We start from the raw sequence: 56315 nt of genomic DNA, 5'->3' as shown, positions 1-56315 counted from the left end.
CCGCTTCCCGGGCGTCGACGGCGAGGCGACCTACGACGAGGGGTTACTCGTCGGCTACCGCCACTTCGACGCGACCGACGCGGAGCCGACGTACCCGTTCGGGCACGGCCGCAGCTACGCCGAGTTCCGGTACGACGCGGTCGAGGCCGTCGGCCCGTCGACGGTCGAGGCGACGGTCTCGAACGTCGCCGACCGCGCCGGCCGGGAGGTCGTGCAAGCGTACGTCGACTCGCCGGACGCGCCCGACGAGCGCCCCCGTCCGCCCCGCGAACTCGCCGGGTTCGCGGCCGTCGAGCTCGATCCCGGCGAGTCGGCGACGGTCGAGATCGATCTCGACGAGCGCGCGTTCGGCCGGTACGACGAGTCCGCGGGGTGGACGGTCGACGCGGGATCCCACGCGGTCAGCGTCGGGCGATCGTCGCGAGACCGCCGCGGCTCCGCGACGATCGAGCGGTGACCTCGCCCGAGGACGCCATTTAAGCCTCGCCGCCGCGTTCCGCTGGTATGGAGTTCCGGCAGCTCGTCCGCGGCCGCGTCGACTGGCCCGACATCGAGCGGGTCGTCCGCGAGCTGGCGGCCCGGTACGACCGCGACGAGGTGCGCGTGCGGTTCCTCGACGCCGACAACTGGCTGTCGACGCCGATGGTCGTCGACGACGACCTCTTTGTGAAGGTTATCACCCGCCAGAACACGCTCGTCCACGCCCTGTTCACCACCGGGCGGAACCTCGGGGCGTTCTCGGCTGGCACCGAGGGCTTTTTCGAGCGCCACGAGACCCCCTACGAGATGGCGCGCCACGAGCTGGAGGCGACCCGGCGGGTCCGCGAGCTGGGCGTCAACGCGCCCGAGCCGGTCGAGGCGTTCGAGGTCGACGGCCTCGGCGTCCTCGTGTTGGAGTACCTCCCGGAGTTCCGCACCCTCGGGGAGCTCGACCGGGAGGCCGTCGCGGGGCTCGCGCCCGAGCTGTTCGCGACGCTGCGGACGGTCCACGACGCGGGGCTGGCGCACGGCGACCTGCGCGCCGAGAACGTCCTCGTCGCGGACGGCGAGCTCTACGTCATCGACGCGACCCGCGTGAGCGGGGATAGCCGCGAGGACGCCCGCGCCTACGACCTCGCGAGCGCGCTCGCGGCGCTGGAGCCGCTGATCGGCGCGGCCGACGCCGTCGACGCCGCGCTCGCGAGCTACGCGGTCGACGACCTGCTCGCCGCCGAGCGGTTCCTCGACTTCGTCGCGATCCGCCCCGACCACGAGTTCGACGCCGCGGAGCTGCGCGGCGAGTTCGACAAGCGAGCCGGCGAACCCCGGTCCGGCGACGAGCCGCGGGCGGAGTGAACGCCGCCGTTCGCGCGACCCGCCGGCGGAGAGGTGACTTTTTACCCGGACCCGCAAATATTGCGTTCATGGCGCAGCCGCACCAGCACTACATCGACGGCGAGTGGGTCGACGGCGACGGGTCCGAGACGTTCGCAAGCGAGAACCCCGCGACGGGCGAGTCGCTCGGAGAGTTCCGACGCGGCACCCCGGACGACGTCGACCGCGCGGTCGAGTCCGCGGACGCGGCGTTCGAGGAGTGGCGCGAGCTCTCCCGAATCGAGCGTGCGGAGTACCTCTGGGACGTGTACCACGAGCTCCGCGACCGCACCGACGAGCTGGGGGAGATTGTCTCGAAGGAGTGCGGCAAGGAGATATCGGAGGGGAAGGCGGATGTGGTCGAGGCCGCGCACATGGTCGAGTGGGCCGCGGGCGACGCCCGCCACCCGAAGGGCGACATCGTCCCTTCGGAGATCCCGTCGAAGGACGCGTACATGCGCCGGAAGCCGCGCGGCGTCACCGGCTGTATCACGCCGTGGAACTTCCCGGTCGCGATACCGTACTGGCACATGGCCATCGCGCTGGTCGAGGGCAACACCGTCGTGTTCAAGCCCGCCGAGCAGACCCCGTGGTGCGCGCAGGTCGTCGCGGAGATGTTCGACGACGCGGGGATCCCGGACGGCGTGTTCAACATGGTCCAGGGGTTCGGCGACGCGGGCAACGCGATCGTCGAGAACGACGACGTCCCGACGGTGCTTTTCACCGGCTCCGCGGAGGTCGGCCACCACATCCAGGACAAGCTCGGCGGCGTCCCCGGAAAGCGGGCCGCCTGCGAGATGGGCGGGAAAAACGCCATCGTCGTCACCGAGGAGGCGGACCTCGACGTCGCGGTCCACTCCGCGGTGATGTCCTCCTTCAAGACGACCGGCCAGCGCTGCGTCTCCTCAGAGCGCCTGATCGTCCACAGCGACGTGTACGACGAGTTCAAGGAGCGGTTCGTCGAGGTCGCGGAGTCGGTTGCGGTCGGCGACCCGCTCGACGAGGACACGTTCATGGGCCCGCTCATCGAGGCGGAACACCACGAGAAGGTCACCGAGTACAACGAGCTCGCCCGCGAGGAGGGCGTGAACGTCCTCGTCGACCGGACCGAACTCGACCCCGAGGAGATCCCGGACGGCCACGAGGACGGCCACTGGGTCGGCCCGTTCGTCTACGAGGCGGACCCCGACGCGGACCTGCGGTGCACCGACGAGGAGGTGTTCGGTCCCCACGTCTCCCTGCTGGAGTACGAGGGCGACATCGAGCGCGCGGTCGAGATTCAGAACGACGTCGACTACGGGCTGGCGGGCGCGGTCATCTCCGAGGACTACCGGCAGATCAACTACTACCGCGACCGCGCCGAGCTGGGGCTGGCGTACGGGAACCTCCCGTGCGATCGGCGCAGAGGTCCAGCTCCCGTTCGGCGGCGTGAAGAAGTCCGGCAACGGCTACCCCTCCGCCCGCGAGGCGATCGAGGCCGTCACCGACCGCACCGCGTGGACCCTGAACAACTCGAAGGAGATCGAGATGGCGCAGGGGCTCTCGGCGGACATCAAGACGAAGGACGACTGAGGACCCGGTCCCGGCGCCGGTTCTCCGCGTCGGTCCGCGACGCCGCGCTCACTCCGTGACGCCCCGAACCGCCGCGGCCGTCTCTTCCGGCGTCTCGGCCGCCTCGAGCGCGCCGCGAGCCGCGAGCCGCTCCCGCGGGCGCCCGACCGGCTGCGACTCGGACACCGTCTCGATCAGGTCGGCCTCCCGCAGGAGCCGCTTTATCCGCGTGAACGTCGACGGACTCCCGAGTCCGGCGTCCTCGCAGGCCCGCCGGAGGGCGCGGTCGAGGACGCCCTGGCGGGCGCCGACCGCGTAGGCGCGGACCCGGGTCTCCTCCGGGTCGGGACCTGCGGATCCGACGGAATCAGCGTCGACCTCGGCGGCGAGCGCGCGAAGCACCGCGGCGGCGACCGACTCGTCGCACCGCGCCGCGAACCCCTCGTACACGCGTCGCCGGCTCGGCGTTCGAAGCCGATACGGCTCGGCGTCCGCGAACCGCGACGCGTAGCGCTCGCGGAGCGAGGCGTCGTCGCCGACGCGGTGCCACCGAGTCCTCTCTTCTGTCGCCTCGTCGCTTTCGCCCGCGCCGTCGCCCTCGATCAGCGCGAACCCCGTTTCGTCGCCCGCCAGCACCGCGTTCGGCTGCGGCGCGTCGAGGACGCGGAGGTCCATTGCGTCGGCGTCGTCGAGCGCCGCGAACCGGCTCGCCGATCGGAATCCCGCGGTCGCGGCGTCGACCGCGGACTCGCCTGCGAACACCTTCAGTTCGGGAAGGCTCCGGGACCGGCCGAGATCGTCTCCCTCACCCGCCTCGTCCGCCTCGTCCGCCTCGCCCGCCTCGCCCGCCTCGCCCGCCTCGCCCGCCTCGTCCGCCAGATCTGCGACGCTCGGCTCGACGAGCGCCGGCGCGGCCTCGCGGTACGCCTCGACGACCGCCCGGAGCAGTCGCGGTCCGGGGTCGACGAGGATCGGGTCGGAGAGCGCGCCCAGTGGGAGCGATTCCGTGGTCGAGGGGAGCGCGGGACCGGTCGGCATCGAGCGACCCTACGGGCGCGACGGATTAAGGGTAGGGGATGCCGGGAAGACACGGGCGCTCGGATCGCGACGTGCCGGCTCGCGCGCCTTTTTCACTCCGCGCTCGGAACCCGAACGCGTGCCACCTCTCGACCTGTCAATCGGACTCGGAACGTCCGGGCTCGACGCCCCCGAGACCTGTACCGACACCGTCGCGACGGCGCTGGAGGCCGGCTACCGCCACGTCGACACCGCGCAGATGTACGACAACGAGGCCGCGGTCGGCGCGGGGATCGCCGAGAGCGATGTCGACCGCGAGGACGTGGTCGTCGCCACGAAGATCCATCCGGAGAACCTCGCGCCCGACGACGTCCGCGAGACGGCGCGCGCGAGCCTCGGCCGGCTCGGACTCGACCGCGTCGACCTCCTCTACATCCACTGGCCGATCCGGACGTACGACCCGGAGGCGACGCTGCCCGCGTTCGACGACCTCCGCGACGCCGGGGTCACGGACCACGTCGGCGTCTCGAACTTCACCCCCGACCTGCTCCGCGAGGCCGACGAGATCCTCGACGCCCCGATCGCGGCCCACCAGGTCGAGTGTCACCCGCGGTTTCAGCAGCCGGAGCTGCGCGCCCTCGCCGACGAGCTCGACCACCGCCTCGTCGGCTACTCCCCGCTCGGCCGCGGCGAGATACTCGACGATCCCGAGATCGCCGAGATCGCGGAGCGGAACGATTTCTCGGCCGCGGTCGTCGCGCTCGCGTGGGCGCTCGACCGCGGCGTCGTGCCGATCCCGAAGGCGCGCGGCGACCACGTCCGGGAGAACCTGCGCGCGGTCGACGTCGATGTACCCGATTCCGACCTCGACGCGATCGACGCGCTCGACCCCGGAGAACGACAGATCGACCCCGACGACGCGGCGTGGAACCGCTGACGGGTCGCCGTCTCTGCTCCGCCGTCGCGCTCAGACCGCGTCGAGGCGCGACCGCAGCTCCGCGTCAGCGCGCTCGACCAAGGCCTCGATCGGCTCGTCGAGGTACGTCGCCCACTGGTCGACGAACCCCGAGCGCCCGAGCGTCCTGACGACCTCGTAGACGGGACGCCGGCGCTCGAACCCCTCCGGCAGCCCGCCGGCGCGGTCGCGGTACCCATCCCGAAGGGCCGCGGCGAACCGACCCGGCCCGGTCGAGTCGAACCCGTTGAGCAGCTGGTCCTCCGCCCGCACCAGGTCTCGGGCCGGGTCACCGACGTGCGACAGCTCCCAGTCGATCGGCGAGACGCCGAGACCGCCTCCGACGACCGCACCGCCCTCGTCCGCGTCGGTCGTCACGAAGAGGTTCGGCTTGGTGATGTCCCCGTGGAGCAACGCCGGCGGAGCGCGGTCGAGCAGCTCTCGGTTCGCGCGGACGCAGTCGATCACCGCGTCGTAGTGGCCCGAGAGCCGCTCGGAGGTACCGATCTCGCGGGTCCGCTCGACCGTCGCGAGCAGCACATCGGTCCACGGAGCGAACTCGATCGAGAGCCCCGTGGGCGGGTCGCTCTCCCCGAACGCATCCCCGCTGACGGCCGTTCCGGTCTCCGTCCCGGACCCGACGATTTCGCCGTGTTCCGCGAACCCGTCGGCGTGGAGCGCGGCGAGCGCGGCGCCGACGCGCCGGAGCAGCCGTTCGCGTTCCTCGTCGCTCGCGGTCTCGTAGACGCCCAGCAGCTCTCGGCCGGGCGCCGGCGCCGTCGCGAGGTACGCCGGGTCGCCGTCGGGATCTGTTGCCAGCACCTCCGGGACCGGGAGCAGTCCGTTCGCCCGCAGGTATCGGAGGACGGCGTACTCGCGGGCGATCCGGTGGCTCTCGTCCGCGAGTGCGACCTTGAGGAACGCACGCGTACCGTCGGCGAAGACGACGCCGACCGTCTCGTTGGCACCGTTCCAGGAGGGACCGACGCCCGTCACCCGGTCGACGGTCCGGTCCGGAAAGGCCGCACGGAGGGACCGCTCGATCGGCTCGGACTCGGCGCCGTTCATGGGGTTCGGTCCCGCCCGGACAGTGATAATATTGTTGTCAAAGTTAGCGAGTCCATCACGAAAAACCGGCTCACACGCGTCACACATCCGTATCGAGCCGATCACCGACATCCTCATACGTGTTGGCGAATCAGGAGGATCCAGTGAACGACGGGTCATTGGGCGAGCGCATCGGATTCGAGGTCGACGGGACGACGCTTTCGGTTCGCGACACGATCGAGGGCGAGCAGCTACGGTTCCGCGTTGACCGCGAGCCGGACCTCTCGCCCGCCCTTCGCGAACTTTTTGCGCTTCCGATCGACCGGGCGGTCAGTTTCGAGGCAGAGTCGATGTCGGTCGCGGAGTACTCGACTGTAAACGTCCGCGACGACAACGGCGAATTCATCGCGCGTCCCGGTGAGGCGATGGAGTTCCCCCGTGCCGACTACTGTATCGAGGTCAACGGGGTAACGAAGGTGTATATTCGGGTAACGGACGTCGAAATCGCGGTGAGCGAGGTTCGAAGTTCCGGGTCTATTGAGTTCGCGTTCGACCGCCCACGTACTGTGACGGTCGGCGGTCGCTCGTTTCACACGCGCCCCGAAGGGACGATCACGGTCCCCGACGACCCGGCCGCTCTCGCTGAGGCGGTGTCGGTACTCGGCTCGTCGATCAGGGAGTTTTCGCCGGAACGATCGTGGCCGACCCTCCGCGGGTACCCGCCGCGGATTGAGCGCGGCGATGCCCTCGACATCCCGAGTTCGCTCGTCGCGCCGGACACCGGTATCGAAGTGATCGTCCGACCGACGTACGCCGACGTGTACCGGCTTTCGACGCTCTCGTACTATCTTGGCGCTCGGGTTCGGACCGGCGATGTTCCGGCGATCCGGCTCGATAACGGCTACGAAGAACGACTCCCAACCGAGGGACGAGCGCTCGAATCCCGCGTTGAGCAGCTCCTCCGGAGCTGGTTTTTCCTCGATACGCTCGCGCGGATCGAGGGGTACACGCCGTCGAACCGCTACGAGTACGAGGCGGTCGGACCGGACCTCCCGTTTTACCCGCCCAATCTCGCGGACCTGTCGATGAGCGAGCGGCTGATGGAGTACTTGGAGGTCGATCCCGAGACCGTGGCACCGTACGCCCCTGCGTGGCCGACAGAAGCCACCTTGCGTCCCACTCCCGCGGCCGCGGAGTTGCTTCCACATCTCGCACGGGTCCTCGCCCCAATTCGCGTCCGCGGTGCTTCCGACTCGGTACGGTCGGACGCGCCTGCCGGTTTAGCGATATCGGGCGGAATAGATGCCGATGTGGAACCGGATCCGGCCCCCGAAACGAAACCGATCCCCGCCGGAACGTCCGTTTTGACACCAACGGCCTACGAGAATCGACTGCGGCGCGAGATAGCCGATCGCGGGGACGTACGTGTAGCCTTCCTCTGTGACGGGGAAGAGCGCGCGCGAAATATCAGAGAGGTGGTGACCAACCCCGCGGTTCCCGACGGGATCGGGTCGTGGACCGTGTATGCCGACCCGAATCGGGACGTGGTTGCTGATCGCTTATCAGATCCCGAACTCGATCTCGTTTTTTGTGAACTTCCGATACGGAACGGCACTGTTGAGGCTGTAGACGGCTCCGTCGAGATAACGGATGGAAACGACGGTTCAGGCCCTCAAGCCCCGGCCGTATCCGTGTTCGAAGGGAATAGAGAAATTAGCGCTGCCGTCGACGCGGTCGACCGGGGTAGTCTGAGCGGAGCAGCATTCGAGAGGCTCCTCGAACCGCACCGAATTCGGACGTTTGTCGGCCTGCTTACTGCGGGATGTCCGATTGTTATCGCAGCGCAACTGACGTTTGACTCGACCGATCCGATGGTACGATTCGTCGGTGACCCCGGAAGTGTTGCTGCCATCGATAGAAGACTCCCGACGCAGTTCTGCTCGTTTTATCCTACCGCACAGGACTCGTTCCAAATTCTCTTTCGGTCGTTCCTCTCGACAGAGGTACTGCTCGGGACAGACTATCAAGTTGTTGTCGAGTCTCTCGACTCGACGCCGTTTCTGGCCGGGACAGAGCGAAATATCGGAAAATTAGACACGCCAGGAATCCTTCAGATACACGATGAAAAGGGACCCGTGCTTCGCCTGTTCGGCGACATCATGCTCCAAAACGACAATCTCACCGCAGAGAATATCGAGGCCTCGGCCCGCCGCGCGCTCGCCGCAGACGATCCGTCGGAATCGAATCCCGAGTCGGGCGTCGAGTCGCAGTGCCGCGACTGAGCCGGTCCCTGCGCTGTTTCCATATCCCGCCGATCCGTTCCCGCCCGCGTTCCCGGAGTCTTACGCCCGCCGGTATTTTTTATTCCTCGGGCGACGAACCGCCGCGTATGCCTCAGATCCACCTCGACGAGGAGACGGTCGAGCGGCTGGACGCGCTCCGGGTCGACGACGAGGAGTACGACGAGATCGTCAGCGAACTCATCAGCATCTACGAGGCGGAGGAACTGACGCTGTTCCGCGGCAGCGAGTGACAAGACAGAAGAGCGTCTCACGACCGACTGAGCGTCGGCCACCGACCTTATTCCTGATACGCGACGCGGACCTGCTCCCACTTGCCGACCTCCTCCAGATGCGCCTGTAGCTCGTCGGCGTACTCTTGGACGAGGCGCTCCGCGGCTTCCAACTCCTCGTCTGAGGTCCCACCGCCGCCTCCGCCGAGACCGAGCGCGCCCTTGATCGAGTCGACGAGACCGCCGTCCGACCCGCCGGAGTCGCCGCCGGGGGCGCCGCCCATCCCCGACATCTGCGACCGGAGGTTCTCCAGTTCGGGCATGATAGCCGGGAGGCTCGACGTGTCCGCGACCACACGAGCGGTCTCCGGGTCGCCGGCGTTTTCGATCTCCAGTTCGGTCGCCGTCATGATCAGTCCCCACTCCTGGCTGGAGAAGCGCGACGCCGCGACGCGCTCGTTGAACTGGTTGTCGACGGTCATCCGCTCGCCGACGATAGCGTCGGTCCACTCGCTCATACGCCTCCGTTCGACGGTCGCGGTGAAAAGTCCGTCCCCCTGCGGCGAGCGGTGGACCGCGATCCGTTCCCGCGCCGGGAGACGACGCGGAGGAGTTTAGACGCCGGACGCCCTCCGTCGCAATATGAGAGACAGCAGCCGTCGCGCCCTCCTCGCCGCCGCGGGGACCGCGAGCGCGACCGCCCTCGCGGGCTGTGTCGACGCGGCCCTCCCCGGTTCGGGAAGCGACGCCGCCGGCGAGTCGGCCGATGACCGGGTTGACCGGACCGGCGAGGCGACCGTCGCGGTCGCCGTCGGCGCTGACAACGGGTTCTCGTTCGCGCCCGCACACGTCCGGGTCGACGCTGGGACGACCGTCGTCTGGGAGTGGACCGGGAAGGGCGGGGGACACGACGTGTACGCGGTCGACGGCTCGTTCGCCTCCGACCTCGTCGCCGAGGAGGGACACACCTTCGAACGCACGTTCGAGAAGCCGGGAACCCACGAGTACGTCTGTACGCCCCACCAGACCCGCGGCATGCGCGGCAGCGTCGAGGTCGCATCGCCCGACGACGACTGAGTTCCCTCTCCTTCTTCCCGTCCCCTTCTCCGGCAGGTCCCCCGACCGAGTCCGTCGAGCGCGTCCGCTACGAACGCCGCAGTTCGTCGAACGCGTCGCCCGCGAGTCCCGGACCGGACGGGACTTCCATCCGTCCGTCCGCGACCAGACACGGATCGGGCGCCGAGATCCTCGTCGAGCAGCGACCCGGTCGCGAGTCCGCAGGGCGACACGTCGGGAATCGCGGCCGCGACGTGGACGGCGGCTGTCCGCGCGACGACGGCGTCGATGGTGGTGGTGACGACCGGGTCGACCCCGGCCGACCGCGCCCGCAGCGCGGCCGCCAGCGCGCGGTCCGGACCGCCGAGCGCCATCGGTTTGAGAACCGCGGCGTCGGCGGCGTTCGCCTCCAAGACGGCGTCGATCCCGCGAACTGCGACCGATTCGTCGACCGCGATCGGAATCCCTGAGCCGCCGCTGATCCCGCGGAGCGCCGCCAGCCCGTCGAGGTCGTCCGCCGGAAGCGGCTGCTCGACGTACGCGAGGTCGAACGGAGCCAGCGCGTCGAGCGCGCGCCGCGCCGTCTCGTGATCCCACGCCCCGTTCGCGTCGACACGGATCGCGATCTCGTCGCCGACCGCCTCGCGGACCGCGCGGACGCGCTCGACGTCGGCGTCGACGTCGCGGGCGCCGACCTTCAGCTTGAGGCAGTCGAACCCCGCGTCGACCGCTCGTTCCGCCTCGGCGGCGGTTTCGGCCGGCCCGCCGTCCCCGACGGTCGCGTTGACCGGGACGGCGTCCGCCGGCGTCGAGTCGACATCGGCTTCGGCAGCGAGCCGGTCCGCGAGCCGCTCCCCGGAATCACGGGCCGCGAGGTCGGCGAGCGCCAGCGAGACGCCGTGGCGGGCGGCCGGCGTCGCCTCGGCATCCGGGAGATCCGGTGGCCATTCCGTGCCATCAGAACCCGCGAGCTCGTCCAGCGCGGCCGCGCAGGCCTCGTACGACTCGGTCCACCCCGGAAGCGGGGTCGCCTCGCCGACGCCGACCGCGGAGGCGTCCTCGGTCTCGCGTCCGACCGCGATCACGAACCCCTCTCGGCTGCGGATCTCGCCGTTCGCGGTGCCGAGCGGGCGGGTCAGGTCGAGCGCGAACGGGCGATGTCGCATCGTGTCGGTCGGATCCCTGCCGGGCGGACGGTCGTCGGTCACACCGCCAGCCCGACCGCGAACGCGACGGCGTACGCCGCGAGCAGTTTGCCGGTCGATTCGAGCGCGGGGTTGAGCGCGTCGCCGGACGTCTCGGTCAGCACCGTCCGCGCGACGGTCGCCGCCAGCGGGAGGGTGACGAGCGGCAGGAGCGTCGCGAGACCGTCCCCGCGCGCGACGAACCAGAGCGGGGCGAGGTACGCCAGCGCGAGCATCGCGAGGTACTCGGCGCGGGCGAACCGGTAGCCGAACCGGACCGCGAGCGTGCGCTTCCCGGTCGAGGCGTCCTCCTCGCGGTCGCGGAGGTTGTTGACGACGAGGATGTTCGTCGAGAGCGCGGCGATCGGGAGGCTCGCGACCACCGCCGCGAGCGCGACCGTACCCTCCGGGACTCCCACCGGGAACCACCCGGAGAGCAGCGCGGCGGCCTGGACGTAGTAGGTCCCGGTCACCGCGATCACGCCGAAGAAGACGAACACGAAGAGGTCGCCCAGCCCGTGGTAGCCGAGGGGGTACGGCCCGCCGGTGTAGGCGATCCCGGCCGCGACGGAGGCGAGTCCGATCACGAGGATGGGGACGCCGCCGACCGCGACGAGGTAGGTGCCGACGCCGATCGCGGCCGCGAACGTCAGCCACATCGCCCGCTTCACCTCGGCCGGCTCGATGAGGCCGCTGGCGACGACGCGGGTGAACCCCTCGCGGTCGTCGGTGTCGGCGCCCTGGATCGCGTCGTAGTAGTCGTTCGCGAAGTTCGTGCCGACCTGGATCAGCGCCGCCCCCACGAGCGCCGCCAGCGCAGGCAGCGGGGCGAACACCCCGGCGTCGAGCGCCAGCCCGACGCCGACGATCACCGGCGCGGCCGCGGCGGGAAGCGTCTGGGGCCGGGCGGCGATCACCCACGCCCGTCGACGTGTCACCTCGGTACTCATTGCCGAGAGTTGGTGCGTGCCGTCCCTTAAGGTTGCCATCGCGGATCGTCGTGGGTCGCCGCGGAACGGTTCGACGCGGATTCGAAACCGCGTGGCGACCGACAGATTCGACAGGGATCGGTCCGTATCGAGCGTATGACTGACACGGAGACCACGTCGGCGAACGGGGTCGCGGCGCGGTACGAGGAGACCGGCGGCGAGCGCCTGCTCACCTTCTCGCGGGACGGTCGCGAGGCGACCGTCGCGCAGAACGCCGAGGGGTACGCCATGCTGAAGGTCCGGACCGGTCCCGACGGCGACGAGTTGGAGCGGTACTACGGGTTCGACATGGCGCTCGATCACGCCGCGGAGCTGCTCGGTGTCGCGGTCTCCGACCTCCCGGTGCCGGACTCCGCCGCCGACATGGGGATGTAGCTGGCCCGTCGGCGTCCGGACCGCGACTAACCAGCAACATGGTCCGCTACCCGGAACGCGAGCCGAACGGCTTCGGCAGTAGTCGGGATCCGGTCACGAACGAACAACCGGCTGGTAGCGGGCGTGAAACGGCGATCGAAGCCCGTGTGAACGACGCTCATCCTCGAAAATAAATAACTATAAGACATCATAGTCGCAGTTGAATATTCTCAGTAGCCATATCACCTTATGGGTGGGACCGGTAGGGGGAGTCACGATGGAACGACGACAATTCCTGCGCGGCACCGGCGCGGCGCTCGGCGGCTCGCTGCTCGCCGGCTGCGCGGGGAACGGCGGCGGGTCGGGGTCGGGGACGGTGACGGTCGACTACGCGTACTACAACCCGGTCAGTCTCGTGTTGCGCGAGAAGGGCTGGCTCGAAGAGACGTTCGCGGACGCCGGCACCGACGTCGAGTGGGTGTTGAGCCTCGGGAGCAATCAGGCGAACGAGTACGCGCAAAGCGGCGAGGCCGACGTCTCCTCGACCGCCGGCATCGCGGCGCTGATGGCCCGCACGAACGGCGTACCGATCACGACGCCGTACATCTACTCCGAGCCGGAGTGGACCGCGCTCGTTACCTTCGAGGAGACCGGAATCGAGTCGATCGAAGACCTCGAAGGGAGCCGCGTCGCCGCCACCCGCGGGACCGACCCGTACTTCTTCCTGCTTCAGGCGCTCGACGACGCGGGACTGAGCGAGGAGGACGTCGAGGTCGTCAATCTCCAGCACCCGGAGGGCCAGTCCGCGCTGGTCCGCGGCGAGGTCGACGCGTGGGCCGGACTCGACCCCCACATGGCGGAACTGGAGTTAGAACACGACGGCGCGGAGCTGTTCTTCCGCGAGCCGCGGTACAACACGTACGGCTTCCTGAACTTCCTCGACGGATTCATTGCGGACCGTCCCGAGGACGCCCGCCGCGTGATAGAGGCCTACGAGCGCGGCCGCGAGTGGGCCATCGAGAACCCCGAGGAGACCGCGGGGATCCTCGCGGACGCCTCGGAGATGTCCGAGCCGGTCGCGGAGCGCGTGTTTACCCAGCGCAACGACCTCTCCCGGCCGATCCCCGGCGACCCGCACCGCGAACTGCTGTCGAACCTCTCGCCGATCCTCGAACGCGAGGGGCTCGTGACCGACGACGCCGACCCCGCCGGGAACGTCGACGAGCTGATCGACTCCGAGTTCGCGAGCGAGGTCGTCTGAGATGGCCGCTGACACCCGCCGGGAGTCGGATGTCTCCCCCGAGTCCGACTCCGGCACCGGGTCGGAGGCCGGCGGGTCGGTCCACCGCTCCGAGTCCCCCAGTCTCGGTCCGGTTCCGCTCCCCTCCCCCGACCGGTTCCGACCGCTGCTCGGGCTGCTCGTTCCGATCGGTCTCGTCGTCGTCTGGCACCTCCTCGTCGCGACCGGTGTCTTCGCCGCCTACCAGCTGCCGGCGCCGCTCCGGGTGGCGGAGACGCTCTATGGGATGGCCGCGTCCGGTGAGCTGTGGGGCCACGTCGCCATCACGCTCCAGCGCGTGGCGCTGGGCGCGGGTCTCGGAATCATCGTCGGGACCGTCTTCGGGACCGCCACCGGCCTCTCGCGGACGGCGAGCGACCTGCTCGACCCGCTCTTACAGAGTCTGAAGAACATCCCGTCGCTCGCGTGGGTGCCGCTGTTCCTCCTCTGGTTCGGCATCGGCGAGACCGCGAAGGTGCTGCTCATCGCCGTCGGCGCGTTCTTCCCCGTGTACCTCAACCTCTCGACGGGCATCGCGGCGGTCGACGAGGAGCTGCTGGAGGTCGCGGAGGTGTACGACCTCGGCCGCGTCGAGTCGCTGCGCCGAGTCGTGTTCCCGGCCGCGCTCCCGGACCTGCTCGTCGGGATCCGCGGCGGCGTCGGGCTGGCGTGGATGTTCGTCGTCGCCGCCGAGCTGATCGCGGCGAGCCAGGGGATCGGGTTCCTGCTGAGCGACGGGCGGGCCCTCGCGCGGCCCGACATCATCGTGGGTTCGATCCTGCTGTTCGCCTTCCTCGGCAACTGCTCGGACGTCGCGGTGAAGGAGGTGAGAGACCGTGTCGTCGGACGCTGACGCCGACTCTACGACGCCGACCGGCGAGGCAGACGCCGCCGGGTCCGACGCGACGGCGTCGGACGCCGACCCGGTCCTCGCGGTCGACGGCCTCCGGAAGCGGTACGACGATACGGTCGCGCTCGACGGCGTCGACCTCGCGGTCGCGGACGGCGAGTTCGTTGCGGTCGTCGGTCCCTCGGGCTGCGGGAAGTCGACGCTGCTCCGCGTGCTCTCGGGGCTGGAAGCGGAGTTCGCCGGGCGCGTCGCGGTCGACGGGACCGACGTCCGCGACGGCGGCAGCGACGCCGTCGGCATGGTGTTCCAGGAGCCGCGGCTGCTCGACTGGGCGGACGTGCGCGAGAACATCGCGGTCGGTCTCCCGGCCGACGTCGACCCGGAGAGCCCGGCGGCCCGGGAGCGCGTCGACGACCTGATCGAGACCGTCGGACTCGACGGGTTCGCCGAGAGCCACCCGGACCAGCTCTCCGGCGGCATGGCCCAGCGCGTGTCGCTCGCGCGCGGACTGGCGTACGACCCCTCCGTGCTGCTGCTCGACGAGCCGTTCTCGGCGCTCGACCGGCTGACGAAGGCGGACCAGCAGGACCACCTGCTCGACGTGTGGGAGGAACGCGGGACGACGGTCGTCCTCGTCACCCACGACGTTGAGGAGGCCGTCTACCTCGCGGACCGGGTCGTCGTCCTCGGCGGCCAGCCCGGGACGGTGGAGTCGGTTGTCGACGTCGACATCGACCGCCCCCGCGAGCGGGCGGACGCCGACCTGGTCGCGCTCCGCCGCGAGGTGACGGAGGCGCTCGGGCGGTAGCGGCGTTCGCGAACGGTCGACGGACCACCGATATCCGCCCGTGCGGATCGCTGACTCGAACCGCGCGCGAGCCGCGGGCCGGGAAACTCCGAACGAAACGAACGTCGATCCCGCTTATTAACCGACTTCCGAATCGGAATACGTGGCGGATCCTCGGTGTGTGTATTACCTCCTTAAGGTGTATTGATGTCAGCGCAGTCGTGCGGTTTTCCGCTCACAGCGATCGACGGTCCGAACTGCCGGTCCGCTCCGATTTTGCGATCGTCCAAACCGTTAAGTACCCGACCGTCTTGTCGTGAACCGATGACAGACATCACGGAGGCTTCGTCGGACACCCCGGCGGATCGAGTTCTTCCAGGGCACAATAGCTTCTAACGTCGAAATCGGTCCTGTACGGATCTTCGACACGACCCTGCGAGACGGAGAACAGTCACCGCGGACGTCGTTCAGCTACGATGAAAAACGCCGCATAGCGGCGACGCTGGACGACATGAACACCCACGTCATCGAGGCGGGGTTCCCGGTCAACTCGGACGCGGAGTTCGAGGCCGTCAGCGACATCGCCGCCGCCACGGACACCACCGTCTGCGGGCTGGCGCGGGTCGTCGAGGGCGACATCGAGGCCGCCATCGACTCCGGCGTCGAGATGGTCCACGTGTTCGTCTCCACCAGCGACGTTCAGCTGGAGGACTCGATCCGACGCGACCCGCGAAGAGGCGAAGGGACGCGCGGTCGACGCCGTCGAGCAGGTCAAAGACGCCGGCGTCGAGCTGCATGTTCTCGCCGATGGACGCCACCCGGACGGACCCGGACTACCTGGTAGACATCGTCGAGGCCGTCTCCGAGGCGGGCACCGACTGGATCAACATCCCGGACACCTGCGGCGTCGGGATGCCGACCAGCTTCGGCGAGACGGTGGCGGCCGTCGTCGAGGCGACAGACGCCCGCGTCGACGTCCACACCCACGACGACTTCGGCATGGCCGCGGCGAACGCGATCATGGGCTTCGAGAACGGCGCCGAGCAGGCGCAGGTGTCGGTCAACGGCATCGGCGAGCGCGCCGGCAACGCCGCCTACGAGGAGGTCGTCATGGCGGTCGAGTCGGTGTACGGCGTCGACACCGGCATCGACACGACCCAGATCACCAAGCTGGCCCGGATCGTCGAGGAGGCCTCGGACATCCCGGTGCCGGCGAACAAGCCCGTCACCGGGCGGAACGCGTTCGCCCACGAATCCGGCATCCACGCCGCCGGCGTCATCGAGAACAGCGACACGTTCGAGACCGGCGTGATGACCCCGGAGATGGTGGGCGCCGAGCGCGAGTTCGTGCTGGGCAAACACACCGGCACCCACAGCGTGCGCAAGCACCTGGTGGAGGCCGGCTTCGACCCGACGGACGGCGAGGTCCGGGCGATTACGAAGCGGGTCAAGGAGTACGGCTCCGGGAAGCGGCAGGTGACGGCCGGCGACGTCGAGCGGTTCGCCGAGGAGGCGGACGTCACGCGGGAGGAGGAGGTCCGGGTCTGATGCCCCTCTCCTCGACCGGAGCGCCCCCGAGCGACCGCGCGGGCGGTCGCGAGAGAGAGCCGCGCGTCGTCCCCGACGGTCCCACCGGAACCGTCGAGGGGCGGAGCGTCGCGTTCCCCGACAGGAATTTATACCCCGGCCGCGTTGCTCAGAGCGAGATGCGACGGTACACCACGGCCGCGGAGCGAGCGGGCGTTCCCGCAGCCGTCGCGCCGATCATCGTAGGGGTCTAACCCCCTACACTACCCTTTCCTCACCGACGCGACGCACCGCCGAACGCCGGCGGCCGGGCCGTTTCCGACGGCACGGAGCTTCGCTCCAGAGCCGGGAACCGCGACCCCGCCCGTCCCGCGTTCGCAGCGACCGACACCACCCGCCAGATGCCACACCGAACACCACCACGACAATGAGCGACACAGCAGCACACACACGAGAGGACGACCCGGACGGCTCCGCGGAGCCGCCGGCGGGAGCTGACGACGGGGCGCCCGACGCCGACGACGCTCCCGCCGCGGGCGCCGTCTCGACCGGCGCCGAGTCGGTCGTCGCCGCCCTCGAAGCCGCGGGCGCGAAGACCGCCTTCGGCGTTCAGGGCGGGGCGATCATGCCCGTCTACGACGCGTTGTACGACTCGTCGATCCGCCACGTGACGATGGCCCACGAGCAGGGCGCCGCCCACGCCGCCGACGCGTACGGCGTCGTCGCCGGCGAGCCGGGGCTCTGTATGGCCACCTCCGGGCCGGGCGCGACGAACCTCGTCACCGGCATCGCCGACGCCGACATGGACTCGGACGCAATGCTGGCGCTGACCGGACAGGTCCCCACGGAGTTCGTCGGCAACGACGCGTTCCAGGAGACCGACACGGTCGGCGTCACCCGGCCGGTCACGAAGCACAACTACTTCGCGGGCGGCGCCGACACCGTCGGCGACACCGTCGGCGAGGCGTTCGAGCTGTCGCGGGCCGGGCGGCCCGGTCCGACGCTGGTCGACCTGCCGAAGGACGTGACGCAGGACGAGACCGACCGGACGCCCGGTCCGGCGACGCCGCCCGCGGGCACCGACCCCGACCCGAACGCGGACGCGGACGCCGTCGAGGAGGCGGCGCGCGCCATCGAGTCGGCCGAGCGCCCAGTCTGCCTGTTCGGCGGCGGCGTGATCAAGGCCGACGCGAGCGACGAGGCGCGGACGTTCGCCCGCAGCTACGGGATCCCGGTGACGACGACGATGCCGGGCATCGGTTCGTTCCCCGAGGACGACGACCTCAGTCTCTCGTGGGCGGGGATGCACGGCACCGGCTACGCGAACCTCGCGATCACCCACACCGACTGCCTGATCGCGGTCGGAACCCGGTTTGACGACCGGCTCACCGGCGGGATCGACACCTTCGCGCCCGAGGCTGAGGTGATCCACGTCGACATCGACCCGGCGGAGATAAGTAAGAACGTCCACGCCGACTACCCCCTCATCGGCGACGCGGGGCGCGTCTTGGACCAGTTGACGGCGGCGGTCCGCGAGGCGCCCGACACCGAGGCGTGGCGCGAGCGCTGCGAGGAGTGGAAGGAGACGTACCCGCTCACGTACGCGACCCCCGACGACGAGCCGCTGAAGCCGCAGTTCGTCGTCGAGGCGTTCGACGAGGCGACCGACGACGACACCATCGTGACGACCGGCGTCGGGCAACACCAGATGTGGGCCTCCCAGTTCTGGACGTACACGGAGCCCCGGACGTGGGTCTCCTCGCACGGCCTCGGCACGATGGGATACGGTGTGCCCGCCGCGGTCGGCGCGCGCGTCGCCGCCGACACGATGGGAGAGAGCGACCGCGACGTGGTGTGTTTCGACGGCGATGGCTCCTTTTTGATGACGATGCAGGAGCTTTCGGTGGCCGTCCGCGAGGAGCTGGACATCACGATCGCGGTGCTCAACAACGAGTACATCGGGATGGTCAGACAGTGGCAGGACGCCTTCTACGAGGGCCGCCACATGGCCTCCGACTACACGTGGATGCCCGAGTTCGACAAGCTCGCGGAGGCGTTCGGCGCCCTCGGGATCCGCGTCGACGACTACGACGAGGTCGCGCCCGCCGTCGAGGAGGCGCTCGACTACGAGGGTCCCGCCGTGGTCGACTTCCACGTCGACCCCGAGGAGAACGTCCTGCCGATGGTGCCGAGCGGCGGCGCGAACGGGAAGTTCGCGGCCGCGGAGGACCAGCTATGAGCGGCGACTCGCCCGACTCCCGGCCCGCGACAGACGGGGGCTCCGCCTCCGACGCCAGCGCGTCGGAGACCGACTCCCGACCCCTGCCGGACGAGCAGCCCGGTCCCGACGAGCGCGACCACCCTGAGGGGCGCCGGAACCTCGAAGGGATCCGGATCGACCCCGTCGTCGAGGCCGAACACGAGTCGCGGCGCGCCGTCATCTCGGCGCTCGTCGAGGACGAGCCGGGCGTACTCGCGCGCGTCTCCGGACTCGTCTCCCGCCGCCAGTTCAACATCGAGAGCCTCACCGTCGGCCCGACGACCGTCGACGGCCACTCGCGGATCACGATGGTCGTCGAGGAGACGGACCCCGGGATCGACCAGATCGAAAAGCAGATGGCGAAGCTGAAGCCGGTCATCTCGGTCGGCGAGGTCGCCGGCGACGCGGTCACCTCGGAGCTCGTCCTGCTGAAGGTCGAGGCCGACGACCCCGCCGCGGTCCACGCCGTCTCGGAGATGTACGACGGCCGGACGGTCAACGCCGGGCCGGAGACGATCACCGTCGAACTCACCGGCGACAACGCCAAGATAGACAACGCGATCGGCGCGTTCGAGCGGTTCGGCATCGTCGAGATCGCGCGGACGGGACCGACCGCCCTCGCGCGCGGCGACACCCCGACCGCGCCTGGAGAGAAGCCCGGGACGGCCGGCGAACCGACCACGCACGACGACTGACGCGCGAAAACACACGCGAACACACAGCGAACCCACACGATACACATGACCGAAGACGACACCCAGACGTTCGACTCGACAGTATACTACGACGAAGACGCCGACGAGGAGGCCATCGCACACAAGACGGTGGCCGTCCTCGGCTACGGCTCGCAGGGCCACGCCCACGCGCAGAACCTCGCGGACAGCGGGGTCGACGTGGTCGTCGGTCTCCGCGAGAGCAGTTCCTCGCGGGCCGCCGCAGAGAGCGACGGACTCCGCGTGGAGACCCCCGCGGACGCGGTCGCCGAGGCCGACGTGGTGAGCGTCCTCGTCCCCGACACCGTCCAGCCGGACGTGTACGAGGCGGCGATCGAACCGAACCTCGACGCGGGCGACACGCTGCAGTTCGCGCACGGGTTCAACATCCACTACAACCAGATCCAGCCGCCCGAGGACGTCGACGTGACGATGGTCGCGCCGAAGTCGCCGGGCCACCTCGTCCGCCGCAACTACGAGAACGACGAGGGAACGCCCGGGCTGCTCGCGGTGTACCAGGACGCGACCGGCGACGCTCACGACGAGGGGCTCGCGTACGCGGCCGCGATCGGCTGTACCCGCGCCGGCGTCGTCGAGACGTCGTTCCGCGAGGAGACCGAGACCGACCTGTTCGGCGAGCAGGCCGTCCTCTGTGGCGGCGTCACCTCGCTCGTGAAGCAGGGGTACGAGACGCTCGTCGACGCCGGCTACTCCCCGGAGATGGCGTACTTCGAGTGTCTCAACGAGCTGAAGCTCATCGTCGACCTCATGTACGAGGGCGGGCTGGGCGAGATGTGGGACTCCGTCTCAGACACGGCGGAGTACGGCGGACTCACACAGGGCGACGTGGTCGTCGACGAGCACGCCCGCGAGAACATGGAGGAAGTGCTGGAGAAGGTCCAGAACGGCCAGTTCGCCCGCGAGTGGATCGCGGAGAACCAGGCTGGGCGGCCCTCCTACACCCAGCTCCGGACCGCCGAGAAGAACCACGAGATCGAGGCCGTCGGCGAGGAGCTTCGCGGGCTGTTCGCGTGGGAGGAATCGACCGAGGACGACGAGGAGAGCGCCGAGGTGACCGCCTGATGGGCGTACGCGGCGGCGCGAACCGGCTGGACGACACCGCACACCCCACGCGCCACGCGGGTGAGCGCCGATGAGCGAGGGGACGCTGTACGACAAGGTGTGGGACCGACACAAGGTGACGCGGTTACCCACCGGACAGGACCAGCTGTTCGTCGGGCTCCACCTCGTCCACGAGGTCACCAGCCCGCAGGCGTTCGGCATGCTGAAGGAGCGCGGGCAGGAGGTCGCGTTCCCGGAGCGCACGCATGCGACGGTCGACCACATCGTGCCCACCGGGAACCGCGACCGCCCCTACCGCGACGACGCGGCCGAGAGCATGATGGCGGAGCTGGAGGAGAACGTCCGCGGCTCCGGCATCGACTTCTCCGACCCGGACTCCGGCGATCAGGGGATCGTCCACGTCATCGGGCCGGAGCAGGGGCTCACCCAGCCGGGGATGACGATCGTCTGCGGCGACTCGCACACGTCGACGCACGGCGCGTTCGGCGCGCTGGCGTTCGGCATCGGCACCTCGCAGATCCGCGACGTGCTGGCGACCGGCTGCGTCGCGATGGAGAAACAGAAGGTCCGCAAGATCGAGGTCACGGGCGAGCTCGGTGAGGGCGTCACCGCGAAGGACATCATCCTCACGATAATCGGGAAGCTCGGGACCGACGGCGGCGTCGGCCACGTGTACGAGTACGCCGGCGAGGCCATCGAGGACCTCGGGATGGAGGGTCGGATGTCCATCTGTAACATGTCGATCGAGGGCGGCGCCCGCGCGGGGTACGTCAACCCCGACGAGACCACCTACGAGTGGCTCAAGGAGACGGACGCCTTCGCCGACGACCCAGAGAAGTTCGAGCGGCTGAAACCCTACTGGGAGTCGATCCGGACCGACGACGACGCCGAGTACGACGACGTGGTCACCATCGACGGCTCGGCGATCGAGCCGACCGTCACGTGGGGGACCACGCCCGGCCAGACGGCCGGGATCACCGAACCGATCCCGGACCCCGACGACCTCCCCGAGGAGGACCGGGACACGGCGCGGCGCGCGCAAAAGCACATGCGCGTCGAGCCGGGCGACACGATGGAGGGGTACGACATCGACGTGGCGTTCCTCGGCTCGTGCACCAACGCGCGGCTGAAGGACCTCCGCGAGGCCGCGGCGTTCGTCGAGGGCCGCGAGGTCGACGACGACGTGCGCGCGATGGTCGTCCCCGGCAGCCAGCGCGTCCGCGACGCCGCCGAGGCCGAGGGGCTCGACGAGGTGTTCAAAGACGCCGGCTTCGACTGGCGCGAGCCCGGCTGTTCGATGTGTCTCGGGATGAACGACGACCAGCTGGAGGGCGACGAGGCGAGCGCCTCCTCGTCGAACCGGAACTTCGTCGGCCGGCAAGGCTCGAAGGACGGGCGCACCGTGCTGATGAGTCCGATCATGGTCGCGGCCGCGGCGGTGACCGGCGAGGTCACCGACGTCCGCGAGATGGAGGAGGTGGCGACCGTATGAGCTCGCCCGAGTTCAGCGACGGCGAGGCGCCGGCCGAGAAGGTCACCGAGGTCTCCGGTACCGGGATCCCGGTCCGGGGCAACGACATCGACACCGACCAGATCATCCCGGCGCGGTTCATGAAGGTCGTCACCTTCGACGGGCTGGGGCAGTTCGCCTTCTTCGACCAGCGGTTCGACGACGAGGACAACGAGAAGGACCACCCGTTCAACGAACAGCAGTATCAGGGCGCGAACGTCCTGGTCGTCAACGCCAACTTCGGCTGCGGCTCGTCGCGCGAGCACGCCCCGCAGGCGCTGATGCGCTGGGGGATCGACGCGGTCGTCGGCGAGTCGTTCGCGGAGATCTTCGCAGGCAACTGCCTCGCGCTCGGTATCCCGACGGTCACGGCCGATCAGGAGGCGATCGAGGCGCTGCAGGACTACGTCGAGACCAACCCGGACGCCGAGGTCGACATCGACGTGGCCGAGGAGACGATCACCTACGGCGACACCGTGATCGACGCGACGGTTCACGACGCCCAGCGGAAGGCGCTCGTCGAGGGGGTCTGGGACACGACGGCGCTGATGGGCGCGAACGGGGGCGCGGTCCGCGAGACCGCCCGGTCGCTGCCGTACGTTCCGGACGAACACGTGTCCGAGCCCGCGGCGGGGGACGGCGCGTGAGCCACGAGGTCGTCGTCATCGAGGGCGACGGGATCGGCCGCGAGGTCGTCCCGGCGGCCGTCGAGGTGCTGGAGGCGCTCCCCGTCGACTTCGAGTTTGTCGAGGCGGAGGCCGGCGACGCAACGAAGGCGGAGACGGGGGAGGCACTCCCCGCCGAGACGTACGACGCGGTCGCCGACGCGGACGCGACGCTGTTCGGCGCGGCCGGCGAGACGGCCGCCGACGTCATCCTCCCGCTGCGCGAGGCGGTCGACTCGTTCGTCAACGTCCGGCCCGCGAAGGCGTACCCCGGCGTCGACGCACTCCGGCCGGAAACGGACGTGGTGTTCCTCCGCGAGAACACCGAGGGCGTCTACGCGGGCCACGAGGACCGGCTCTCCGAGGACCTCTCGACGCTGACGCGGGTCGTCACCTCGTCGGCCTCGCGCGAGCTGGCGGAGTACGCCTGCGAGTTCCTCGAGGACGGGCGCGGCCCCGCGGGCGACCCCGACGAGGGGTTCACCGTCGCGCACAAGGCGAACGTGATGCGCGAGACCGACGGCCGGTTCCGCGAGGAGGTGCTGGCGGTCGCCGACGAGCGCGGCGTCGACACCGACGAGGAGCTGATGGACGCGTTCGCGACGAAGCTCCCGCTCGACCCGACGCAGTACGGCGTGATCGTCTGCCCGAACCTCGCCGGCGACGTGCTCTCCGACCTGGCCGCCGGTCTCGTCGGGGGCTCGGCCTACTCCCCTCCGCGAACGTCGGCCACGAGAACGGGCTGTTCGAGCCGGTCCACGGCACCGCGCCCGACATCGCGGGCGAGGGGGTCGCGAACCCGACCGCGGCGGTCCTCTCGGCAGCTATGCTGTTAGAGTACCTCGGCCACGTCGAGGAGGGGAAGCGCGTGCGCGACGCCGTGGAGGGCGTGCTCTCCGACGGCCCGCGAACCGGTGACCTCGGCGGCGACGCGGCGACCGACGAGGTCACCGCGGCGATCGTCGACCGGCTGTAACGGGCGCTTCACCGCAGGTCGCCCCCGATCGACGGGGCGGCCGCGACCGCGGGCGAACCACAAGACAAGAAACCCTGCGGCCCGTTCGCTCGAATATGAGCAACTACGAAGTCGCGATGGAAGCCGCCTGGTTGGTCCGAGACGTCGAGGAGACCGACGACGCCATCGGCGTCGCGGTCAGCGAAGCCGGCAAGCGACTCAACGAGACGGACAAGCAGTACGTCGAGGTCGAACCCGGCGTCACCGGCTGTCCGGCCTGCGGCGAGCCGTTCGACGCCGCGTTCCTCGCGGCGAACACGGCGCTCGTGGGGCTTCTCTAGAGATCGACATCTTCAACGCCGACAGCGAGGAGCACGCCGAGCGGATCGCGAAAAGCGAGGTCGGCGGCGCGCTCCGCGACGTCCCCCTCGAAGTCATCGACGTCTTCGAGACCGAGGCGGACGACGAGGACGAGGACGCGGAGCGATAAGGGCGACCGCGGACCGCGCTCGGCCGACGCCGGCGGGCCGAGACTCTCCGGCGGCGCGAGTTCGGTCGGTGCCGAAAGCTTTTCTAATAACCTTAAGTAATTAACCGGCATGGAACTGCCGACGCCACAGGACCTCCGCGAGCGCCGGACCGCGCTCGACCTGACCCAGAGCGAGCTCGCCGACGCCGCGGACGTCTCCCAGCCCCTCATCGCCCGGATCGAGGGCGGCGACGTCGACCCCCGGCTCTCGACGCTCCGCCGTATCGTCAACGCTCTCCAAGAGGCGGAAGGCGAGGTCGTGCGCGCGACCGACCTGATGAACGAGACCGTGATCAGCGTCGCCCCCGACGACGCCGTGAGCGAGGCGGTCGAGCTGATGGAGGCGGAGGCGTACTCGCAGCTCCCCGTCCTCCAGAACGGCGTACCGGTCGGTTCGATCAGTCAGGGAGATATCGTCCACGCCGGCGAGAACGTCGGCGACCACCCCGTGAGCGAGGTGATGAGCGAATCATTCCCGACGGTCGCGCCGTCCGCGACCGTCGACGAGGTCAGAAATCTGCTCGACCACTACAAGGCCGTGATGGTCACCGACGGCGGGGAGACGGTCGGGATCATCACGGAGGCCGACATCGCCGCGCAGCTGTCGTAACGCTTCCTACTCCTCCCGCCGCTCGGAGAGCCGCTCCCAGATCTCCGTACAGCCCGCGCCGTCCTCGACGTCGTCGAGGTGGTCCGTGCCGTCGTCGGGTTCGGCGTCCGTCTCCCCTTCCGCGTTCGCTTCGTTTCCGACGTCTCTCCGTTCGTCGTCTGTCGCTCGGGAACTTCCTCGCTCGGTCATCGTCGCTCCGAGATGTCGCCGAAGAGTTCGGGCGCGACGTCCGCGGACGCGTGCTGTCGGTACTCGTCGCCGGTCGGGTCGACGGGTCGATCGTCGGTGGAGCCGGGAACCGAATCGGTCATTACACCGTCGTAACCGGGCACGAGTCATAAGTGTCGGTACGCGTGTAAATCGAACCACTACTCTCGGATACCGGATTTCATGTCCGGTAATTCGGAGAGTAATTTTACGCTGTGTGGCGGTGTAGTCTGCCGGTTTTTCGATACTGCCCCGTCATCGAAACTGTCGTCGGTTGCGAGCACCGTCACTCATTGGGTCGTCGCGGCCGAACTGCGTGCGTGACCACTCGTTTGCGCGTCCTCGACGACGGAGCGTGGATATCCGTCAACGACAGCCGGGAAGTGCGTGTCAGCGAACTGTGGCGGGTCGACGCGCCGGATCTGTGCGAGTGCGCGCTCGCGGATCTGGTCGTCGAGAACTTCCAGTCGGTCGGCGTCGACGCCTCGACCGTCGAGGCGCGGGTGTACGGCCAGTGTATCGCGTGCGGGGAGGCGGGGACAACCGGCTGGATCCCGCTCGGGCAGGTACGCGGGGGCGAGTTCGTCGAATTCGACCGCTCCGCCGTTCGGCGAGTGCGGCGCTGAGGGTAGCGGCAACACGTGCCCCGTTGGTGGGGCACCGGGAAAGGTTGACACCACGCTGTCAGCTATGTGGGTGTCGGCTGTAGGCCGGATCGATGCCAACCGACGTCGAGAACTGGAAATCGGAGGTGTACGGCAACGAGATTCGCGACCGCCTGTTCGAGTTCGCCGAGGAGGGGTTCGACTCGATCCCGGACGACGAGCGGGACGCGTGGTTCGAGCGGTTCAAGTGGTGGGGGCTGTACCATCAGCGGAACGGACAGGAGGGGTACTTCATGATGCGGATCGGCACCCCGAACGGCGTGCTCGAACCGGGACAGCTCCGCGTCGTCGGGGAGATCGCCGACGAGTACGCCCGCGGTCCCGGAACGAACCCGGTCTTCGGCGACGCGTACGCCGACTTCACAACCCGGCAGTCGATCCAGCTCCACTGGATTGAGCTGTCGGACGTGCCGGCGATCTTCGAGAAGCTGGAGGAGAACGGACTCTCGACCCAGCAGGCCTGCGGGGACTCGTGGCGGAACATCGTCGGGAACCCGGTCGCGGGCAAGGACGGACAGGAGGTGATCGACGCGTGGCCGGTGATTCGTGACCTCAACGAGCGGTTCAAGGGGAACGACGACCACTCGAACCTCCCGCGGAAGTGGAAGGTGTCCGTGACCGGCTCCGCCGACGGCTCCGGGCAGGGTGACATCAACGACCTCGCGTTCGAACCCGCGTACAAGGCGGTCGGCGGAGACGGCGGCGAGGGAGAGGGCGACGAAAGCGAGGACGCGGTCGGTTTCAACGTCCGGGTCGGCGGCGGACTCGCGCGCAACGAGCCGCGGCTCGCCCGCGACATCGACGTCTGGGTGCCTCCGGAGCGGGTCCCCGACGTGGCCGGCGGGCTCTCCGCGCTGTTCCGCGACTACGGCGACCGCGAGGACCGGTACAACGCGCGGGTGAAGTTCCTCGTCGACGAGTGGGGCGCGGAGGAGGTCCGCGAGACGCTACAGGAGGAGTACGTCGACTTCGAGCTGGAGAGCGCCGGCCGCGACGTTCGCGAGGAGTACACCTACAACGCCGGCGAGGGCGAGCGCAACGACCTGATCGGCGTCCACGACCAGAAAAACGGAGCGAACTTCGTCGGACTGAACGTGCTCGTCGGTCGGATGGGCGCGGCCGACGTGCTCGAACTGGCCGACCTCGCCGAGGAGTACGGCTCCGGCGAGGTCCGGCTCTCGCAGCGCCAGAACGTCATCGTCACCGACGTGCCGGACGACGCGCTCGACGAGTTCCTCGACGAGCCGCTACTCGATCACTACTCGCCCGACCCGTCGCCGTTCATGCGCGGCTCGGTCGCGTGTACCGGCACGGAGTTCTGCTCGCTGTCGATCGTCGAGACGAAGAACCGGCAGGTCCGGTTCGCGCGCTGGCTGAAGGCCAACGTCGACCTCCCCGCCGACGTCGACGAGTTCCACATCCACCTCTCCGGGTGTACGGCCTCGTGCGCGCAGCCGCAGATCGCCGACGTGAGCCTGCGCGGGATGAAGACCCGCAAGGACGGGGACCCGGTCGAGGCGCTCGACGTGGGTCTCGGCGGCGGACTCGGCGAGAACCCGCAGTTCGCCCGCTGGGTCACCCAGCGCGTGCCCGCCGACGAGGTGCCGGGGGCGATCGCGAACCTGATAGACTCGTTCGCCGCCGAGCGCGACGAGGGCGAGTCCTTCCGGGCGTTCGTCGCTCGCCACGACGAGGACGAACTCGACGCCTTCGTGGAGCCGGAGGAGACCGACTACGAGGACCCGATGCTGCACAACACGAAGCGCACCTGGTACCCGTACGCCGAGAACGACTCGATGGAGGACGCGCCGTCGACCCCGGCGGACGACTGACGATGCCGGATCGCCTCATCCGCGTGAACGCCTACACGACCCTCGACCTCGTCGACGGCCGCGCTCGCGGCCACGAGTTCGAGAGCGACGCGCCCGGCGTCGTGAACGTCACCGCGCCGCGGGAGGACCCCGAACAGGTCACGCTGGAAGTCGAACTCGACAACACGGCGATCGACGACCTCGCTGCCCACGTCGACGAGATCGACCTCTCGCCCGCGCAAGCGAGAACGCTGGCCGAGGCGCTGGAGTCGACGGCGGACCGCGTCGAAGCCGCGAAAAGCGGTGACGGCGACGATTCCTTATAAACCAATGTGCGGTGGCGCGTGCCGACGAGCGCCCGCAGGGCGCGAGTCGCACGCGCGAGGGACGCCGCGAGCGCTCGCAGAGCGCGAGCGGCGAGGCTGGGGAGGCGTGAGGTGCTGTGCGGTGCGGGGAGGGACTCAAAGGGGCAGCCGCGAGGGCGAAGCCTGACGACGCAAGCACCACAGGGAGCGAACGGAGTGAGCGACCGAGGAGCGCAGCGAGTCACGCGAGTCCTCGCGGCTGGGGCTTTGGAGGTGTTCACCGTCGGTTCGGCATCAACGATTTATAAATGAGCGAAGGCTTTGGAAGTACTCGCCGTCAAGCCGAAGTTACGGATTTATAAGCGATCGAGAACGGCGTCGACAGCAACCACTTATAATTCTAGTCCGCGGATCGCGACGCTCCCCTCGTCGCCCTCACTCTCCTCGACACGCCCGATCACACGACCCCCGGTCTCGTCGGCCAGCGACTCGGCGTCATCTGAGTCAAGCGCCGCGACGAAGCCGGTCCCCATGTTGAACGTCCGGTGGATCTCCTCGTCGGAGACGCTCCCCTCCGACTGGACGAACTCGAAGACGGGCTGGGGGTCGAACGCGTCCTCGACGACGTACCGGTTCGCGCCGAGCCGCGTCAGGTTCGTCCAGCCGCCGCCGGTGACGTGGGCCGCGCCGCGCACGCCGCGCTCGCGCATCGGATCGAGCAGGTCGGTGTATATCGCGGTCGGCTCCAGAAGCGCGTCGCCGAGCGTCTCGTAGCCGTCGAACGGGCAGGGATCGCCGTAGGCGTGGTCGCGCGTGACGGCCTCGCGCGCCAGCGTGAGTCCGTTCGAGTGGATCCCCGACGAGCGCCAGCCGACCAAGGCGTCGCCCGGCTCCGCCCGGCCGTCGAACACGCCGTCCTTCGCGGCGAGACCGACGCAGGCCCCCGCCAGGTCGAGTCCGCGGATCACGTCGGGCATCACCGCCGTCTCGCCGCCGACGAGTTCCATGTCGGCCAGCTCCGCGCCGCGAGAGAGTCCCTCGCCGACCTGCTCGGCGAACCGCTCGTCCGGCTCGTCGACCGCGAGGTAGTCGACGAACGCGACGGGTCGGACGCCGGCCGCGACGAGGTCGTTGACGTTCATCGCGATACAGTCGATCCCGACCGTCGAGTAGTCGCCGAGCGCCTCCGCGACGAGCAGCTTCGTCCCGACGCCGTCGGTCGCGAGCGCGAGGTAGCGGTCGCCGATGTCGAGCAGGCCGGCGTAGTCGCTCCCGGAGTCGTCCGCGTCGGGGTCGGACCCGACCGCGCCGATCAGCGCCGCGGTCGCGGCCTCGCTCGCGTCGATGTCGACGCCCGCGTCTGCGTAGGTAAGTTCGTCGCCGTCGGTCGCCCCGCCCGATCCCTCGTCGTCGCCCCCGTCGCCCTCGGACATGTGTGTGAGACCACGCCCGCGGAGCAAAAACGCACCGTTCCCTTCGGGTTGGCGAGAGATGGGAAAGACGGACGCCCTCGGCTCAGAACGGCCCCCCGAACCCGAGTCCGACGACGAAGACGAGTCCGACCGCGAGCAGCACGGAGGGGACGAAGACGGCCGCCCAGACGAGCTTGCTCCAGTTCAGCACCGTCTTCCCGTCGAGGGGACCGTACGGGACGAGGTTGAACGCCGCAAGGAACGCGTTGATCGCGATCCCTCGGGAGCCGAGGATCGTGACGATATCGTTTCCGAGGAACCCCCCGAGCGCGAACAGCGGGACGAACGCGACCATCAGTCCGAGGTTCACGACCGGCCCGGCGAGCGCGATGTGGCCGTGTTCGCGCGGCGTCAGCCGCCCGCGGTGGTGGACCGCGCCCGGCGCGGCGAAGATGAACCCCAACAGCGAGCTCATCACGGCGATAAACAGCATGCTGTTGTCCGCGCGGAACTCGGCGACCTGGTCGTAGTGGACCGCGACCACCTTGTGTGCGACCTCGTGGAGGAGGAACGCGACCCCAGCGGTCGAGAGGGCGACGAACAGCGGCGGGAGCACGCCCGCGGCGACGATCCGGCCGATCCCGGCCGAGCCGTTCACGAAGAACAGCATGAACGCCACGCCGAGCGCGAGCCACGCCACGAGCAGGTCGCGGAGCTCGGTGCCGCTGAAGTAGAGACCCGCGATCCGCCGCCCGGAGAACGCCCCCGAGCCGCTCATGCGATCCCCCCACGGCGCCGCGGACGAGGTCGGCACCGTTGATCGCGCCGTCGACGAGCAGCCGTCCGACGTCCTCGACGCCGCCAACCTCCGCGCCGAACATCGCCGGGATGACGTACGCCGCGAACAGGAAGCTCGCGACGATGCTCCCGACGTTCGTCATCGCGACGACGACGATGAGCCGGAACAGCGGCACGTCGAGCATCGCGGAGATCAGCTCCGCGGGTGACCGCGTCTCGTCGCCCAGCAGGTCGTTGAGCGCGCCGATGTCGGCGACGTTCACGGTCAGACTCCGGAGTTCCACGTAGCCGGTGAACCAGCCGGGCGCGAGCAGCGGGTTGATCGAGGTCATCCACGCGACGGCGCCGCCGACGCCGGCCGAGAGCCAGCGCGCGCCGGCGACCTTCGCGAACGCGAACGCGAAGACGCCGTTAATCAGGAACCACGCCCCGAACAGCCGGATCAGGAACTCGTTTCCGGCGCCGCCGAGCGCCAGCAGGACGAAGAAGCCGACGAAGCCGACCGTGATCGCGTACCCGATCGCCTTCTTCCACGGGAGTCCTCTACCGGACTCCTGCCCGACCAGGTCCTCCATCGGCGGGAGGGTCGCGGGGTCGGCGAGGTACCGCTCGATCCCCGCCTGGTGGCCGGCGCCGACGACGGCGACCACGTCGTAGCCTGCCTCGCGGAGCGCGACGAGCCGGTGGGCGATGAACGCGTCGCGCTCGTCGATGAGCGCCTCCGCGCCGCCCGGGGAGAACTGCCGGAACTCCTCCATCATCATCGTCACCACGTCCGTGTCGGTGAGGTCGGCGGCGTCCAGCTCCTCGATCCCGCCGGCCTCGGCGTCGACGTCGCCGCCGGCGAACGCGCCCACGGCGAGCGCGAGGAAGCCGCCGACGACCAGCCCGAGTCCGATACCGATCCCGAAGCCGCCGATGGCCGTCACGGCGAAGCCGCCGAGGTACGTCGAAACGACTCCGTCGGCGACGCCCGTGACCCCGGCGGCGACGCCGAAGGAAAGCCCCGTACCGACCGCGGCGTAGAGCCGCTGATCCGGGGAGAGGGCGAGCGTGCCGACCTGGTCGACGACGATGCCGACGGCGAGCGCGACGAGGACGCCCGCGGCGACGCTCGTCAGCACGGCGTTCGTGATCCCGACGGCGCCGCCAAAGAGACCGATCGCCGGCCCGGCGAGGATCCCGACGACCAGGCCGCCGATCACGCCGGCGACGCGCGGGTCGCTGACGCCGAACGCCAGCCCGCCGACGAGCCGGAGCTTCTCCGTGATCGTCATGCGCGCCCAGAAGCGCTGGATCGTGGTCTGGATGTCGCGGTCGACGAGGGCGACGTCGATCCCGAGCGACTCGGCGACGTCGACGGCGGCCTTCATGTCGGCGCCCGGCTCGATGTCGAACCGCTCGCCGAGCTGGGTCTGGACGTACGAGAGCATCCAGTACGCGAGGAACTGGAACACCGTGTTCCCCTTGAGTAAGTCGCCGGCGTCGAGGTCGTCCGGGGTCTCGCCGTTGAGCTGGCGGTAGCGCCCCTCGTCGAGTTCGACGGCGACGACGTCGGGCCGCTCCCGCTCTATCGTCTCCTCGACCTCGTCGACGGAGCGCTCCGACACGTGCGCGGTCCCGACGACCGTGACTGTCCCTTCGTCGCCGGCGGGGTCACCGCGCGGCTCCGCGTCGAGGTCGCCGCCGTCGGTCCGCGGGGACCCGTCGGTCGACGGGGTCGCCTCGTCGCTCCCCCGTGACGTCTCTGTCATCATCCGTCGTACTCGGTCACCGCGTTTAGGGTTTGTGAGTCGGTGTCGAAACTCGACGTCGCCGCCGCCGACGCGCCGCCCCGTCCCCGACGATCCAACAAATTTGTATTCTCACGGGTCTCACTCCTTCGCATGTCCCGGCTGTTGCCCTCCCTGCCGGATACGCCCCCCGAAGAGCGCGAGCCGCGCGTCGTCGGCGTCGACGACGACGAGGCGGACGACCTCATCGCGGCTCTCGGCTCCGAGACCGCGCGGGCGATCCTCTCGACGCTCCACGACCGTCCGGCGACCAAGTCCGAACTCGCCAAAGAGGTCGACACCTCCCTTCAGAACGTCCAGTACCACCTCTCGCGGCTCGACGAGGCCGACCTCGTCGACGTCGTCGACACCGCCTACTCCGAGAAGGGCCGCGAGATGGACGTGTACGCCGCCGCGGACGAACCGCTCGTGCTGTTCGCGGGCGGCTCCGAGGAGTCGACGGGGATCAAGACCGCGCTCATGCGCTTGCTCGGCGGCTACGGGATAATCGGTCTCGCCGCGGTCGCGGCCCAGCGCCTCCTCGCGGTCGGATCGCTCGGCGGTCCCTCGGTCGGCGGCGACGCGGGGACTGCCACAACCGACGCGGCCGACGGGGCCGACGGGGGCGCGGCCGACGGACCCACCATCGAGAGCGCCCCGGACCAGAACACCGCCGCCGAGAGCGCCGACGGCGCGATCGAACTCGTCGGCGATCCGCTCAGGGAGTACGCCGTCTCGCTCGTCGAGCCGGGGGTCGTCTTCTTCGTCGGCGCCGCGCTCGTGTTCACGCTCGCGTGGGCGTACTGGTATCGGGCGTCGAACCGGTAGGGCCGCGATCGGGCGTCGAATCGGTAGAGCCGCGCCCCGGACCGGGAGGCCGAACTTCGAATCCGGCTCGCGCGTGGGACAGCTATTCAAGCCGCCGCCACCACATTCGCGTATGGAACACGAAGCCGAGGTCGTCGGGGTCGGGGCGGGGTCGGCACCGAGCGGCGACGTCCCGGCGGTGATCCTGTCCGCGCGCGGCGAGTACGTCCCGATCTTCGTCAGTGGCGACCAGGCTCAGTCGATCGGGATGGCGCTGGAGGGCGAACCGTTCGACCGACCGCTCACTCACGACCTCCTCGTCGACATCCTCACCGAGTTCGGCGGCGCCATCGACCGCGTCCGCGTCGACGACCTCCACGACGGCACCTTCTACGCGAAGGTCGACGCCGAGCGCTACGACGACGGCGAACCCGAGCGGTTCGTCTTCGACGCGCGCCCCTCCGACGCGCTCGCGCTCGCCGTGCGCGTCGACTGTCCGGTCGTCGTGACCGACGGGGTGATAGACGAGGCGGGCCGACCGCCGGATTCGGTCCAGTTCGGCGGCGACGGCGACCCCTCCGAGGAGCGCTGAATCGCCTCCCGGGCCTGCGTTCCGAAGCCGGTCGTTCAAGTCGCCCGCCCTCCCACGACTGGCATGGACGAGACGGCCACGCTCGCCTCATCGCACACCGAGATGACGGAGATGCTGCTGCCGAACGACACGAACAACCTCGGCCGCGCGCTCGGGGGCGCCGTGTTGCACTGGATGGACATCTGCGGGGCCATCGCCGGCATGCGATTCTCGAACCGACAGGTGGTCACCGCCTCGATGGACCACGTCGACTTCATCGCGCCCATCGAGACCGGTGAGGTCGCGATCATCGAGGGGTACGTGTTCAACACCGGCCGGACGAGCGTCGACGTGAAAGTCGACGTGCGCGCCGAGAACCCCCGCACCGACGAGACGCGCCGGACGACCACCTCCTACTTCACGTTCGTCGCGCTCGACGACGAGGGACGACCGACGCCGGTCCCCGACCTGGAGTGTCCGACCGAGGACGAACGGGTGCTCCGCGACGACGCCCTGGACGGGCGAGAGGAACAGCTCCGGCAGGTCGTCGAGCGCTACGATCTCTGATCCGACGCGGCCCGGAAGCCTACTTCTCGGAACCCGCGACCCTCATTCTCCAGATCCCGCGACGACCTCGACGGTCGCGTCCGGGTCGTCAGTCCCCGTGACCGCCGCCTCGTGGGCCGCCAGCGCGCGCTCTGCGAGGGCGTCGAGCGCGTCGCCGGCATCGCCGCCGCGCTCGTCCCGTTCCTCGCTCGCGAGGTGACTCGGACAGCCGCAGTCGGAGGCGCCGAACCGCGCTATCGGCCCGGTCGGCAGCCGCTCGGCGACCGCGCACTCAACGTCGACGCCGACGCTCCGCACGACGCGGTCGATCCGCGCGGCCGGATGGCCGAGCAGGTAGTCGACGTGCCAGTGGCGGACGTCGTGGTCGCCGCGCGCGGTCCGGCGGTGTCTGTCGACCCGGGAGAAGCCGCCGGCACCGAGCGCGCTCCCCGTGTAGGCGTACGCGCCGGCCGGGAGGTCACACTCGCCGAGCGCGCCCGCAGACAGTGTCGCGTCCGCTTCGAGGTCGACGACCAGCGTGTAGCTGCCCCCCTCGGCGTCGCTCATCGACCGATCACCGCCCGAGCGTCGACCGCCGCGATGTCGACCACCAGAGCGTCGACCGCCCGGGAATCGGTCGTCGGAGTCGCCGCCGCGCTCACGACAGCGCGGCCGGCGCCTCGTCGGCGGCCGCCCGGAGCGAGGTCACCATCTCGCCCGCGTCGTCGTCGAGCGGGTAGGTGTCGTGGAAGTCCGCCGGGTCGCGGTCGCGCCCCGACAGCGCGCCGACGGCGCCGGCGATGCGGTCGTAGTTGTCGCGGACGAGTCCGCCGACGATCCCGGGCGTCCCGGCGCGCTCGGCCAGCTCCTCGGCGGCCGACCGGCCCGCGTACACCCGTCGCTCGACGGGGTCGACGAACACCATCGCGAACGGGCGCGAGCCGAACTGCGCGTCGAGGAACGGGCCGACCGGGTCGGACTCCCACGGGACCGCGACGACCCCGTCGAGCCGACGGAGCGCGACCGCCGCGACCGAGCAGTACGGGCAGTCGCCGTCGAAGATCAACACCGGAGCGTCCGCGCTGTCCGGGTCGGTAGCCATGCGAGAAGATACGGTCTCGACCGGCTTAAGCGGCCGGTCGGCGGCTGTCGAGTCGGCGGAAAGGGCGTCGAACGCGCTTAATGCGAGTGGCCGAGCGCCTCTTCGAGCGGCTGTCCGAACCGCTCCTCGAACAGCTCCGCGGCCGTCTCGTTCATCTCCGCGATGTCCTCGGGCACGTCGCCCTCGCTGTGGTGGACGATGACGTGCGCCTGCTGGGCCATCGCCTGGACGACCACGTCGGAGACGACCGCCGTCGCCGGCTCGCCCTGCTCGCTGAGGACGTCGACGAGTCCGGCGGGCAGTTCGAACGACTCTTCGTCACCGTCGGGACCGGTGACCGTGTAGGTCTCGGTTTCTCCCATACGCGTGGGTCGCGGTCGCGACATAAGGGTCTGTGGAAACCGGACGGGAGCCGGGCCACGACCGGGAGACGCACGCGGCGGGCCGACTTACCCGTGCGCCGATATCGCCTTCACCGAGAAGCCGGAGCCGACGATGCTCGCGAGGTACACCGTGATGGCCGTGACGACGATCGACCCCCCGGAGGGAAGCCCGAGACCGATCGAGACGGCGAAGCCGCCGAGCACCGACAGCTGGCCGAATATCACCGCGAGGTACATCGTCTCGCGGAAGCTCCGGGCGACCTGCGAGGCGGCCGCGACTGGGACGACGAGCATCGCGGCGACGAGGATGACGCCGAGCACCTGCATCGCGCCGACGACGACGACCGCGGTCAACACCACGAGCAGGGTGTTGTAGCCGGTGACGTTCAGCTGCGCGACCCGCGCGGCCTGCTCGTCGAAGGTGATGAAGAGGAGCTGTTTGTACGTCAGCGCCACGCCCGCGACGACGATCAGGGAGAGCGCGCCCATCAGCCGCGCGCCCTCCGGCGTGACGACCGCGAGGTTCCCGAACAGGTAGCCCTGGATGTTCACCCCAGTCAGGCCGTCGCCGTAACTGATGATCAGCGTCCCGACCGCGAAGCTCCCGCTGAGCATGATCGCGATGGGCACGTCGCCGTAGGCGTCGGTGCGGTCGGTGAGCCACTGGACCACGAGCGCGCCGAGGATGCCGACGACGAGCGCGACGAGCAGCAGCGACCCGTTCCACCCGGTCGAGGAGGTGACGAGGATCCCGATCGCGACGCCGGCGAACGCGGTGTGCGCGAGCGTCTCGCCGATCAGCGCCATCTCGCGGTGGACGAGGAACGAGCCGACGAGCGGGGCGACGACCCCGACGAGCACGCCGACCGCCATCGACTGCCACATGATCGGGTGTCGGAACACGTTCGTCCCGAACGCGGCGTCCATCCCGCGCCCGAGCGAGCGGAACGCGGCGTACAGGTCGCTCGCGACCGGGAGGTCCTGCGCCCAGTACAGCAGCACGAACCCGAGCATTCCGGCCGCGACGACCGCGGTGAGACCGATTCCGACGAGCTCCGCGGTCCGGCGGAGTCCGCGGTCGGACCGGGACGACCCGCCGCCGTCCGGTGGTGTCTCTCCGCTCATCAGTGGTGGTGGTGGACGACCTGTCCGGTCGTGCCGTACGCCTCCGCGAGGGCGTCGCTCTCGACGAACGACTCGGTGTCCCCGTGGTGGTACAGCTCGGTGTTGACGCAGGCGATGCGGTTCGCGCGGTCGGTGACGACGCCGATGTCGTGCTCGATGAGGATGATGGTGATCCCCTCGTCGTTGAGTTCGTCGAGGAGGGCGTAGAAGGCGTCGCGGGACTCGGCGTCGACGCCGACGGTCGGCTCGTCGAGCGCGAGCAGGTCCGCGTCGCTCGCGAGGGCCCGCGCGATGTACGCCCGCTGCTTCTGCCCGCCGGACAGCTCCGAGACGAGGCGGTCGGCGAGGTCGCCGATGCCGACCGTCTCGATGGCGTCCGCGACGGCGGCGCGGTCGGCCGCGGAGAGCGGTCCCCGTCCGGCGTGTGCGAACCGACCCATCGTGACGCACTCGCGGACGGTGACCGGCATCGCGCCGCCCCGGCTCGTCGCCTTCTGGGAGACGTAGCCGATCCGGCCGCCGTCGTCGAACTCGTCGACGGGGCGGCCGAACAGCTCCACGGACCCCTCGTCCGGCTCGTGAAGCCCGAGCATGAGGTGGAGCAGCGTGGTCTTCCCGGAGCCGTTCGGCCCGACGAGACCGAGGAAGTCGCCCTCCTCGACCGTCAGGGAGACGTCTCTCACGGCGACCGTGTCGCCGTAGGCGAACGTCACGCCGTCGAGGTCGACGATTTCGCTCACTGCGTGTGCCCGATCTGGGCCGGCCGCACGTTTAGCTCTTTTACTCCGTAGTCGGCGCCGCTGTCACCCGACCGCTCGACGGCAGACGCGGGAGGGGACCGGCTCACTGCGCGCCGAACGCCCGCTCAAAGGCGGGGACGTTGATCTCGGTCATCTGTTCGAGGTAGCCGTACCCGGCGTCGTTCCACTCGCGGGTCGTCCCCCCGGCGGGCGTGACGGGGACCGCCTCCGTCGCGCCGCTGTTCTCGACGATCGACTCGGCGAGCCTGGGCGACTGGAAGCGGTCGTACAGCACGACCTCGATCCCCTCGCTGTCGACGAGGTCGATGGTGTCGGCGATCTCCGTCTGCGTCGGCTCGTTCTGCGGCGAGACGCCGACCGGCGAGTGGAGCCGGAACCCGTAGCGCGCCTCGAGGTACTGGAAGGAATTGTGGCCCGCCAGCACCGCCACGTCGCGCGCGGCCTCGTCGGCGACCGACTGGAAGGCGGCGTCGACCGCGTCGAGTTCCTCCGCGTACGCGTCGGCGTTGTCGGCGTACGCGTCGGCGTTGTCCGGGTCGGCCTCGCCCAGCCCCGCCGCGATGTTGTCGACGATGTCGGCGGCGAACACCGGGTCGACCCACACGTGGGGGTCGTAGCCGCGCCCCTCGTCGTGTCCGTCCTCCCCGTCGTGGTCCCCGCTCTCGTCGTGGTCCCCGCTCTCGTCGTCGCGTTCCTCGCCGCCGTGCGAGTGGTTCCAGTCGAGGAGGTCGCCTTCCAGCCCGGCGAGTCCGTCGATCACGGCGACCGTGTCGTAGTCCGCCTCCAGCGTTCCGGCGAGGTCCTGCGCCCACGAGAACTCCGGGCTGTCGAGGTAGACGAACGCGTCCGTCGCGGCGACGTCCGCGGCGAGGTTGCCGTCCGGCGTCCAGCCGTGGCCCAGTTGCCCCACGTCGACCGGGTCCTCGAAGCTCGCGCGCTCGCTCGCGATCTCGTTCGCCCAGTCGTTGGGGGTGAAGAAGGCGGCGTAGCCGGAGTCGAAACCTCCGGTACCGCCGTCTGCGCCGCCGGAACACCCCGCCAGCGACGCCGCCGTCCCCGCGGCCGCGACTCCGGCCCCGCGCCGCAGCACCGACCGCCGTGAGTGAGTCATACCGATCTGTAGCGCCGGTTAACAGAAAAAGGTTATTACTTCACAACACTATATTAATAACTCGGCCGCCGAGAGCGCCCTTGCTTAACAACTCGGCGTCCGGGACGCGGCGAGAGCCGCCGCGGGTCACTCGGTGAGGTCGACGACCGTCGCGTCCGCGAGTTCGGCGAGCGTCTCCGGCTCGACCGCGAACACCGCGCTCGGCGTCCCCGCCGCGCCGTAGACGGTGTCGTATTCGGTGAGCGTCGGGTCGAAGACGGTCGGGAGCGCGTCGTCGTGACAGACTGGCGGGACGCCGCCGATGCTCCAGCCGACGACCTCGCGGATGCGGCTCGGGTCGCCCATCCCGGCGGCGTCGGCGCCGAAGTGGTCGGCGACGGCGTCGAGGTCTAACCGGTTCGCGCCGCTCGTGATCGCCGCGACGAGTGCTCCGTCCCGCTTGCCGCCCGAAAGCGACACGACGATGGTCGACGCGATGGCGCCCGTCTCGCAGCCGACGGCGTCGGCCGCGGCGGCCGCCGTCTCCGTGCCCGCCTCGAACTCCAGCACGTCGAGGTCGACCTCGTACCGTTCTCGCGTCCGTTCCTCGAACTCCGCCGCGCGTGGATGCCGATGCGATCCGAGCCGCGTCCCGCCGGTATCAAGCTCTCGAAGGCGGTGAAACTGCGCGGACTCTCGGCCGGTGTCGGAGGTGGTCAGAGACCGTCAGCGGGTCCGAAGCTCGTCTTTGTCCTTGACCACGCGGGCGTCCCCCTCCCCCGACGTGACCTCGTTGACGAGGTCGTACAGGTCGTTCTGGAGACCGGCGGGGAAGGTGAGCACGCCGACCCACGAGCCGTCGTTCTGCCACTCTTCGCGCTCTAAGTCGCCGAACTCGCGGATCTGCGCCTGGCCGGACCCCGCGTAGTCGGCCGGGAGCTGAACCGCCATCGTCACCTCCTCGAACCGGATCGGGATCACCGGACGCAACGCTTCGAGTGCGTCGTCGACCTGGTTTTCCACCGGCTCCATCGGGTCGATCTGGAACCCCGCCTCCTCCAGCGCGCGCTCGATCCGCTCGGGCGGGTGCGGGGAGTCGTCCATCTGCGGGTTCACGGCGTTTCGAGTGATGGTCGTGACGAGCTGGTTGTGCTTCCGCTCTTCGCATCTCCGCGCGCTGCTCGGCAGTGATCTGTATCTCCCCGCGCTCGACGACCTCGGGGATGATTTCGAGCGGGTCTGTGGTGCCGAAGACGGTCTCGAGGTCCTCCTCGGCCGGCCGGTCCCCCCGCGAGGCGTTCTCGAAGACGTCCTCCGCGGCGATGACCTCCTCTAGGTCCCCCTCGAACTCCCCGCGTTTGATCGCGAGCGCGGCGGCGGGGTCGATCAGGACCTCGAAGCGCTCCCCGTGTGACTCCAGTCGGGCCGTCACGGCCTCGTCGAGCGAAATCATACCGAACGCTACCACCCCCGCGGGCAAAAAGCCTCCCGCCGGATTACCCGTCCGCCGCCGGCCGCTCATCGTCCCAGTCCGCGCGACACGACTCCGAACAGAACTGTCGATGGACGGCGTCGTCGCCGTCGACCCACGTGACGGTTCGGCGCCCGGTCCCCAGCGCCGGCTCGCCGCACGTCGCACAGCGCGGCGCGGACTCCTCGTCGACGTCCTCCTCGAGCTCCGAGGTCGGATCCACCATACTCCCCCGTACGCCCGCGGGCACTTGAACCCGCGAAGGGCGGCAAGTTCTGGCCGCGGCTCGCGGCCGTCCGCGCGACTCCTCGACCGGAGCCGTTCGGCCGCTATCGCGTCGTCCGCGCGTCGCGGTCGGCCGCCTTCCGCGACGGGTGCTTGACCGCAATCTCTCGGTCCGCGCTCGGGCCGACGACGGTGCGCTCGCGGCCGTCGGGCCACCGCACGTCCACGCGCAGCGGCTCGGCGTCCCCCAGCCCGAAGTGCGCGACCGGCTCCGTCTGGCAGAGGCACCCGCCCCCCGCGTCGACCGTCCGCCGCTGAACGCCGTCGGCGGTCTCCAGCGTGACGACGGCGCCCCGCGCCGGCGCGCCGTGCCGCGTCGTCGGGCGCACGCGGAGCCAGCCGGCGTCCGCCGCGTCGGGGTCGCTGTACGCCGTCACCGGCTGCGCGGCGACTTCGCCGTGGACGACGAGGAGCTCGAGCGCGCCGTCGCCGTCGAGGTCGGCCGCAACCGCGCCGGTGCCGAACCCGTCCGGCTCCGCGGCCGCGCCGAGCGGGGTAGACTCCCAGCGCGACGACTCGCCGGAGCCGTCCACTCGCTCGAACAGCCGGTTTTCGGCGCCGCAGACGTTGAAGAACAGCTCCTCGCGGCCGTCGTTGTCGAAGTCCGCGGCGACCACCGTCCGGACCGCGCCGGCGTCGCGGAGCGCGGGCGGTGCCACGTCGTCGTACTCGCCGCCGGGCGCGCAGCGAAGGAGGCGGCTCGGCGCCGCCTCGTTGCCGACCGCGAGCGCGAACGTCCCACCCTCGTCGACGAGCGCAGCGCCGCGCGTGTCGCCCGCGGGATCCGAGAGGTCCGGCCCGCCGTCGGTCCGGGCGTAGTGGCCGTCGCGGTTGCGAAAGAGTCGGTTCGGTCCCTCCTCGACGCCCGCGAACAGGTCGCCCTCGCGGGAGCGATACGGGACCGCGAGCAGCGAGCGACAGCCCCCCTCGACCTCCAGCCCGACCGCCTCGGCCATGTCGGTGATCTCTCCGTCGTCCCCGAGTTCGTAGAACGCGAGCGGGGCGGCGTACCCGGAGACGGCGACGCCGTAGCGCCCCGTCCCCAGCCGGTCGAGGGCGGCGACCGACCGGCCGGCGCGGACGTCGATGCGGTCGGCGTTGACCTCCCGAGCGAACACGTCGGTCCAGCGGTACCGGTCGGCCTCCAGTCGGCTCAAGAGCAGGTCGGGGTCGCCGCCGTCGACGCCGCGCGCGCAGTTGTGGACGTACACCTCCTCGCAGCCGTCGGCGTCGAGGTCGGCCGCGCACACGCCCATCCCGTGGCGCGTCCCGTCGGCGACGATGCCGCAGGCGGTGTCGGCGAAGCGGTCGCCCTCTCGGGCGTACAGTCGGTTCGGCTCGCCGTAGCCGGCGACGAGGACCAGCGGCCCGTCGCGGCCGGGGGTCACCGCGACGCCGTACCCGCGCATCGGGCGTCCGTCGTCGACGAGCGCGGACCGCTCCGTGAACATGACCGCCCGTCACCGCTCCGAGGATATGAACGCACGGGTTGGATACGGACGGCGTCGGCCGGGAGGAAATTAGTGTCGAGGCTACAGGTTCCGCTCGATGTAGCGGTTCATCCGCGAGAGCCGATCCGTATCGAACGTCCACAGGCCGCGCCAGACGCGGGGCTCGCTCTCCACCGCGAGGAGTCCGACGCCCCCCTCGATCCCCCGCACGAGGTCGCTGTCCGGGTCGTTCTCGGCTGAATGCGGCCCTTCCGGCGGTCGATATACAACGAACCAGCTGTCGGTGAAGTCGGAGTCGTCGCCGGCGTGGATCACCGCGTCGAGGTCCGTCGGGAGTTCGTCCGGGACGCCGTAGAGGTGCGTGTCGACGCCGGTGTCGGCGATCCGCTCGTAGACGGTCCGCGTTCCGACCTCGTCGTCGATGCGCGAGAGCCGCTGGAACGACGAGCGGAGGGTGCCGTCACCGGCGGTCCACGCCGCCCGCTCGATGAATCGCGAGACGGTGATGAGGAGCAGCTTCTGTCGGTTCGACTCGGGATACCCGCGGAGCGTGAACGTCGCGTCGTCGAGACCGCTTATCACCGACGGGAGGTCGACGTCGCTCAGCGACCGGCTGCCGGTGATGTAGAGGTCCGAGTTGACGAAGAGCACCGCGTCGCCGAGTTCGGTGAGCGTCGAGCCGGCGACCACCTCGTCGCCCTCCATGAGCAGCACGAGGTTCTCGATCTCGTCGGCGTCGCCGCCGTCGAACGGGACGCCCTCGTGGCGGCGGAGCACCTCGACGTCGATGGACGGGACGACCTCGTCGTCGCCGTCGACCGCGCCGGTCGACGCCAGTTCGCGGGCGGTCAGGCCGACGCTCCGGTCCGTCTCGACTGCTCCCGCGCCGTCGGTCAGGCGGTCGTCGCCCGCGCCGTCAGTCACGCGGCCGTCGCCCGCGCCGTCAGTCAAGCGTTCGTCGCCCGCGCCGTCAGTCACGCGGCCGTCCACCACTCGCACTGCGTCGTCGCCGAACGTGTCCACGAGCATGTTCAAAACGGGATCCGGGTCGGTGCGGTTGACGACGACCAGGGAGCGCTCGGGTCCGTCGAAGCGATCGAGAAACTGTTCGAGAGTCACGTGTTCCGCACTGAACGGGTCCGAGTCATAAGGATTCCCGCACAGTTATCGGGGTTGAGAACGGAATATTCGGGCGGTCGGGCGGTCGCGCTCGCAGTCCGTCCGGCGACCGCTCACCCGAACCGTCTACGCGCCCAGCGTGTCCTCCAGCAGCTGGAGGGGGTGTTCGATCTCGTAGCCGGTTCCGTGTTCCATCTGCATCGCGCAGGTCGGACACTCCGTCATCCCGACCTCGCCGTCGGCGTCCTCCATGTGCTCGAACATCTCCGCGCCGATCTCCATCGACTTCTCGTACTTCTCCTCCTTCCAGCCGTAGGTGCCGGAGATGCCCGAACAGGAGTCGCCGACGTCCTCCATCTTCACGCCGTCGACGTCGCGGAACGTCTCGACGGCCTGCCGAGAGAGCCCCTGGTTGCGGGCGTGACACGGCGCGTGGTACGCGAACTCGCGCTCGTCGTCCAGCCCGCCGGCGGCGTCGAGCTCGCCCTCCAGGTCCTCGTGGACCCGGAGGTACTCCAGCGCCTCGAAGGTGTGTTCGGCGAGGTCCTCGATCCCGTGGAGATCGAACAGCTCGGGGTACTCCTGCCGGAGCGACATCGAACAGGAGGTACAGGAGGCGATCACGTCGGCGCCCTCGCCGATGGCCTCGACGAGGTTCTCGACGTTCGTCTCGGCGTGCCGGCGGGCGTCGTCCAGCATCCCGTTCGCGAACATCGGGGTGCCGGAGCACTTCTGGGGCGGCACCATGACCTCGTAGCCGAAGTGCTCGTAGACGCGCACCATCGCCTTGCCGACCTCGGGGGTGTTGTAGTTGGAGTAGCAGCCGTGGAAGTACGCCACGCGCTTGTCGGGGTTCTCCACCTTCGCGCCGCCGCGCGCCTTCCACCACTCGCGGAACGTCTCCGTGGCGAACTCGGGGAAGTCGCGCTCCTTGGGGATCCCCATCACCTTCTCCATCGCCCACCGCGCCGGGCCGAAGTTCATCGCGAACGACGCCGTCCGCGGGAACTTGCTCGCGAGGCTCGCGGACGTGCGGTAGTTCGCTAAGATCCGGTTCCGGATGTACTCGACGGAGAGCTTCTCCATCTGCCGCTCGACGAACTGCCCGCGGGCCTCGTTGTCCGATCTGCGAGAGCGGCACCGAGGAGGGGCAGGCGTCGTCACAGCGCATGCAGTTCGAACAGGAGTTGATCGACTCGTCGATGTCGTGGTCATCCTTCCGCTTGAGCCGCCACTGCTCCGGTCCCTGGAACTTCGGCCCGGGGAACTCGTCGTCGACCTCCGCCACCGGACAGGAGGTGTCACAGCTCGTGCACTTGTAACAGGAGTCGGCCCCCTCGCGGAGGTCGAGGTCGCCGCCGGGGAACACGTCGACGGGGTCGTACGCGTCCGGGTCGAGTTCCGTCGAGTCGGTCCCGCCGGCCGCGCTCTCGGTCCCGCCCCCGGCGCTCTCGACGCCGCCGTCGGTGGCGGCGCGCTCCGCGGCGCGTTCGCCGGCGGAGCCGTCGCCGCCGACCGGTCCCGCGTCGCGGGCGCCGATGGCGTCCGCCTCCGGAATCTCCCCCTCGTCGGGGACGAAAATCGACGGCTGCTCGTCGCGGCCGGCCTCCGGCACGCCCGGGACCGGTCCGTCGCAGCCGCAACCTCCCGTGTCGCGCCCGCCGCTCGATTCGTTCGCCCCGTTCGAGTGCTCTGCGTCTCCGTCGTCGTCCGTGTGTCGTGTCATTGGGTCGCCTCCGTCGCCGCCTGCCGCCCGGCCACGATGCCGGTCGCGAGCGACACCCCGCTCGCGGACTTCTCTCTCGCCGCGTCCGCACCGCCGACGACGCCGCCGGCCGCGAACACGTTCTCGTACTGTGCCTCCCCCTCGGCGTCGGTGGGCCGACACCGCTCGTCGGGCCGTACCCCGAACCGCGCGTACGGCTGGTCGCCGAACGCGTCGTCGACGAACCACTCGTACCGGTCCTCCGGCTGGTCGACGTGGAGGTCGAAGACGGGTTCGCGGACGCCATCGCGGTCGGAGTCGAGCCCCTTCCCGACGAGACCGCCGGTCGCCAGCACGAACGCGTCGGCGCCGTACGGCGCCGTCCGCCCCTTCCGGTCGACCGCCACCGACTCCACCCGCCCGTCGGTCGCGGACTCGACGCCGACGACGGGGTTGCCGGTCTCGAACCGGACGCCCTCGGCGTCGAGCGCGTCGAACAGCCGGTCCTCCAGCCTGAGTCCGGGGAGGCTCGGCGGTCCCATCGGGATCTCGAAGACGTCGGCGCCGAGCCGGTCGGCGAGTTCGGCGCGGACCTCGTCCCCCTCGTCGTCGCCGAGGAACGCCGGGAAGCCGACGCGCTCGACGCGGTCGACGCCGCCCGACTCGTCGACCACGTCGTGGAGGTGCGGCGAGACCGCCTTCGCGAGCGCCTCGCGGGCGGGAACCCCGTCGATCTCCTCGTCGTGGTCGAGCGCCTTCGCGAGGCGGGTGACCTTCGCGTCGGCGCGGAACGCCTCCGCGAACTCGACCTCGGCCCCCGCGGCGTCGAACGGGACGCCAGCGGCCTCCAGCCGCCCCGCGAAGGCGCGCGCGTCGTACTCCGTCAGCGACCGGAACCCGACGACCAGCATCGGTCGGTCGTCGCTGGCGAGTCCCGCCTCGGCGGCCGCGGGGTACCGCGCGGTCGGCTTCACCGCGCCGCCGAACGTCGGCACGAGCGCGTTGCGGTCGGTGTGTCCACCGCGGTACGCGTCGCCCGCGAGGTCGTCGAAGAGGTCGAGTCCGTCGCGGAGCGCGTCGGCCCCCACGACCTGATACGGGTGCGACTCCGGGAGCCGCTCGATCCCTTCGTACGGGTCCGCGAGCGGTCCCTCCGGGTCGGGCCACTCGTCGGGGTCGAGTTCGCGCCCCGCGGTCGGCGGCCCGTCTCGGAGGGGCTTGGCCGGCTCCGTCGCCGGGACGTAGCCGAGCGCGTCGATCAGTCCCGAGGCCTGCCGCAGCGTGCTCGCCTTGTGGGAGACGAGCCGCACGTCCGCGCCCTCGCGGGCCGCCGACACCGCGGCCGTGATCGCGGCGAGACCGCCGCCGACCACGAGGACGTCGCTGTTTATCGCCATCAGCGCCCCCCGTCCGTGGTCGCGTCGTCACTTGCGCGGCCACCGTCGGTCGCCGCCGTTCCGGCCGAGCCGGACTCGTCGGTGCCGGGCGCGTCAGCGTCGGCGCCCGCGTCGAACGCGCCGAAGTCGACGTCTTTGTCGAGGTTCGCGGGGTCGCCGTCGCGGTTCATCGTCGTCGCGTGGAGCAGGTGGTTCAACATCGCCTGCGAGAGCTGCTCGCCCCACAGCGCGTGGCGCTGGCCCTTCCAGCGCTCCTGGTACAGCTCGTCCTCGGCGTCGCGGACGACGGGTTCTGGGTACTCCTCGGCGAGCTCCGCGGCGATCCGGTGGGTACAGAAGCCGCCCTGGCAGTTCCCCATCGAGGCGCGGGTCCGCAGGCGGACCGCGTTGAGGTCGGAGCCGGCGTCGCCGATGGCGTCCTGGACCTCCGCGCGGGTCACGCTCTCGCAGTTGCAGACGATCGGGTTCGGGTCGTACTCGTCGAGCACGTCGTCCGCTCGCGAGCCGAGCCGCTGGCCCGAGCGCCGCGCGACCGGCGACCGGAGGCCGAACTCGTCCATCAGCTCCTCCATGCGCGCCTCGCTCTCGGAGCCCGGCAGGGGGGCGTCGGCGGTGTCGCAGGTCGCCTCGTGGCCGAGGGTGTCACAGACGTGGTCGGAGATGGACTCGGCCATCATCCGGTAGGTGGTGAGCTTCCCGCCGACGATGGTCGTCATCCCCGGCAGGTCGTCGCGGTCGCCGTGGTCGAGCAGGAAGTAGTCGCGGGTGATGTCCGTCGGGTCCTCGGTGCCCGTTCCCGGCGGCTCGTAGAGGGGGCGGACGCCCCAGAAGGAGCGGAGCGTCCGGGCGTCTTCGAGAGCCGGGACCAGCTCCGAGAGGGTCTCGATCATCAGGTCGACCTCCCAGTCCTCCTCGGGGTAGTCCTCGGGGTCGTCGACCTCCTCGTCGGTTGTGCCGAGGATGCAGGCGGTCTCGTGGGGGACGATGATGTCGGCGTCGCCCTTCGGCCGACAGCGGTTGATCACGGTGTCGACCTGCCGGGTGTTCATCACCGTCATCACGCCCTTCGAGGGGCGGACCTCCACGTCGACGCCGGCCATCTCGCCGACGTTGCCCGCCCACGCGCCGGTCGCGTTGACCACGTGGCGCGCGCGGATCTCCTCGGTCGTCCCGGGTTCGCGGTGGACGCGCTTCCCGGGACCGGTCTCGTGTTCTATCTCGACGCCGACGACCTCACCGTCCTCGACGAGCACGTCGGTCACCGGGGCGTGGGTCTCGATCCGTGCGCCGTGTTCGCGGGCGTCGGCGGCGTTGGAGACGCAGAGGCGGAACGGGTCGACCGCGCCGTCGGGCAACGCGATGGCCTTCTCCACGTCGCGCGCGAGGTACGGCTCGCGGCGGCGCGCCTCCTCTCCGTCGATGACTTCGACGGGGATATCGCAGGCGCGACACCCCTCCAGCTTCTCTTGGAAGTACTCCTCGGAGTCCTCGGGCCGCTTGACGAACAGCCCGCCGGTCTCCTCGACGCAGTGGGCCGCGATGTCGCGGAGGACCATGTTCTCCTCGATACACTCCTCCGCGCTCTTCTGGTCCGAGACCGCGTAGCGACCCCCGCTGTGGAGGAGTCCGTCCGATCCGTCCGGTCGTTCCGTGCGTCAGGTTCCCCTTCTCGACGAGGACCGTATCGAGTCCGCGTCGCGCCAGGTCCCTGACGACGCCGCACCCCGTCGACCCCCCACCGACGACGACGACGTCCACTTGTCTATCCATGAAAGGTTCTTAGGCCACGACCACTTTACTTTACCTCCCGACGCGTCCTACCCATAACTATCAGGGACATTCAAGTAGTGTAATCGCTGTCGAAGCCGGTGTTTTTATATACTGGTCTTTTTCATCCGGGCCGATGTTCGGATTTCAACAGGAAGATTATTATGGTAGTACATTATGTTCACGACCGGCGTGGTAGCTTCCGTGAAGATATGTCGCGGCGGGGTCGATACGCCCCGCAGCCGTCTCGAGTCGGCTCCTGACGGGTCTGACTCGCCGGCCGCGCGACGCGGTAGCAGACGCGGCACCGGGGTCGCCCTCGACGGCGAGCGCGCCCCGAACACTGCCGCGCACGGACCAGCGCCACAGGAGGGATCCACAACATGACACAGTACGTCGGTGCGATAGACCAGGGGACGACCGGCACCCGATTCATGGTGTTCGACCACCAGGGGCAGGTCGTCGCGAACGCCTACGAACAGCACGAACAGATCTACCCGAATCCGGGGTGGGTCGAACACGATCCGACGGAGATCTGGGAGAACACCAAGCAGGTCGTCCTTGACGGCCTCGCCGACGCGGGACTCGACGCCGATCAGCTCGAAGCGATCGGCATCACCAACCAGCGCGAGACGACGGTCGTATGGGACAAAGACTCCGGGCGACCGGTCCACAACGCCCTCGTGTGGCAGGACCGCCGGACGACCGACCGCGTCGAGGATCTTCAGGAGGCGGGGAAAGTCGAGGATATCCGCGAGAAGACCGGCCTGGAGGCCGACGCGTACTTCTCCGCGACCAAGACCGAGTGGATCCTCGACAACGCCGAGCCGCTCAAGATGCGAGAGCTCGCGGGGCGGCGACCTCCGCGACCGCGCTCGCGCGGGCGAACTCGTGATGGGCACCATCGACGCGTGGCTCATCTACAACCTAACGGGCAACCACATCACGGACGTCACCAACGCCTCCCGGACGATGCTGTACAACATCCGGGACCTCGAGTGGGACGACGAACTCCTCGACGAGTTCGACGTGCCGAAGGAGATGGTGCCCGAGGTGCGCCCCTCCTCCGACGAGGACCACTACGGTCACACGGACGCCGACGGTTTCCTCGGCGAGGAGGTCCCGGTCGCGGGCGCGCTGGGCGACCAGCAGGCCGCGCTGTTCGGCCAGACCTGCTTCGACAAGGGCGACGCGAAGAACACCTACGGCACCGGTTCCTTCTACCTGATGAACACGGGAGCCGAGGCCGTCGAGTCCGACCACGGACTGCTGACGACGATCGGATTCCAGATGTCCGGTGAACCCGTCCAGTACGCGCTGGAGGGGTCCATCTTCATCACCGGCGCCGCCATCGAGTGGCTCGAAGACGTCGACCTGATCGACAACGCGGCCCAGACCGCGGAGCTGGCGCGGTCGGTCGACTCGACCGACGGCGTCTACATGGTCCCGGCGTTCACGGGACTCGGCGCCCCGCACTGGGACGGTCGCGCTCGCGGGACCATCGTCGGGATGACCCGCGGCACCGGCAAGGAGCATATCGTCCGGGCGACGCTCGAATCGATCGCCTACCAGACCCGCGACGTGGCCGAGGCGATGGAGGCCGACTCCGGCGTCGAGACCACGAGTCTCCGCGTCGACGGCGGCGCGGTGAAGAACAACTTCCTCTGTCAGCTCCAGTCGGACATCATCCAGACGGAGATCGCCCGACCGGAAGTCGACGAGACGACCGCGCTCGGCTCCGCGTACGCCGCGGGGCTGGCGGTCGGCTACTGGGACTCCGTCGACGAGCTCCGCGACAACTGGCAGATCGACCGGGAGTTCTCCCCGGAGAAGGACCAGGAAGAGGTCGACAAGCTGTACAACCGCTGGGGCGATGCCGTCGAGAAGTCCCTCGACTGGGCACAGGAGGAGTAATCCATGAACGAACTACTCCTTCAGGTTCCGGTCATCGGAATGGAGGTCGACCAGTTCCTCCTGCTCCTCATCACCGCCCTCGCGGGCGGGGCGTTCGGCGCCGCGATCGGCGCGCTTCCCTCGTTCATCTTCACCGGGTTTGTCGTCTTCCTCGGTGAGGGACTCAACGTCCTCCAGAGCCAGATCGGCCAGCTCGACGCGGTTCCGGCCGGCGAACTCGCGGTCGGCATCACCGGAGCGATCGGCTTCGGCCCGATCACCGGTCCGCACATCGCGTTCGCGGGCGGCGTGGCGGCCTCGGCGTACGCGGGGAAGAAGTACCCGAGATGAACCCCGATGACGGCGGCTACCACTTCGGGAAAGCCATCACGTACGCGTTCGGTACGAAGCCCGATATCCTCGCCGTGGGTGCGGTGTTCGGCGTGATCGGGATGCTGATCAATCAGGTCGCCAACGGCGTCTTCATCAACGTCTTGGAGATGACGCCGCCGACCGACTTCATCGCGGTGTCGGTGTTCGCGACCGCGTTCCTCGCCCGGCCCGTCTTCGGCTACCCGATCGTCGGCAAGCCGGCGGGCGACGGACTCCTCGACATGTCACCGTTCGAGCGTGGCGAGGACCACCCGAAGGCCGACAGCGGACAGGAGGAGCACGCCGGTCGCCCCGCGACCGAGCCGTGGCTCCCGCACCAGTACAAGTGGTCGGGCGTCACCGCCATCGGTCTCGTCGGCGGGGTTCTCGGCGGCTACATCTGGCTCCAGACGGGGAGCATCTTCCTCGGCTACGGTATCTCCGCGATGAGCCTGCTGTTCCTCAACCTCGGGGTCGAGAAGATCCCGGTGACCCACCACATCACGCTGCTCGGCGCGGTCGGCGCGGTCGTCATCGCCCCCGTCGCGGGGAGCGTCGTCGCGCTGCTGGCGGCGGGCGCCTTTGGGGCGCTCAGTGGCCTCGTGGGCGAGGTCACCCAGCGGATGTTCTACTCGCACTCCGGGACTCACGTGGACCCGCCGGCGATGGCCATCGCGATCATGATGCTCGGCGTGGGGATCCTCGCCATCCTCGGCGTCCTGCCGAACGCCGGGTACCTCTGAAACCGCGCGCGGGAGCCGACACCGCGTCGGCCCCCTCGTAGCGGTTGTGGACGGTTTACACGCGAAAGCACCCTCCAGACCAAGCCGCCGATCCAATGAGACTAGACCGGTTACGCGACCGACGCCGCCGCGCTCATTCCGGGAGCGACGGCAGTCGCCGGGGCGAGGCCGCCGCCGCTCGCGACGGCGACCTCACTCGCGACGGGGACAGCGGTCCCGACCGCGACCGGACTCGCATCGACTCCGCTTCGTGTCAGTTTTATTCAGCGATCACGGAGGGCCGGCCGTGAATATCGACGACCGGATCGAGCGACGGCTCGGCTACGACACCGGCCTGAGCGTGCTCGCCGACTTCGAGGCCATCTCACCGGTTTCTCACGCCGAGTCACCGGTCGGCCGCGGTCCGGCGATCGAGCGCCTGCTCGACGTGTTTGCCCCCGCCTTCTCCGGGTCGCTCCCTCCGAGCCTCTACGTGTATGGGCCGAAAGGGAGCGGGAAGTCGGCGGTCGTCTCCGCGCTGTTCGACCGCCTCTCGAGCCACAGCGGCCCGCGGCAAGCAATCCAGACGACGACGCGAGCGGTCGAGCCGACGATCCCCGGGTTCGTCTACGTCGACGCCCGGCACGCGTCGACCCGGTTCCGGCTGTACCACGCGATGCTGGCCGCGATGAGCGACGACCCCGTCCCCGACCACGGGATCGGCACCGAGGAACTGGCCGAATCGCTGCGCGACGTGATGCGGACCGGTCCCGATCTCGTCGTCGCCGTCGACCACACCAACGAGGTCGAGACGCCGCCGGCGTCGACGCTGATCGGCTGGCTCACCGACGTGGGCGAGCGGCTCGTTCCGGCGTGTCTCGGCCGCGACCCGCCGGACGCGATCGACTGGGAGCCGGAGACCACGGTCGAGTTCGCGAAGTACCGCCGGCACGTTCTCGTCGAGCTGTTGACGAGCCGGTGTTCGACCGGACTCGGCCGCGACGCGCTCACCCACGACCAGATCCGCGATATCGTCGAGTGGTCCGCGGGCGACGCCCACGACGCGCTCGCCGCCGTGATGGGCGCGGCGGTCAGCGCGGAACGGGCGGGCGCGTCGACGATTCGCTCGGCCGACGTCGACGTCGGCATCGAGGGCGTCCCGCGCCCCTGCGTGGCGCTGGGCCGCGTCCTCGCGCTCCCCGAGAGCCGCCAGCGGCTCCTCTACGAGCTCGCCGGTCTCTCGGACGACGAGCGCTCCACGGTCGGCGCGGCGACGGAGGCCATCGCGGCGCGCCCGGGGGTCGACCTCTCGGCGTCGACGGTGCGCCGCGTCCTCTACGAACTGGCCGACGCCGGCCTACTTGAACGCGTGACCGTGCGACCAGAGCGACGGCAAGGGGCGTCCCCGAGCCGGCTCGTTCCCCTTTTCCCGACCGTCGTCTTCCGCGAGCTGTTCGACCGACAGGCTCGGACCGGATAGTCCAGACTCGAACCGGATAGCTCAGGCTCGAACCGGATAGCCCGGGCTCGGACACCCCCGCCCGGCGCGCCCGCCGGGCGGATTCGGCTCCCCTCCGATCGAACGGAAGACAGTTGTCGCCGAGTCGCCGACTTCGGGTATGGTTCCGCCCCTCGCGCTCGACATCGACGGCACGCTGACGACGCCGACCGGCCGGATCGATCCGCGGGTCTTCGAGCTGTTGCCCGCGTGGGACGCGCCGGTCGTGTTCGCCACCGGGAAGGCGTTCCCGTACCCGGTCGCGCTCGCGCACTTCCTCGGCCGCGCGGAGACGGTGATCGCGGAAAACGGCGGCGTCGCGTACGCGGACGGCGAGACGACCGTCGTCGGCGACCCGGACGCGGCGCGGGCCGTCGTCGAGGCGTTCCGCGAGCGCGGCGGCGAGGTCGGTTGGGGCACCGGCGACACGGTGAACCGCTGGCGCGAGACGGAGGTCGCGCTCTCGCCCGACGCCGACGCGGCGCTCCTACGCGAGGTCGCCGCAACCGTCGACGACGTGGAGGTCGTCGACACCGGCTACGCCTACCACGTGAAGTCGACCGGGGTGAGCAAGGGCCGGGCGCTCGGCGTCGTCGCCGACGCGCTCGGAGTCGACCCCGCCGCGTTCGTCGCGGTCGGCGACAGCGAGAACGACGTGTCGACGTTCGGCGTCGCCGGCGAGTCGTACGCGGTCGCCAACGCGGACGACGCCGCCCGCGAGGCCGCCGACGAGGTGGTCGAGGAGGGGTTCATGGACGGAACGGTCTCGGTGCTCGACCGGTTGCGCGAGCGCGCCGAGTAGTCGCGGGGCGCCGTCTCGGTCGCGCCCCCGCCGCGGTCACTCCCCGCCGTAGGGATACCGCGCCGTCGCCCCGCACTCGGTACAGCGGACGACCACGCGCCCGGAGCGCGTCCGGACGCGACTCGTCTTGCCGGGGCGGAGGTAGACGGCGCAGTCGTCGCAGGCGCGCCTGGAGAGTTCGGCGGGGATCCCGCAGCGGTTCCGCTCGGCGATCCGGCGGGCGCGGGCGACGTACTCGCGGGCGCGGTCGTACTCGTCGTCGACGACCGCCTCGCGGGCGAGGACGAACAGCCGCTCGATCCGCTCCGCCGGAATTCCCATGTCACGGTGGCCGACGCGCGACGGCAAAGAGGTTGTTATCCGGGTCGGGCGGGGCACCAGCGCGGACCGCTCTGGCGCTTCGAACCCACCGCGGCGGCCGCGACCCGCACGCTTTTTTATCGGTCCGACTCAACCGAGCGGTATGAAGGAATCCCTGATGGACGTGATCTGCTGTCCGCTCGACAAGGCGGCCCTCGAACTCGACGTCGACGACGCGGACGACGCGGAGGTCCTCGCCGGGACGCTCACGTGTACGGAGTGCGGCGAGACGTACCCGATCGAGGACGGGATCCCGAACCTCCTGCCGCCGGACATGCGCGAAGAGGCCGCGGCGTAGCGGTTCCATCCCGAGCAGGCGCTTGCGGGCCGTCGGCTCGCCGACGTCGCCGAACCCCTTGGTCGTGTGAATCTTTTTTTAGTACGGGGTCGTGGGTGCCACCGTGCCGACACTCGACGTCGAACTGAACGGGGAGGCGGTCCACGACATCGACGCGCCGGACTCGTTCGCTGCGAACGGGCCGTTTCCGGTCGTGCTCGACAACAGCGGGCGCTCGACGCACGTTCACCTTCACTTCGACGACGACCTCGACCGGGTGGCCGCGCTCGACGAGGGCAACCACTTCGTCGCCGACGAGGCCACCCGCCACGTCCACGTCTCGACGGCCGACGTCGACGAACCGGTCCGCGGGAAGCTGAAGATCGTCACCGGCTACGGGTCGAACACGCGCTACGTCGACGTGCGGGTCGACCCGTCGACCGAGACCCCGGAGGAGCCGGTCGCCGTCGACGAGGCCCTCTCGGCGCCACCAGAGCGCAGCCCGGACCTCCCCCAGGCAGCGCGCGGTGAACGCGCTCGACCGCCTCGTCCAGCGCGGCGGAATTGCGGGCGCAGTCTTCGGATTTCTCGCGGTCGCCGTGGGCGTCGCGCTCGCGCTCGCCGTCGACAGCGCCCTCGTCTGGCTCGCGGTGGGACTCGCGCTGCTGGTCGCGCTCAGCGCGGCGCTGCTCGCGGTGGCGTGAGGTGGCGCCGCTCGGAGTGGCGTGAGGCGGTTTTTCCCCGTCCGGCTCCCCGCGGCGTCGGTCCGGATCCGCGCGCTTTTAACCGTCCCGACGGAACCAAACGCCATGAGCTTCGAGAAGGAAGACGAGGTCGTGCTCCACGACAAACACAGCGAGTACGACGGCGAGACGGGGAAGATTACGCAGGTGATGGAGACGATGTTCGGCGACGCGACGTACACGGTCAGCTTCGAGGACGGCCAGGAGACGGGCGTCCCGGAAGACGCGCTCGACGCCGTCGAGAGCGAGGAGTAACGCCGCCCCCACTCGTACCGCATGCCGAAAGTCCCCTTCCACTACGTCGACCTCCGGGCGTTCTCGTACGCCACGGAAGACGAAAAACGGGTCGAGCAGGCGCTGTACTCTCTGTTACCCGAGGACGTCGAGCTCGACCGCGTCGAGAACGTGGGCCATCACGGGGACCGGATCGTCGTGCTCTCGGCGCGCGTCGAGACCGCCGACGAGATGCGACACGTGCTCGACCGGCTCTCCGAGCTGGAGGATCTCGACCGCGTCCTCGGGGAGCTGGACGAGCGGGTCGACGACAACTGCGCGCTGTTCCTCCGCCTCGACAAGCAGGCGGCGTTCCGCGGCGAGGTCCGGCTCGGCCCGGGTATCACCGTCCGCACGAAGGTCGAAGCGTACCCCGCGAAAAAGGAGAAGGCGGTCGCGAACGCCCGCGAGACCCTCTCGCGGCTGGCGGACGACGAAGGCGACTGAGCGCCGGCGGCCGCGCGTTCGGTCCGCACTCGCCCGGCCGCGCGAGACCGCACCCGCGGCGTGACTTTTTCACCCGCCCCGCCGATGTCCGGCTATCGAGCGATCCGTTCGTGGTCGTCGGGGCCGACGCGGCGGGGTTGAGCGCGGCCAGCAAGTTCCGCCGCGAGGCGCCCGACCGCGATGTCGTCGTCTTCGAGAAGGGCCGGTGGATCTCGTACGCCTACTGCGGGATGCCCTACTTCGTCGCCGGCTACGTCGACCGCATGTCGAACCTCCTGTCGCTGTCGCCGAGCGAGGTCGACGAGCGCGGGATCGACCTCCGGCGCGACCGCGAGGTGGTCGCCGTCGACCCCGACGCGAAGCGCGTCACCGTCGAGACGGCCGACGGCGACCGGTTCGAGCAGGCGTACGGCGACCTGCTCGTCGCCACCGGGGCGCGAGCGACCACCGGTCCCTTCGACGTGCGCAGTGTCGACGGCGCGTTCACGCTCCACGACATGGACGCGGCGGCCGCCATCGACGCGTACGTCGCCGAGCCGGAGGCATACGACCCGGCCCGCGCCGACGTGAGCGCGGTCGACCGCGAGCGCGTCGACCGCAACGCGGCGATGCCGGCGCCCGAGACCGCCGCGGTCGTCGGCGGCGGCTACGTCGGCGTCGAGGTCGCGGAGGCGCTCGCGGAGCGCGGCCTCTCGGTCCACGTGTTCCACCGCTCCGGCCACCTCCTCTCGCCGTTCGGCGAGACGGTCGGGAACCGGGTCGAGGCGGCGCTCGAAGCCGAGGGCGTCACCGTCCACACCGACACGCCGGTCGAGGCGCTCGTCGGGGACGGGCGGATCGAGGCGGTCGAGGTCGGCGGCGGTCCAGACGGTGCGTCCCCCGAGCGGATCGCGGTCGACATGGCGGTCGTCGGCGTCGGGATCCGACCGAACACCGACCTCCTCGACGGCACCGGGTTCGACCGCGGGCCGGGAGACGCGATCCGCGTCGACGACCACGGCCGCACCAGCCTTCCGGACGTGTACGCCGCGGGCGACTGCGCGACCGCGCGCCACGCGGTGACCGGGGAACCCGACTGGACGCCGCTCGGACTCACCGCGAACCGCGCCGGGCGGGCCGTCGGCGCGACGGTCGCGGGCGACCCGACGCCCGTCGGCGACATCGCGGGCACCGCGGCCGTCAAAGCGTTCGACACGGAGGCCGCTCGCGTCGGGATCGTCGACCCGGAGGAGGCGGAAGCGGCCGGCTTCGATCCTGTCAGCGAGACGGTGACCGCGGGGTCGCGCTCCGGGTACTACCCGGGCGCGGCCGAGACCGACGTGACGCTCGTCGCCGACCGCGACACCGGGCGACTCCTCGGCGGGAGCATCGTCGGCACCGACCGCGCCGCGATCCGGATCGACACGCTCGCGACGGCCGTCGAGGCGGACATGACCGTCGTCGAGGTCGAGCGGCTGGACCTCGCGTACGCGCCGCCGTTCAGTCCGGTGTGGGACCCGATACTCGTCGCCGCAAAGGTGCTGAACGGGAAACTCGACGACTGAAAGGGGAGTACGCGTCGCGGCGTGATCTGGTCCGCTCAGTCCTCAGTT

Annotated in this window: 49 protein-coding genes and 13 pseudogenes (2 of these 62 cut by a window edge); 36 read left to right on the top strand and 26 right to left on the bottom strand. The window is 69.9% G+C overall.

What is annotated here, in order from left to right; translation table 11 throughout:
- The 3 genes and pseudogenes from ACODNG_RS02880 to ACODNG_RS02870 all read left to right on the top strand — a co-directional run.
- Positions 1-457, top strand: a pseudogene (locus tag ACODNG_RS02880) (beta-glucosidase) (it extends 1758 nt beyond the left edge of the window).
- Between the two features lie 47 nt (positions 458-504).
- Entirely contained in the window at positions 505-1335 is an 831-nt protein-coding gene (locus ACODNG_RS02875) for an RIO1 family regulatory kinase/ATPase domain-containing protein (RefSeq protein WP_434522356.1), read from the top strand.
- Between the two features lie 68 nt (positions 1336-1403).
- A pseudogene (locus ACODNG_RS02870) lies at positions 1404-2925 on the top strand (aldehyde dehydrogenase family protein).
- Positions 2926-2973: 48 nt separating this feature from the next.
- Here the strand turns inward: ACODNG_RS02870 and ACODNG_RS02865 are convergent.
- Positions 2974-3942 carry a transcriptional regulator TbsP domain-containing protein gene (locus ACODNG_RS02865; RefSeq protein ID WP_434522355.1) on the bottom strand — a complete coding sequence of 323 codons (969 nt, stop codon included), beginning with the start codon at positions 3940-3942 and terminating at the stop codon, positions 2974-2976.
- 118 nt (positions 3943-4060) lie between these two features.
- Between ACODNG_RS02865 and ACODNG_RS02860 the strand changes: the two genes are divergently transcribed.
- A complete protein-coding gene (locus ACODNG_RS02860; protein ID WP_434522354.1) occupies positions 4061-4858 on the top strand; it encodes an aldo/keto reductase in 798 nt (265 codons plus the stop codon).
- Between the two features lie 30 nt (positions 4859-4888).
- On the opposite strand, the gene ACODNG_RS02855 is transcribed toward ACODNG_RS02860, so the two are convergent.
- Complete coding sequence (locus tag ACODNG_RS02855; protein ID WP_434522353.1) at positions 4889-5944, bottom strand: phosphotransferase family protein; 1056 nt, start codon at positions 5942-5944, stop codon at positions 4889-4891.
- Positions 5945-6087: 143 nt separating this feature from the next.
- Between ACODNG_RS02855 and ACODNG_RS02850 the strand changes: the two genes are divergently transcribed.
- Complete coding sequence (locus ACODNG_RS02850) at positions 6088-8205, top strand: hypothetical protein (protein ID WP_434522352.1); 2118 nt, start codon at positions 6088-6090, stop codon at positions 8203-8205.
- A gap of 107 nt (positions 8206-8312) precedes the next feature.
- Positions 8313-8456 carry a DUF7557 family protein gene (locus tag ACODNG_RS02845; protein WP_434522351.1) on the top strand — a complete coding sequence of 48 codons (144 nt, stop codon included), beginning with the start codon at positions 8313-8315 and terminating at the stop codon, positions 8454-8456.
- 47 nt (positions 8457-8503) lie between these two features.
- Here the strand turns inward: ACODNG_RS02845 and ACODNG_RS02840 are convergent, their stop codons facing one another.
- On the bottom strand, positions 8504-8953 hold the full coding sequence (locus tag ACODNG_RS02840; protein WP_434522350.1) for a DUF5799 family protein: 450 nt from the start codon (positions 8951-8953) through the stop codon (positions 8504-8506).
- A 124-nt stretch (positions 8954-9077) separates the two neighbouring features.
- On the opposite strand from ACODNG_RS02840, the gene ACODNG_RS02835 reads away from it, so the two are divergent.
- A complete protein-coding gene (locus ACODNG_RS02835) occupies positions 9078-9512 on the top strand; it encodes a halocyanin domain-containing protein (protein ID WP_434522349.1) in 435 nt (144 codons plus the stop codon).
- A 67-nt stretch (positions 9513-9579) separates the two neighbouring features.
- Here the strand turns inward: ACODNG_RS02835 and ACODNG_RS02830 are convergent.
- Positions 9580-10699, bottom strand: a pseudogene (locus tag ACODNG_RS02830) (mandelate racemase/muconate lactonizing enzyme family protein).
- Complete coding sequence (locus tag ACODNG_RS02825; protein ID WP_434522348.1) at positions 10696-11625, bottom strand: 1,4-dihydroxy-2-naphthoate polyprenyltransferase; 930 nt, start codon at positions 11623-11625, stop codon at positions 10696-10698. Before ACODNG_RS02825 ends, ACODNG_RS02830 begins: the two are co-directional and overlap by 4 nt.
- A 135-nt stretch (positions 11626-11760) precedes the next feature.
- Here ACODNG_RS02825 and ACODNG_RS02820 point away from each other — a divergent pair, with 135 nt between their 5' ends.
- The 14 genes and pseudogenes from ACODNG_RS02820 (at position 11761) to ACODNG_RS02755 (ending at position 24786) form a co-directional block, all read left to right on the top strand.
- Positions 11761-12039, top strand: coding sequence for a DUF7111 family protein (locus tag ACODNG_RS02820; protein ID WP_434522347.1), 279 nt, complete (start codon positions 11761-11763; stop codon positions 12037-12039).
- 256 nt (positions 12040-12295) lie between these two features.
- Entirely contained in the window at positions 12296-13279 is a 984-nt protein-coding gene (locus ACODNG_RS02815) for an aliphatic sulfonate ABC transporter substrate-binding protein (RefSeq protein ID WP_434522346.1), read from the top strand.
- A 1-nt stretch (position 13280) separates the two neighbouring features.
- Entirely contained in the window at positions 13281-14150 is an 870-nt protein-coding gene (locus ACODNG_RS02810) for an ABC transporter permease (protein WP_434522345.1), read from the top strand.
- Positions 14134-14955, top strand: coding sequence for an ABC transporter ATP-binding protein (locus ACODNG_RS02805; RefSeq protein ID WP_434522344.1), 822 nt, complete (start codon positions 14134-14136; stop codon positions 14953-14955). The genes ACODNG_RS02810 and ACODNG_RS02805 overlap by 17 nt, the downstream gene beginning before the upstream one ends.
- Positions 14956-15298: 343 nt before the next feature.
- Positions 15299-16482: pseudogene (locus ACODNG_RS02800) on the top strand (LeuA family protein).
- On the top strand, positions 16482-16715 hold the full coding sequence (locus ACODNG_RS02795; RefSeq protein WP_434522343.1) for a hypothetical protein: 234 nt from the start codon (positions 16482-16484) through the stop codon (positions 16713-16715). Before ACODNG_RS02800 ends, ACODNG_RS02795 begins: the two are co-directional and overlap by 1 nt.
- Positions 16716-16888: 173 nt before the next feature.
- The gene (gene ilvB / locus ACODNG_RS02790; RefSeq protein ID WP_434522342.1) at positions 16889-18700 is read left to right on the top strand and encodes a biosynthetic-type acetolactate synthase large subunit; all 1812 of its coding nucleotides are present in this window, start codon (positions 16889-16891) and stop codon (positions 18698-18700) included.
- A complete protein-coding gene (ilvN, locus tag ACODNG_RS02785; RefSeq protein WP_434522341.1) occupies positions 18697-19416 on the top strand; it encodes an acetolactate synthase small subunit in 720 nt (239 codons plus the stop codon). Before ilvB ends, ilvN begins: the two co-directional genes overlap by 4 nt.
- Positions 19417-19461: 45 nt before the next feature.
- Positions 19462-20517: a ketol-acid reductoisomerase gene (ilvC, locus tag ACODNG_RS02780; RefSeq protein ID WP_434522340.1), complete on the top strand. Its 1056-nt coding sequence runs from the start codon at positions 19462-19464 to the stop codon at positions 20515-20517.
- 70 nt (positions 20518-20587) lie between these two features.
- A complete protein-coding gene (gene leuC / locus ACODNG_RS02775; RefSeq protein ID WP_434522339.1) occupies positions 20588-22009 on the top strand; it encodes a 3-isopropylmalate dehydratase large subunit in 1422 nt (473 codons plus the stop codon).
- Positions 22006-22674 carry a 3-isopropylmalate dehydratase small subunit gene (leuD, locus tag ACODNG_RS02770; RefSeq protein ID WP_434522338.1) on the top strand — a complete coding sequence of 223 codons (669 nt, stop codon included), beginning with the start codon at positions 22006-22008 and terminating at the stop codon, positions 22672-22674. The genes leuC and leuD overlap by 4 nt, the downstream gene beginning before the upstream one ends.
- A pseudogene (locus tag ACODNG_RS02765) lies at positions 22671-23668 on the top strand (isocitrate/isopropylmalate family dehydrogenase). Before leuD ends, ACODNG_RS02765 begins: the two are co-directional and overlap by 4 nt.
- 95 nt (positions 23669-23763) lie before the next feature.
- Positions 23764-24137, top strand: a pseudogene (locus tag ACODNG_RS02760) (DUF555 domain-containing protein).
- A gap of 109 nt (positions 24138-24246) precedes the next feature.
- Complete coding sequence (locus ACODNG_RS02755; protein WP_210113862.1) at positions 24247-24786, top strand: CBS domain-containing protein; 540 nt, start codon at positions 24247-24249, stop codon at positions 24784-24786.
- Between the two features lie 6 nt (positions 24787-24792).
- On the opposite strand, the gene ACODNG_RS02750 is transcribed toward ACODNG_RS02755, so the two are convergent.
- On the bottom strand, positions 24793-24975 hold the full coding sequence (locus ACODNG_RS02750) for a hypothetical protein (protein WP_434522337.1): 183 nt from the start codon (positions 24973-24975) through the stop codon (positions 24793-24795).
- The gene (locus ACODNG_RS02745) at positions 24972-25097 is read right to left on the bottom strand and encodes a hypothetical protein (protein ID WP_434522336.1); all 126 of its coding nucleotides are present in this window, start codon (positions 25095-25097) and stop codon (positions 24972-24974) included. Before ACODNG_RS02745 ends, ACODNG_RS02750 begins: the two co-directional genes overlap by 4 nt.
- Before the next feature lie 216 nt (positions 25098-25313).
- Between ACODNG_RS02745 and ACODNG_RS02740 the strand changes: the two genes are divergently transcribed.
- The 3 genes from ACODNG_RS02740 (at position 25314) to ACODNG_RS02730 (ending at position 27795) form a co-directional block, all read left to right on the top strand.
- Positions 25314-25619, top strand: a complete 306-nt coding sequence (locus ACODNG_RS02740; protein WP_434522335.1) for a hypothetical protein — start codon at positions 25314-25316, stop codon at positions 25617-25619.
- Between the two features lie 92 nt (positions 25620-25711).
- Positions 25712-27490 (top strand): nitrite/sulfite reductase, encoded by a 1779-nt coding sequence (locus ACODNG_RS02735; protein ID WP_434522334.1) that lies wholly within the window; start codon positions 25712-25714, stop codon positions 27488-27490.
- 2 nt (positions 27491-27492) lie between these two features.
- Positions 27493-27795: a DUF6360 family protein gene (locus ACODNG_RS02730; RefSeq protein ID WP_434522333.1), complete on the top strand. Its 303-nt coding sequence runs from the start codon at positions 27493-27495 to the stop codon at positions 27793-27795.
- Between the two features lie 371 nt (positions 27796-28166).
- Here ACODNG_RS02730 and purM read toward each other — a convergent pair whose 3' ends face one another.
- From purM to ACODNG_RS02715, 3 genes and pseudogenes are all read right to left on the bottom strand, one after another.
- Entirely contained in the window at positions 28167-29207 is a 1041-nt protein-coding gene (purM, locus tag ACODNG_RS02725) for a phosphoribosylformylglycinamidine cyclo-ligase (RefSeq protein WP_434522332.1), read from the bottom strand.
- Between the two features lie 82 nt (positions 29208-29289).
- Positions 29290-29964, bottom strand: a complete 675-nt coding sequence (locus ACODNG_RS02720; RefSeq protein ID WP_434523045.1) for a metalloprotease — start codon at positions 29962-29964, stop codon at positions 29290-29292.
- A gap of 4 nt (positions 29965-29968) precedes the next feature.
- A pseudogene (locus ACODNG_RS02715) lies at positions 29969-31738 on the bottom strand (TraB/GumN family protein); the annotation flags it as partial.
- Positions 31739-31870: 132 nt separating this feature from the next.
- On the opposite strand from ACODNG_RS02715, the gene ACODNG_RS02710 reads away from it, so the two are divergent.
- From ACODNG_RS02710 to ACODNG_RS02700, 3 genes are all read left to right on the top strand, one after another.
- Positions 31871-32584 carry an ArsR/SmtB family transcription factor gene (locus tag ACODNG_RS02710; RefSeq protein ID WP_434522331.1) on the top strand — a complete coding sequence of 238 codons (714 nt, stop codon included), beginning with the start codon at positions 31871-31873 and terminating at the stop codon, positions 32582-32584.
- Between the two features lie 112 nt (positions 32585-32696).
- On the top strand, positions 32697-33155 hold the full coding sequence (locus ACODNG_RS02705; protein ID WP_434522330.1) for a bifunctional nuclease family protein: 459 nt from the start codon (positions 32697-32699) through the stop codon (positions 33153-33155).
- Between the two features lie 63 nt (positions 33156-33218).
- Positions 33219-33701, top strand: a complete 483-nt coding sequence (locus tag ACODNG_RS02700) for an acyl-CoA thioesterase (protein ID WP_434522329.1) — start codon at positions 33219-33221, stop codon at positions 33699-33701.
- Between the two features lie 42 nt (positions 33702-33743).
- On the opposite strand, the gene ACODNG_RS02695 is transcribed toward ACODNG_RS02700, so the two are convergent.
- From ACODNG_RS02695 to glpA, 14 genes and pseudogenes are all read right to left on the bottom strand, one after another.
- Positions 33744-34247, bottom strand: a complete 504-nt coding sequence (locus ACODNG_RS02695) for a GIY-YIG nuclease family protein (RefSeq protein ID WP_434522328.1) — start codon at positions 34245-34247, stop codon at positions 33744-33746.
- Positions 34248-34338: 91 nt separating this feature from the next.
- The gene (locus tag ACODNG_RS02690) at positions 34339-34782 is read right to left on the bottom strand and encodes a DUF393 domain-containing protein (protein ID WP_434522327.1); all 444 of its coding nucleotides are present in this window, start codon (positions 34780-34782) and stop codon (positions 34339-34341) included.
- 77 nt (positions 34783-34859) lie between these two features.
- Positions 34860-35144, bottom strand: coding sequence for a DUF7545 family protein (locus ACODNG_RS02685; protein WP_434522326.1), 285 nt, complete (start codon positions 35142-35144; stop codon positions 34860-34862).
- Positions 35145-35231: 87 nt separating this feature from the next.
- On the bottom strand, positions 35232-36290 hold the full coding sequence (locus ACODNG_RS02680) for a metal ABC transporter permease (RefSeq protein WP_434522325.1): 1059 nt from the start codon (positions 36288-36290) through the stop codon (positions 35232-35234).
- On the bottom strand, positions 36290-37030 hold the full coding sequence (locus ACODNG_RS02675) for a metal ABC transporter ATP-binding protein (RefSeq protein WP_434522324.1): 741 nt from the start codon (positions 37028-37030) through the stop codon (positions 36290-36292). The genes ACODNG_RS02680 and ACODNG_RS02675 overlap by 1 nt, the downstream gene beginning before the upstream one ends.
- A gap of 103 nt (positions 37031-37133) precedes the next feature.
- Positions 37134-38162: a metal ABC transporter substrate-binding protein gene (locus ACODNG_RS02670; RefSeq protein WP_434522323.1), complete on the bottom strand. Its 1029-nt coding sequence runs from the start codon at positions 38160-38162 to the stop codon at positions 37134-37136.
- A 126-nt stretch (positions 38163-38288) separates the two neighbouring features.
- A complete protein-coding gene (locus tag ACODNG_RS02665) occupies positions 38289-38711 on the bottom strand; it encodes a YbaK/EbsC family protein (RefSeq protein WP_434522322.1) in 423 nt (140 codons plus the stop codon).
- Between the two features lie 156 nt (positions 38712-38867).
- A pseudogene (locus ACODNG_RS02660) lies at positions 38868-39594 on the bottom strand (ribosome assembly factor SBDS).
- Positions 39595-39637: 43 nt separating this feature from the next.
- Positions 39638-39838, bottom strand: coding sequence for a DUF7576 family protein (locus ACODNG_RS02655; RefSeq protein ID WP_210113983.1), 201 nt, complete (start codon positions 39836-39838; stop codon positions 39638-39640).
- Positions 39839-39941: 103 nt separating this feature from the next.
- Positions 39942-41348, bottom strand: coding sequence for a CRTAC1 family protein (locus tag ACODNG_RS02650; protein ID WP_434522321.1), 1407 nt, complete (start codon positions 41346-41348; stop codon positions 39942-39944).
- 81 nt (positions 41349-41429) lie between these two features.
- Positions 41430-42467, bottom strand: coding sequence for a hypothetical protein (locus ACODNG_RS02645; protein WP_434522320.1), 1038 nt, complete (start codon positions 42465-42467; stop codon positions 41430-41432).
- 126 nt (positions 42468-42593) lie between these two features.
- Positions 42594-44193 (bottom strand): annotated as a pseudogene (locus ACODNG_RS02640) (anaerobic glycerol-3-phosphate dehydrogenase subunit C).
- On the bottom strand, positions 44190-45569 hold the full coding sequence (gene glpB / locus ACODNG_RS02635) for a glycerol-3-phosphate dehydrogenase subunit GlpB (RefSeq protein WP_434522319.1): 1380 nt from the start codon (positions 45567-45569) through the stop codon (positions 44190-44192). The pseudogene ACODNG_RS02640 and the gene glpB overlap by 4 nt, the downstream one beginning before the upstream one ends.
- Positions 45569-47339: pseudogene (gene glpA, locus ACODNG_RS02630) on the bottom strand (anaerobic glycerol-3-phosphate dehydrogenase subunit GlpA). Before glpA ends, glpB begins: the two are co-directional and overlap by 1 nt.
- Positions 47340-47770: 431 nt before the next feature.
- Here glpA and glpK point away from each other — a divergent pair.
- The 4 genes and pseudogenes from glpK (at position 47771) to ACODNG_RS02610 (ending at position 52623) form a co-directional block, all read left to right on the top strand.
- Positions 47771-49250, top strand: a pseudogene (glpK, locus tag ACODNG_RS02625) (glycerol kinase GlpK).
- A gap of 3 nt (positions 49251-49253) precedes the next feature.
- Positions 49254-50344 (top strand): annotated as a pseudogene (locus ACODNG_RS02620) (hypothetical protein).
- A gap of 286 nt (positions 50345-50630) precedes the next feature.
- Entirely contained in the window at positions 50631-51803 is a 1173-nt protein-coding gene (locus ACODNG_RS02615; RefSeq protein WP_434522318.1) for a Cdc6/Cdc18 family protein, read from the top strand.
- Positions 51804-51942: 139 nt separating this feature from the next.
- Positions 51943-52623, top strand: coding sequence for an HAD-IIB family hydrolase (locus tag ACODNG_RS02610; RefSeq protein WP_434522317.1), 681 nt, complete (start codon positions 51943-51945; stop codon positions 52621-52623).
- Positions 52624-52659: 36 nt separating this feature from the next.
- Here the strand turns inward: ACODNG_RS02610 and ACODNG_RS02605 are convergent, their stop codons facing one another.
- A complete protein-coding gene (locus ACODNG_RS02605) occupies positions 52660-52944 on the bottom strand; it encodes a ribonuclease P protein component 4 (RefSeq protein ID WP_434522316.1) in 285 nt (94 codons plus the stop codon).
- Positions 52945-53086: 142 nt separating this feature from the next.
- Here ACODNG_RS02605 and ACODNG_RS02600 point away from each other — a divergent pair, with 142 nt between their 5' ends.
- The 5 genes and pseudogenes from ACODNG_RS02600 (at position 53087) to ACODNG_RS02580 (ending at position 56267) form a co-directional block, all read left to right on the top strand.
- Positions 53087-53281: a methytransferase partner Trm112 gene (locus ACODNG_RS02600; protein WP_434522315.1), complete on the top strand. Its 195-nt coding sequence runs from the start codon at positions 53087-53089 to the stop codon at positions 53279-53281.
- A gap of 103 nt (positions 53282-53384) precedes the next feature.
- Positions 53385-53964, top strand: a pseudogene (locus tag ACODNG_RS02595) (DUF7524 family protein).
- 105 nt (positions 53965-54069) lie between these two features.
- A complete protein-coding gene (locus ACODNG_RS02590; RefSeq protein WP_017342881.1) occupies positions 54070-54258 on the top strand; it encodes a hypothetical protein in 189 nt (62 codons plus the stop codon).
- A 21-nt stretch (positions 54259-54279) separates the two neighbouring features.
- The gene (locus tag ACODNG_RS02585; protein ID WP_434522314.1) at positions 54280-54723 is read left to right on the top strand and encodes an RNA-binding protein; all 444 of its coding nucleotides are present in this window, start codon (positions 54280-54282) and stop codon (positions 54721-54723) included.
- 110 nt (positions 54724-54833) lie between these two features.
- Entirely contained in the window at positions 54834-56267 is a 1434-nt protein-coding gene (locus ACODNG_RS02580; protein WP_434522313.1) for an FAD-dependent oxidoreductase, read from the top strand.
- A gap of 35 nt (positions 56268-56302) precedes the next feature.
- On the opposite strand, the gene ACODNG_RS02575 is transcribed toward ACODNG_RS02580, so the two are convergent.
- Positions 56303-56315, bottom strand: partial view of a hypothetical protein gene (locus tag ACODNG_RS02575; RefSeq protein ID WP_434522312.1) — the 3' portion only. 455 nt of this gene lie beyond the right edge of the window; 13 of the gene's 468 nt are visible here — the last part of the coding sequence; its start codon lies off the right edge, out of view; its stop codon occupies positions 56303-56305.

The sequence above is a fragment of the Halorubrum sp. AS12 genome (assembly GCF_051122765.1).
Taxonomy (GTDB): domain Archaea; phylum Halobacteriota; class Halobacteria; order Halobacteriales; family Haloferacaceae; genus Halorubrum; species Halorubrum trapanicum.
This window is presented reverse-complemented; position numbering and strand designations above follow the sequence as displayed.

Coding starts and splice junctions, on each gene's coding strand:
- ACODNG_RS02875 (WP_434522356.1), top strand. CDS start 505: ATGGAGTTCCGGCAGCTCGTCCGCGGCCGCGTCGACTGGCCCGACATC.
- ACODNG_RS02865 (WP_434522355.1), bottom strand. CDS start 3,942: ATGCCGACCGGTCCCGCGCTCCCCTCGACCACGGAATCGCTCCCACTG.
- ACODNG_RS02855 (WP_434522353.1), bottom strand. CDS start 5,944: ATGAACGGCGCCGAGTCCGAGCCGATCGAGCGGTCCCTCCGTGCGGCC.
- ACODNG_RS02845 (WP_434522351.1), top strand. CDS start 8,313: ATGCCTCAGATCCACCTCGACGAGGAGACGGTCGAGCGGCTGGACGCG.
- ACODNG_RS02840 (WP_434522350.1), bottom strand. CDS start 8,953: ATGAGCGAGTGGACCGACGCTATCGTCGGCGAGCGGATGACCGTCGAC.
- ACODNG_RS02835 (WP_434522349.1), top strand. CDS start 9,078: ATGAGAGACAGCAGCCGTCGCGCCCTCCTCGCCGCCGCGGGGACCGCG.
- ACODNG_RS02825 (WP_434522348.1), bottom strand. CDS start 11,625: ATGAGTACCGAGGTGACACGTCGACGGGCGTGGGTGATCGCCGCCCGG.
- ACODNG_RS02820 (WP_434522347.1), top strand. CDS start 11,761: ATGACTGACACGGAGACCACGTCGGCGAACGGGGTCGCGGCGCGGTAC.
- ACODNG_RS02815 (WP_434522346.1), top strand. CDS start 12,296: ATGGAACGACGACAATTCCTGCGCGGCACCGGCGCGGCGCTCGGCGGC.
- ACODNG_RS02810 (WP_434522345.1), top strand. CDS start 13,281: ATGGCCGCTGACACCCGCCGGGAGTCGGATGTCTCCCCCGAGTCCGAC.
- ACODNG_RS02795 (WP_434522343.1), top strand. CDS start 16,482: ATGCCCCTCTCCTCGACCGGAGCGCCCCCGAGCGACCGCGCGGGCGGT.
- ilvB (WP_434522342.1), top strand. CDS start 16,889: ATGAGCGACACAGCAGCACACACACGAGAGGACGACCCGGACGGCTCC.
- ilvN (WP_434522341.1), top strand. CDS start 18,697: ATGAGCGGCGACTCGCCCGACTCCCGGCCCGCGACAGACGGGGGCTCC.
- ilvC (WP_434522340.1), top strand. CDS start 19,462: ATGACCGAAGACGACACCCAGACGTTCGACTCGACAGTATACTACGAC.
- leuC (WP_434522339.1), top strand. CDS start 20,588: ATGAGCGAGGGGACGCTGTACGACAAGGTGTGGGACCGACACAAGGTG.
- leuD (WP_434522338.1), top strand. CDS start 22,006: ATGAGCTCGCCCGAGTTCAGCGACGGCGAGGCGCCGGCCGAGAAGGTC.
- ACODNG_RS02755 (WP_210113862.1), top strand. CDS start 24,247: ATGGAACTGCCGACGCCACAGGACCTCCGCGAGCGCCGGACCGCGCTC.
- ACODNG_RS02750 (WP_434522337.1), bottom strand. CDS start 24,975: ATGACCGAGCGAGGAAGTTCCCGAGCGACAGACGACGAACGGAGAGAC.
- ACODNG_RS02745 (WP_434522336.1), bottom strand. CDS start 25,097: ATGACCGATTCGGTTCCCGGCTCCACCGACGATCGACCCGTCGACCCG.
- ACODNG_RS02735 (WP_434522334.1), top strand. CDS start 25,712: ATGCCAACCGACGTCGAGAACTGGAAATCGGAGGTGTACGGCAACGAG.
- ACODNG_RS02730 (WP_434522333.1), top strand. CDS start 27,493: ATGCCGGATCGCCTCATCCGCGTGAACGCCTACACGACCCTCGACCTC.
- purM (WP_434522332.1), bottom strand. CDS start 29,207: ATGTCCGAGGGCGACGGGGGCGACGACGAGGGATCGGGCGGGGCGACC.
- ACODNG_RS02720 (WP_434523045.1), bottom strand. CDS start 29,964: ATGAGCGGCTCGGGGGCGTTCTCCGGGCGGCGGATCGCGGGTCTCTAC.
- ACODNG_RS02710 (WP_434522331.1), top strand. CDS start 31,871: ATGTCCCGGCTGTTGCCCTCCCTGCCGGATACGCCCCCCGAAGAGCGC.
- ACODNG_RS02705 (WP_434522330.1), top strand. CDS start 32,697: ATGGAACACGAAGCCGAGGTCGTCGGGGTCGGGGCGGGGTCGGCACCG.
- ACODNG_RS02700 (WP_434522329.1), top strand. CDS start 33,219: ATGGACGAGACGGCCACGCTCGCCTCATCGCACACCGAGATGACGGAG.
- ACODNG_RS02695 (WP_434522328.1), bottom strand. CDS start 34,247: ATGAGCGACGCCGAGGGGGGCAGCTACACGCTGGTCGTCGACCTCGAA.
- ACODNG_RS02690 (WP_434522327.1), bottom strand. CDS start 34,782: ATGGCTACCGACCCGGACAGCGCGGACGCTCCGGTGTTGATCTTCGAC.
- ACODNG_RS02685 (WP_434522326.1), bottom strand. CDS start 35,144: ATGGGAGAAACCGAGACCTACACGGTCACCGGTCCCGACGGTGACGAA.
- ACODNG_RS02680 (WP_434522325.1), bottom strand. CDS start 36,290: ATGAGCGGAGAGACACCACCGGACGGCGGCGGGTCGTCCCGGTCCGAC.
- ACODNG_RS02670 (WP_434522323.1), bottom strand. CDS start 38,162: ATGACTCACTCACGGCGGTCGGTGCTGCGGCGCGGGGCCGGAGTCGCG.
- ACODNG_RS02655 (WP_210113983.1), bottom strand. CDS start 39,838: ATGGTGGATCCGACCTCGGAGCTCGAGGAGGACGTCGACGAGGAGTCC.
- ACODNG_RS02650 (WP_434522321.1), bottom strand. CDS start 41,348: ATGTTCACGGAGCGGTCCGCGCTCGTCGACGACGGACGCCCGATGCGC.
- glpB (WP_434522319.1), bottom strand. CDS start 45,569: ATGGCGATAAACAGCGACGTCCTCGTGGTCGGCGGCGGTCTCGCCGCG.
- ACODNG_RS02610 (WP_434522317.1), top strand. CDS start 51,943: ATGGTTCCGCCCCTCGCGCTCGACATCGACGGCACGCTGACGACGCCG.
- ACODNG_RS02605 (WP_434522316.1), bottom strand. CDS start 52,944: ATGGGAATTCCGGCGGAGCGGATCGAGCGGCTGTTCGTCCTCGCCCGC.
- ACODNG_RS02600 (WP_434522315.1), top strand. CDS start 53,087: ATGAAGGAATCCCTGATGGACGTGATCTGCTGTCCGCTCGACAAGGCG.
- ACODNG_RS02590 (WP_017342881.1), top strand. CDS start 54,070: ATGAGCTTCGAGAAGGAAGACGAGGTCGTGCTCCACGACAAACACAGC.
- ACODNG_RS02585 (WP_434522314.1), top strand. CDS start 54,280: ATGCCGAAAGTCCCCTTCCACTACGTCGACCTCCGGGCGTTCTCGTAC.